49 protein-coding genes and 3 pseudogenes (1 of these 52 running past the window's edge) are annotated in these 53820 nt (G+C 71.9%); 24 read left to right on the forward strand and 28 right to left on the reverse strand.

From position 1 onward, the window contains the following. Together uvrB and ACZ56U_RS30485 are read right to left on the reverse strand one after the other, a co-directional pair. Positions 1-1929, reverse strand: partial view of an excinuclease ABC subunit UvrB gene (gene uvrB / locus ACZ56U_RS30480; RefSeq protein WP_469087174.1) — the 5' portion only. The gene continues 201 nt to the left of window position 1, outside the view; only the first 1929 of its 2130 coding nucleotides appear in the window; the start codon lies at positions 1927-1929; the stop codon falls past the left edge of the window. Positions 1930-1969: 40 nt separating this feature from the next. Then, positions 1970-2839 (reverse strand): MHYT domain-containing protein, encoded by an 870-nt coding sequence (locus ACZ56U_RS30485; protein WP_469087175.1) that lies wholly within the window; start codon positions 2837-2839, stop codon positions 1970-1972. Positions 2840-3119: 280 nt separating this feature from the next. On the opposite strand from ACZ56U_RS30485, the gene ACZ56U_RS30490 reads away from it, so the two are divergent. Together ACZ56U_RS30490 and ACZ56U_RS30495 are read left to right on the forward strand one after the other, a co-directional pair. Then, positions 3120-3992, forward strand: a complete 873-nt coding sequence (locus ACZ56U_RS30490) for a glycerophosphodiester phosphodiesterase (RefSeq protein WP_469087176.1) — start codon at positions 3120-3122, stop codon at positions 3990-3992. 88 nt (positions 3993-4080) lie between these two features. Then, positions 4081-4635 carry a methylated-DNA--[protein]-cysteine S-methyltransferase gene (locus ACZ56U_RS30495; protein ID WP_469087177.1) on the forward strand — a complete coding sequence of 185 codons (555 nt, stop codon included), beginning with the start codon at positions 4081-4083 and terminating at the stop codon, positions 4633-4635. 127 nt (positions 4636-4762) lie between these two features. Here the strand turns inward: ACZ56U_RS30495 and ACZ56U_RS30500 are convergent, their stop codons facing one another. Beyond that, positions 4763-5191, reverse strand: coding sequence for a VOC family protein (locus ACZ56U_RS30500; protein ID WP_469087178.1), 429 nt, complete (start codon positions 5189-5191; stop codon positions 4763-4765). Positions 5192-5290: 99 nt separating this feature from the next. On the opposite strand from ACZ56U_RS30500, the gene ACZ56U_RS30505 reads away from it, so the two are divergent. Continuing rightward, positions 5291-6199: a pseudouridine-5'-phosphate glycosidase gene (locus ACZ56U_RS30505; RefSeq protein WP_469087179.1), complete on the forward strand. Its 909-nt coding sequence runs from the start codon at positions 5291-5293 to the stop codon at positions 6197-6199. After that, positions 6196-7230: a carbohydrate kinase family protein gene (locus ACZ56U_RS30510; protein ID WP_469087180.1), complete on the forward strand. Its 1035-nt coding sequence runs from the start codon at positions 6196-6198 to the stop codon at positions 7228-7230. The genes ACZ56U_RS30505 and ACZ56U_RS30510 overlap by 4 nt, the downstream gene beginning before the upstream one ends. 170 nt (positions 7231-7400) lie before the next feature. Here the strand turns inward: ACZ56U_RS30510 and ACZ56U_RS30515 are convergent, their stop codons facing one another. After that, the gene (locus ACZ56U_RS30515) at positions 7401-8195 is read right to left on the reverse strand and encodes a methyltransferase domain-containing protein (protein ID WP_469087222.1); all 795 of its coding nucleotides are present in this window, start codon (positions 8193-8195) and stop codon (positions 7401-7403) included. 315 nt (positions 8196-8510) lie between these two features. Between ACZ56U_RS30515 and ACZ56U_RS30520 the strand changes: the two genes are divergently transcribed. Beyond that, entirely contained in the window at positions 8511-9638 is a 1128-nt protein-coding gene (locus ACZ56U_RS30520) for a magnesium and cobalt transport protein CorA (protein WP_469087181.1), read from the forward strand. 124 nt (positions 9639-9762) lie between these two features. Here ACZ56U_RS30520 and ACZ56U_RS30525 read toward each other — a convergent pair whose 3' ends face one another. Together ACZ56U_RS30525 and ACZ56U_RS30530 are read right to left on the reverse strand one after the other, a co-directional pair. Then, positions 9763-10191, reverse strand: a complete 429-nt coding sequence (locus ACZ56U_RS30525) for a CBS domain-containing protein (protein WP_469087182.1) — start codon at positions 10189-10191, stop codon at positions 9763-9765. A gap of 334 nt (positions 10192-10525) precedes the next feature. After that, complete coding sequence (locus ACZ56U_RS30530; protein ID WP_469087183.1) at positions 10526-11167, reverse strand: nucleoside/nucleotide kinase family protein; 642 nt, start codon at positions 11165-11167, stop codon at positions 10526-10528. Positions 11168-11305: 138 nt separating this feature from the next. Here ACZ56U_RS30530 and ACZ56U_RS30535 point away from each other — a divergent pair, with 138 nt between their 5' ends. The 3 genes from ACZ56U_RS30535 to ACZ56U_RS30545 all read left to right on the forward strand — a co-directional run bounded on the left by ACZ56U_RS30535 (position 11306) and on the right by ACZ56U_RS30545 (position 14778). Next, on the forward strand, positions 11306-12001 hold the full coding sequence (locus ACZ56U_RS30535; RefSeq protein ID WP_469087184.1) for a DUF2293 domain-containing protein: 696 nt from the start codon (positions 11306-11308) through the stop codon (positions 11999-12001). Positions 12002-12411: 410 nt separating this feature from the next. After that, positions 12412-12891: an anthrone oxygenase family protein gene (locus ACZ56U_RS30540; protein ID WP_469087185.1), complete on the forward strand. Its 480-nt coding sequence runs from the start codon at positions 12412-12414 to the stop codon at positions 12889-12891. A gap of 399 nt (positions 12892-13290) precedes the next feature. After that, entirely contained in the window at positions 13291-14778 is a 1488-nt protein-coding gene (locus ACZ56U_RS30545) for a glutamate synthase subunit beta (RefSeq protein ID WP_469087186.1), read from the forward strand. A gap of 128 nt (positions 14779-14906) precedes the next feature. Here the strand turns inward: ACZ56U_RS30545 and ACZ56U_RS30550 are convergent, their stop codons facing one another. Next, positions 14907-15407 (reverse strand): carboxymuconolactone decarboxylase family protein, encoded by a 501-nt coding sequence (locus tag ACZ56U_RS30550; protein ID WP_469087187.1) that lies wholly within the window; start codon positions 15405-15407, stop codon positions 14907-14909. Positions 15408-15454: 47 nt separating this feature from the next. Between ACZ56U_RS30550 and pdxR the strand changes: the two genes are divergently transcribed. Continuing rightward, positions 15455-16900: a MocR-like pyridoxine biosynthesis transcription factor PdxR gene (pdxR, locus tag ACZ56U_RS30555; protein ID WP_469087188.1), complete on the forward strand. Its 1446-nt coding sequence runs from the start codon at positions 15455-15457 to the stop codon at positions 16898-16900. A 153-nt stretch (positions 16901-17053) separates the two neighbouring features. Here the strand turns inward: pdxR and ACZ56U_RS30560 are convergent, their stop codons facing one another. After that, complete coding sequence (locus ACZ56U_RS30560; RefSeq protein ID WP_059197394.1) at positions 17054-17308, reverse strand: DUF397 domain-containing protein; 255 nt, start codon at positions 17306-17308, stop codon at positions 17054-17056. Beyond that, entirely contained in the window at positions 17309-18169 is an 861-nt protein-coding gene (locus ACZ56U_RS30565) for a helix-turn-helix domain-containing protein (protein WP_469087189.1), read from the reverse strand. 212 nt (positions 18170-18381) lie between these two features. Between ACZ56U_RS30565 and ACZ56U_RS30570 the strand changes: the two are divergent. The 3 genes and pseudogenes from ACZ56U_RS30570 to ACZ56U_RS30580 all read left to right on the forward strand — a co-directional run. After that, positions 18382-19008 (forward strand): annotated as a pseudogene (locus ACZ56U_RS30570) (ATP-binding protein); the annotation flags it as partial. Positions 19009-19202: 194 nt separating this feature from the next. After that, positions 19203-19643: a hypothetical protein gene (locus ACZ56U_RS30575; protein WP_469087190.1), complete on the forward strand. Its 441-nt coding sequence runs from the start codon at positions 19203-19205 to the stop codon at positions 19641-19643. 284 nt (positions 19644-19927) lie between these two features. Next, on the forward strand, positions 19928-21859 hold the full coding sequence (locus ACZ56U_RS30580; RefSeq protein ID WP_469087191.1) for an ABC transporter ATP-binding protein: 1932 nt from the start codon (positions 19928-19930) through the stop codon (positions 21857-21859). A gap of 12 nt (positions 21860-21871) precedes the next feature. Here the strand turns inward: ACZ56U_RS30580 and ACZ56U_RS30585 are convergent, their stop codons facing one another. The 6 genes and pseudogenes from ACZ56U_RS30585 to ACZ56U_RS30610 form a co-directional block, all read right to left on the reverse strand. Further along, on the reverse strand, positions 21872-22057 hold the full coding sequence (locus tag ACZ56U_RS30585; RefSeq protein WP_469087192.1) for a hypothetical protein: 186 nt from the start codon (positions 22055-22057) through the stop codon (positions 21872-21874). Positions 22058-22210: 153 nt separating this feature from the next. Next, positions 22211-22900 carry a DUF899 domain-containing protein gene (locus ACZ56U_RS30590; RefSeq protein WP_469087193.1) on the reverse strand — a complete coding sequence of 230 codons (690 nt, stop codon included), beginning with the start codon at positions 22898-22900 and terminating at the stop codon, positions 22211-22213. Positions 22901-23070: 170 nt separating this feature from the next. After that, a pseudogene (locus tag ACZ56U_RS30595) lies at positions 23071-23428 on the reverse strand (amidohydrolase family protein); the annotation flags it as partial. A 7-nt stretch (positions 23429-23435) separates the two neighbouring features. Then, on the reverse strand, positions 23436-25310 hold the full coding sequence (locus tag ACZ56U_RS30600) for an FUSC family protein (protein ID WP_469087194.1): 1875 nt from the start codon (positions 25308-25310) through the stop codon (positions 23436-23438). 609 nt (positions 25311-25919) lie between these two features. Further along, positions 25920-26651 (reverse strand): DUF7873 family protein, encoded by a 732-nt coding sequence (locus tag ACZ56U_RS30605; RefSeq protein WP_391230230.1) that lies wholly within the window; start codon positions 26649-26651, stop codon positions 25920-25922. 81 nt (positions 26652-26732) lie between these two features. Then, a pseudogene (locus ACZ56U_RS30610) lies at positions 26733-27221 on the reverse strand (nucleotidyltransferase domain-containing protein); the annotation flags it as partial. Positions 27222-27289: 68 nt separating this feature from the next. Between ACZ56U_RS30610 and ACZ56U_RS30615 the strand changes: the two are divergent. From ACZ56U_RS30615 to ACZ56U_RS30630, 4 genes are all read left to right on the forward strand, one after another. Next, positions 27290-27889 carry a hypothetical protein gene (locus tag ACZ56U_RS30615; RefSeq protein WP_469087195.1) on the forward strand — a complete coding sequence of 200 codons (600 nt, stop codon included), beginning with the start codon at positions 27290-27292 and terminating at the stop codon, positions 27887-27889. Between the two features lie 342 nt (positions 27890-28231). Continuing rightward, entirely contained in the window at positions 28232-28504 is a 273-nt protein-coding gene (locus ACZ56U_RS30620) for a hypothetical protein (RefSeq protein WP_469087196.1), read from the forward strand. 139 nt (positions 28505-28643) lie between these two features. Next, positions 28644-29042, forward strand: a complete 399-nt coding sequence (locus ACZ56U_RS30625) for a RidA family protein (RefSeq protein WP_469087197.1) — start codon at positions 28644-28646, stop codon at positions 29040-29042. Positions 29043-29120: 78 nt separating this feature from the next. Further along, complete coding sequence (locus tag ACZ56U_RS30630; protein ID WP_469087198.1) at positions 29121-29579, forward strand: GNAT family N-acetyltransferase; 459 nt, start codon at positions 29121-29123, stop codon at positions 29577-29579. Between the two features lie 193 nt (positions 29580-29772). On the opposite strand, the gene ACZ56U_RS30635 is transcribed toward ACZ56U_RS30630, so the two are convergent. After that, a complete protein-coding gene (locus ACZ56U_RS30635) occupies positions 29773-30459 on the reverse strand; it encodes a uracil-DNA glycosylase (protein WP_398832623.1) in 687 nt (228 codons plus the stop codon). Between the two features lie 109 nt (positions 30460-30568). Between ACZ56U_RS30635 and ACZ56U_RS30640 the strand changes: the two genes are divergently transcribed. Next, a complete protein-coding gene (locus ACZ56U_RS30640) occupies positions 30569-31111 on the forward strand; it encodes an RNA-binding S4 domain-containing protein (RefSeq protein ID WP_469087199.1) in 543 nt (180 codons plus the stop codon). 528 nt (positions 31112-31639) lie between these two features. Here ACZ56U_RS30640 and ACZ56U_RS30645 read toward each other — a convergent pair. The 3 genes from ACZ56U_RS30645 to ACZ56U_RS30655 all read right to left on the reverse strand — a co-directional run bounded on the left by ACZ56U_RS30645 (position 31640) and on the right by ACZ56U_RS30655 (position 33982). Further along, a complete protein-coding gene (locus tag ACZ56U_RS30645; RefSeq protein ID WP_469087200.1) occupies positions 31640-32110 on the reverse strand; it encodes a DoxX family protein in 471 nt (156 codons plus the stop codon). An 88-nt stretch (positions 32111-32198) separates the two neighbouring features. Then, positions 32199-32885, reverse strand: coding sequence for a class I SAM-dependent methyltransferase (locus ACZ56U_RS30650; protein WP_469087201.1), 687 nt, complete (start codon positions 32883-32885; stop codon positions 32199-32201). Between the two features lie 185 nt (positions 32886-33070). Continuing rightward, entirely contained in the window at positions 33071-33982 is a 912-nt protein-coding gene (locus ACZ56U_RS30655) for an acyltransferase domain-containing protein (protein WP_469087202.1), read from the reverse strand. A gap of 76 nt (positions 33983-34058) precedes the next feature. Between ACZ56U_RS30655 and ACZ56U_RS30660 the strand changes: the two genes are divergently transcribed. Further along, positions 34059-34319 (forward strand): DUF6343 family protein, encoded by a 261-nt coding sequence (locus ACZ56U_RS30660; protein WP_469087203.1) that lies wholly within the window; start codon positions 34059-34061, stop codon positions 34317-34319. Between the two features lie 90 nt (positions 34320-34409). Here ACZ56U_RS30660 and ACZ56U_RS30665 read toward each other — a convergent pair whose 3' ends face one another. The 4 genes from ACZ56U_RS30665 to rpsA all read right to left on the reverse strand — a co-directional run bounded on the left by ACZ56U_RS30665 (position 34410) and on the right by rpsA (position 38550). After that, positions 34410-34790, reverse strand: a complete 381-nt coding sequence (locus ACZ56U_RS30665) for a tetratricopeptide repeat protein (protein WP_398832614.1) — start codon at positions 34788-34790, stop codon at positions 34410-34412. Positions 34791-34840: 50 nt separating this feature from the next. Beyond that, a complete protein-coding gene (gene coaE / locus ACZ56U_RS30670; RefSeq protein ID WP_469087204.1) occupies positions 34841-35470 on the reverse strand; it encodes a dephospho-CoA kinase in 630 nt (209 codons plus the stop codon). Positions 35471-35675: 205 nt separating this feature from the next. Further along, on the reverse strand, positions 35676-36614 hold the full coding sequence (locus ACZ56U_RS30675; RefSeq protein ID WP_469087205.1) for a PAC2 family protein: 939 nt from the start codon (positions 36612-36614) through the stop codon (positions 35676-35678). A gap of 433 nt (positions 36615-37047) precedes the next feature. Continuing rightward, a complete protein-coding gene (gene rpsA / locus ACZ56U_RS30680) occupies positions 37048-38550 on the reverse strand; it encodes a 30S ribosomal protein S1 (RefSeq protein ID WP_469087206.1) in 1503 nt (500 codons plus the stop codon). Between the two features lie 228 nt (positions 38551-38778). Here rpsA and ACZ56U_RS30685 point away from each other — a divergent pair, with 228 nt between their 5' ends. Together ACZ56U_RS30685 and hrpB are read left to right on the forward strand one after the other, a co-directional pair. Next, entirely contained in the window at positions 38779-39756 is a 978-nt protein-coding gene (locus ACZ56U_RS30685; RefSeq protein ID WP_469087207.1) for a class I SAM-dependent methyltransferase, read from the forward strand. 4 nt (positions 39757-39760) lie between these two features. Further along, positions 39761-42253: an ATP-dependent helicase HrpB gene (gene hrpB, locus ACZ56U_RS30690; RefSeq protein ID WP_469087208.1), complete on the forward strand. Its 2493-nt coding sequence runs from the start codon at positions 39761-39763 to the stop codon at positions 42251-42253. Here hrpB and pgfA read toward each other — a convergent pair. From pgfA to ACZ56U_RS30705, 3 genes are all read right to left on the reverse strand, one after another. After that, positions 42243-43232 carry a cell envelope lipid trafficking protein PgfA gene (pgfA, locus tag ACZ56U_RS30695; RefSeq protein WP_469087209.1) on the reverse strand — a complete coding sequence of 330 codons (990 nt, stop codon included), beginning with the start codon at positions 43230-43232 and terminating at the stop codon, positions 42243-42245. The two genes, hrpB and pgfA, sit on opposite strands and share 11 nt — an antisense overlap. A gap of 22 nt (positions 43233-43254) precedes the next feature. Next, positions 43255-43389: an SPW_0924 family protein gene (locus ACZ56U_RS30700; RefSeq protein WP_391230198.1), complete on the reverse strand. Its 135-nt coding sequence runs from the start codon at positions 43387-43389 to the stop codon at positions 43255-43257. A gap of 137 nt (positions 43390-43526) precedes the next feature. Continuing rightward, entirely contained in the window at positions 43527-45287 is a 1761-nt protein-coding gene (locus tag ACZ56U_RS30705) for a lytic transglycosylase domain-containing protein (protein ID WP_469087210.1), read from the reverse strand. 269 nt (positions 45288-45556) lie between these two features. Here ACZ56U_RS30705 and ACZ56U_RS30710 point away from each other — a divergent pair, with 269 nt between their 5' ends. Then, positions 45557-46399: a DUF4184 family protein gene (locus ACZ56U_RS30710; RefSeq protein WP_469087211.1), complete on the forward strand. Its 843-nt coding sequence runs from the start codon at positions 45557-45559 to the stop codon at positions 46397-46399. On the opposite strand, the gene ACZ56U_RS30715 is transcribed toward ACZ56U_RS30710, so the two are convergent. Next, positions 46332-46700: a hypothetical protein gene (locus ACZ56U_RS30715; protein ID WP_469087212.1), complete on the reverse strand. Its 369-nt coding sequence runs from the start codon at positions 46698-46700 to the stop codon at positions 46332-46334. The two genes, ACZ56U_RS30710 and ACZ56U_RS30715, sit on opposite strands and share 68 nt — an antisense overlap. Before the next feature lie 358 nt (positions 46701-47058). Then, complete coding sequence (gene polA / locus ACZ56U_RS30720) at positions 47059-49785, reverse strand: DNA polymerase I (protein WP_469087213.1); 2727 nt, start codon at positions 49783-49785, stop codon at positions 47059-47061. Between the two features lie 155 nt (positions 49786-49940). Here polA and ACZ56U_RS30725 point away from each other — a divergent pair, with 155 nt between their 5' ends. From ACZ56U_RS30725 to ACZ56U_RS30735, 3 genes are all read left to right on the forward strand, one after another. Further along, positions 49941-52217: an FdhF/YdeP family oxidoreductase gene (locus tag ACZ56U_RS30725; RefSeq protein ID WP_469087214.1), complete on the forward strand. Its 2277-nt coding sequence runs from the start codon at positions 49941-49943 to the stop codon at positions 52215-52217. 49 nt (positions 52218-52266) lie between these two features. Further along, the gene (locus ACZ56U_RS30730) at positions 52267-52761 is read left to right on the forward strand and encodes a hotdog fold thioesterase (RefSeq protein WP_469087215.1); all 495 of its coding nucleotides are present in this window, start codon (positions 52267-52269) and stop codon (positions 52759-52761) included. Between the two features lie 432 nt (positions 52762-53193). Then, on the forward strand, positions 53194-53808 hold the full coding sequence (locus tag ACZ56U_RS30735) for a Tat pathway signal sequence domain protein (protein WP_469087216.1): 615 nt from the start codon (positions 53194-53196) through the stop codon (positions 53806-53808). Positions 53809-53820 lie beyond the last annotated feature (12 nt).

Raw genomic sequence — 53820 nt, forward strand, 5'->3', positions numbered from 1 at the left:
GGCCGCCTTGCCGCCGAGGGCGGGCACGGGGGCCTTGGCGGCCTTGCCGTCCTTCTGCTTGCGGTAGCCGGACCCGAGCAGTTGTTCGGTGTCGACGTCCTCGCGGGCGATCTGCGCCACGATGTCGTTGATCTTCTTGCGCAGCGGCTGGGGGTCGATGCCGTTGGCCGTGTTGTACGCGACCTGCTTCTCCCGGCGCCGGTTGGTCTCGTCGATCGCCTTCGCCATCGCCGGGGTGATCTTGTCGGCGTACATGTGGACCTGGCCGGAGACGTTGCGCGCCGCGCGGCCGATGGTCTGGATCAGGGAGGTGCCGGAGCGCAGGAAGCCCTCCTTGTCGGCGTCGAGGATCGCCACCAGGGACACCTCGGGCAGGTCCAGGCCCTCTCGCAGCAGGTTGATGCCGACCAGGACGTCGTACTCGCCGGAGCGCAGCTCCCGCAGCAGCTCGACGCGGCGCAGGGTGTCGACGTCGCTGTGCAGGTAGCGGACCTGGATACCGAGCTCCAGGAAGTAGTCCGTGAGGTCCTCGGCCATCTTCTTGGTGAGCGTGGTGACCAGGACGCGCTCGTCCTTCTCGGTGCGCTTGCGAATCTCGTGCACCAGGTCGTCGATCTGGCCCTCGGTGGGCTTGACGACGACCTCGGGGTCGATGAGGCCCGTCGGGCGGATGATCTGTTCGACGACGCCGTCCCCGCGGGAGAGCTCGTAGTTGCCGGGCGTGGCCGACAGGTAGACGGTCTGACCGATGCGCTCCTGGAACTCCTCCCACTTCAGGGGACGGTTGTCGAGCGCGGAGGGCAGCCGGAAACCGTGGTCGACGAGGGTGCGCTTGCGGGATGCGTCCCCCTCGTACATGGCGCCGATCTGCGGGACCGTGACATGGGACTCGTCGATGACGAGCAGGAAGTCGTCCGGGAAGTAGTCCAGCAGGGTGTTCGGCGGGGAGCCGGGCTCGCGGCCGTCGAAGTGCATCGAGTAGTTCTCGACGCCGGAGCAGGAGCCGATCTGGCGGAGCATCTCCAGGTCGTACGTCGTTCGCATGCGCAGACGCTGGGCCTCCAGGAGCTTGCCCTGCTTCTCCAGTTCGGCGAGGCGCTCGCCGAGCTCCTTCTCGATGTCGTTGACGGCCCGCTCCAGGCGCTCGGGACCGGCGACGTAGTGGGAGGCCGGGAAGATGTACAGCTGGCGGTCGTCGCTGATGATCTCGCCGGTGAGCGGGTGGAGGGTGGAGAGCGCCTCGATCTCGTCGCCGAACATCTCGATGCGGACGGCGAGCTCCTCGTAGACCGGGAAGATCTCGATGGTGTCGCCGCGGACGCGGAAGGTGCCGCGGGTGAAGGCCAGGTCGTTGCGCGTGTACTGGATGTCCACGAAGCGGCGCAGCAGCTGGTCGCGGTCGATCTCGTCGCCGACCCTCAGGGGGACCATGCGGTCCACGTACTCCTGGGGCGTGCCGAGGCCGTAGATGCAGGAGACCGAGGCGACCACGACGACGTCACGGCGGGTGAGCAGCGAGTTGGTCGCGGAGTGGCGCAGGCGCTCGACCTCCTCGTTGATCGAGGAGTCCTTCTCGATGTAGGTGTCCGACTGCGGGACGTAGGCCTCGGGCTGGTAGTAGTCGTAGTACGAGACGAAGTACTCGACCGCGTTGTTCGGCAGCAGCTCCCGGAACTCGTTCGCCAGTTGGGCGGCCAGGGTCTTGTTCGGCGCCATGACCAGGGTGGGGCGCTGAAGCTTCTCGATCATCCACGCGGTGGTGGCGGATTTGCCGGTGCCGGTCGCGCCGAGGAGGACGACGTCCTTCTCGCCGGCACTGACGCGCCGGGCCAGGTCGGCGATGGCCGCCGGCTGGTCGCCGCTGGGCTGGTAGGAGCTGACGACCTCGAAAGGCGCCACCGTGCGTTCGATGTGGGAAACGGGCCGCATGGAGTCCACCGTACGACTCCCCACTGACAACGCGGTCCGATCAGCGGTTCTGCGGGGTCCGGGAGCCGCGGTGGCCCACGCCTCGACGGGTGCGGATCGAGGGGCCGCGGGGGGTGTGCGCGATGTCGGCGTGCGCCGGTATGCCTGGCTTGTGCTCGGCCGGGCTCCAGTCGGGCTTGCCCATGACCATCAGCGGGTCGAACATCACGACGACCCCCGCGAGCAGCAGGAAGGCCAGCGGGCCGATCATCATGGGCGCCAGCAGTTCGGCGGGCGAGTCCCCCGAGGAGGGGTCACCGGTGGCGCCGTGCAGATGGACGCTGAGGGCGGCCATGCCGGTGTAGTGCATGCCGCTGACGGCGAGCCCCATGACGAGGCTCGCTCCGACGCTCCACAGGAAGCCCCTGACCTGGCCGGCCGCCCACAGGGCGGCGGTGGCGGCGACCATGGCTATGACGACGGAGGCGGCGACGGTGAAGGTGTTGTACTCCAGCTTTCCGTTGAAGCGCATGCCGGCCATGCCCAGGTAGTGCATGGAGGCCACGCCCAGGCCGGTGATGGTGCCCCCGGTGAACAGCGCGGTACCGCTGGCACCCCGGTAGCCGACGATGAAGATCCCGATGCCGACCATGAGGATCGCGACGCCGAGACTCGCGAACGTCGTCGGTTTGTCGTAGTGGATCGGGGCGTCCTTGACCGTGAAGCCCATCATCGCGACGAAGTGCATGGTCCAGATACCGGAGGCGATCGCCGCGGAGCCGAGGGCGAGCCAGCCGGGCCGCCAGGAGTTCGAGACCAGCATGGAACGGGTGGTGCAGCGCAGGCCGAGGGCACCTCCCAGGCAGGCCATCAGGTAGGCCACCAGCGGTGTGACGAGCCCGTAGCTGAAACCGTCGACCGTGCCTTGCATGCGCGGCAGTCCTTCCCGCCCTTTTGCGTCCCGGAATGTGCTGAAATACGCCCCTTCCCAGGACCGCCCGGGCGGTCAGGGTCGAGGCAGAGAGTATGACCCCCACCGGAATGGTCGAACGATTTTCCGGCAAAGAAACACGCCCTTGCCGCAGTTGTGCGGCACCAGTGAGCGGAGTTGGGCGACCCCATTCAGTCTGTGGCCATTCTGCACCCCCCTGCTGTTGACCCTCTGCTGTCACAGTTGAGCTGTCCGTGATAGCTCGACGCAAGGAGTCAGCATGCACGCGCGCGCCGTTGCCGCCACGACCACCGCGCTCCTGGGGACCGCCGCCCTTGTGCTCCCCACCTCCGACGTGCGGGCCGTCGAGGTGGGCGAACAACCGACGGTCATCGCCCACCGGGGCGCCTCCGCCTACGCTCCCGAGAACACCCTGGCCGCCGTCGACAAGGCCGCCGAGCTGGGTGTCCGCTGGGTCGAGAACGATGTCCAGCGCACCAGGGACGGCAAGCTCGTCGTCGTCCACGACGGCACACTGCGGCGCACCACGGACGTCGAGGAGCGCTTTCCCGACCGGGCTCCCTGGAAGGTGAAGGACCTTACCGCCGCCGAGATCGCGCGGCTCGACGCGGGCAGCTGGTTCAGCCACGCGTACGCGGGCACGCGCGTGCCGACCCTGGAGCAGTATGTGCGCCGGGTCGACCGCAACCACCAGAAGCTGCTGCTGGAGATCAAGAATCCGGAGCTGTACCCGGGCATCGAGCGGCAGACCCTCAAGGTCCTCGCCAACGAGAACTGGCTGGACCGGCGCCACCGGTCGAAGCTGATCGTGCAGAGCTTCAGCGCCGACAGCATCCGGACCGTCCACGAGCTGAAGCCGGCCGTCAGGACGGGCCTGCTCGGTACGCCGAAGATGACGGCCCTGAACGACTACGCCGCGTTCACCGACCAGATCAACCCCTCGTACAGCACGATCTCCACCGGGTACGTCGCCGCCGTACAGGCGTTCACGGGACCGCACGGCAGGCCGCTGGAGGTCTTCACCTGGACCGTGAACGACCCAGAGATCGCTCGGCGGGTCGCCAGGTACGGCGTCGACGGCATCATCACCAACAGGCCGGACGTGGTGCGGGACGCTGTGGAAGGGTTCTGAACGCCGTCCCGCCCCGGGTAAGGGGAAAGGGGTCGGGCAGAGCTCTTTCCCCCGAGTGTTGTCAGTGGCGGGTCGTACGGTGGGTCGCATGAACAGCCATGGGCAGGGCGAGCAGCAGGTCGTGTGGGCCGTCGTGGACACCGCCATCGGCCCGCTGCTGCTGGCCGCGACCCGCGACGGCCTGGTCAACGTCGTGTTCCACGCCACCGACGCGGTCCGCGAGAGCGCGCTCGGCCGTCTGGCGTCCCGGCTGAGCACCACGCCCGTCGAGGCGCCCGGCTCTCCGCTGCTGACCGAGGCGATACGCCAGGTCGAGGCCTACTTCGACGGCTCGCGGCACGATTTCGCGCTGCCCCTGGACTGGTCGCTGATCTCCGGCTTCAACCGTGAGGTGCTGCGCGAGCTGGCGTCGGGGGTGCCCTACGGCAGTGTGGTGGGCTACGGCGACCTGGCCGGGCGCGTCGGTCAGCCGGGCGCGGCCCAGGCGGTGGGGGCGGCGATGGGTGCCAATCCGCTGCCGGTGGTCGTGCCGTGTCACCGGGTCGTCGAGAGCGACGGTGGCATCGGCGGGTTCGGAGGCGGTCTGGAGACCAAGCGGAAGTTGCTCGCCCTGGAGGGGGTGCTGCCCGAGCCGCTCTTCTGAGGGGCGGTGCGGGCCGCCCTTCTGGGAGACGGTTGAGCAGGTCGCCTGGCAGGGCCGAGCCGAGGCGCACGGTCGGGTGCCTTGAACGGGGGGCACGCGCGTGGTCCCTCAGGGCACCGCCGCTCCGCTAGTCGTAGTGCCGGACCTCAAACACGTTTCCGTCAGGATCGCGGAAGTAGAAGCTGCGGCGGGCCATGCCGCGGGCGCCGAAGGAGTCGTAGGAGAAGTCCGAGACGGGGACCGCCTGCTCCTCCAGGCGGACGCGGAGTGCCTGGAAGGCGTCGCCGGGCAGGGCCAGGCAGACGTGGTTGACGGGATGGCCGGAACTCTCGACGGCGCCGGGCAGCATCGTCATCCGCTCCGCCATGGTGTGCGGCATGAGGTCGAAGATGGTCTCGTCGTTGAGCCGCACGGACGGGAAGGACACCGCGCCCGCGGCGTAGTCGGTGATCCGCACGGGTGCCAGGCCGACCGCCTTCTCGTAGAAGGCGGCCGACGCCACCGGGTCCCGCACCCAGAGGACGACATGGTCGAGACGCGTGCTGTTGTCCGTCATGGTCCCCAGGCTGGTGTCGTCCCCCACAGCCCGCAAGGGTTTGGCCGGGTGCGTCGCCCGCCAGAGATCAGGAGAACCCGATCGACAGGAGGCAGGCGCGTGGTGCTGGTGTTGTCGGAGGAAGTGCGCGAAGCGGTCCACGCGCGTCGACCCGTGGTGGCCCTGGAGTCCACGATCATCGCCCACGGGTTGCCGCGACCGCGGAACCTGCAGGTGGCACTGGAGCTGGAGGACGTCGTACGGCGCGAGGGTGCCGTACCCGCGACCATCGCGGTGCTGGACGGGCGGCCCCATGTCGGCCTGGACAAGGAACAGTTGGAGCGGGTCGCGAACGAGGACGGCATCCGCAAGCTGGGCCATCGCGATCTGCCGCTCGCGGTGGCCGCGGGTGCGAGCGGGGCGACCACCGTGTCGGCGACGGCACAGCTGGCGGCCCTCGCGGGCGTGCGGGTGTTCGCGACGGGTGGGCTCGGCGGGGTGCATCGGGAGTGGACGGTGACACAGGACGAGTCGGCGGACCTCGGACTGCTGGCCCGGACGCGGATCACGGTGGTCTGCGCGGGCGTGAAGTCGATCCTCGACGTGCCGGCGACCCTGCAACGGCTGGAGACGCTGGGTGTGGCGGTCGCCGGGTACGGCACGGACCGCTTCCCCGGCTTCTACCTGTCCGACTCGGGGCATCCGGTGGACTGGACGCTGGACTCCCCCGCGCGGGTGGCGGAGGTGATGCGGGCTCAGGACGCGCTCGACGGGCCCGAGTCGGCGCTCATCGTCGCCAACCCGGTCCCCGAGGACGAGCAACTGGATCCCGAGCTGCACGCGCGCGTGCTCGCGGACGCGTTGCGGGCGGCCGAGGACGCCGGCGTATCCGGCCAGGGGGTCACACCGTTCCTTCTCGACTACCTGGTCCGGCACACCGACGGCGCCTCCCTGAGCGCCAATCTCGCGGCGGTCCGGGGCAACGTACGACTGGCGGGGCGGATCGCGGCGGCCTGGGCCGGGACATGAGCGGGGCGACGGGCGAGGGGCCGGGGGGTGGGACGGCGGGCGGCGAACCTGGGGGCTTCGGAACGGCGGCCGGTGAGACCGGGCACGGCGGAACGGCGACCAGAAGGCCCGGGGGCGGAACCGCGGCCGGTCGTGTGCTGCTGGTCGTCGGGGACGTCGTCACCGATGTGGTGGCCCGGCATCGGGGACCGCTCGCCGCGGGTACCGACACGGCTTCCACGATCCGGACGCTGCCGGGCGGGGCGGGGGCCAACGTGGCCTGCTGGGCGGCTCGTCAGGGCGGCGTCGAGGTGCGGATGCTGGGGCGGGTGGGCGCGGACGCGGCGGCGTGGCACGAGCGGGAGCTGGCCGCATGCGGGGTACGGCCCCGGCTCGTCGTCGACCCGGAGGCACCCACCGGGACGGTGATCTGTCTCGTGGACACGGGAGCCGCGGCCGAGCGGTCGTTCCTCACCGACAGCGGCGCGGCCCTGAGGCTGGAGCCGGACGACTGGTCCGACGGACTGCTCGACGGGGTGGGCCGGCTGCACCTGTCGGGCTATCTGCTGTTCTCCGAGTCCAGCCGAGCACTGGTGGAGGTCGCCCTGGCGTCGGCACGCGCGCGTGGGGTGCCGGTGAGCCTGGACCCGGCGTCGGCCGGGTTTCTCGTGGAGCTGGGTGTGGACCGGTTCCTGGCGTTGGTGGACGGGGTCGAGGTCCTGCTGCCCAGCCGGGACGAGGCGTGTCTGCTGACGGGGTTGCCCGACGCGGTGGACGCGGCGGCCAAGCTGAGCCGCCACGTCCCGCTGGTCGTCGCCAAGCTGGGCGCCGAGGGTGCGTTGGTGGCCCGCTCGGGTGCCGTGCTCGCCCGCGTCCCCGCCGTACCGGCGACACCGAGGGACACCACGGGCGCCGGTGACGCGTTCACCGGGGCGTTCCTCGCCGCACTCCTCACGGGCGCCGGTCCCGAGGAGGCCGCACAGGAGGGGTGCCGGGCGGGGGCGTCGGCGGTGGAACGGGTGGGCGGGAGGCCCGCGGCGGTTCCCGGTTGACGTCCGGGGTCATCGGGAGGTGACGTCGGGCGCCGCTGTCCGCCGGGCCGCGGCTCCCCGTCACCCTGGCCGCGGCTCCAGCCACCGGGCCACGCCCACGAGCCCCTGGAGTGACTTGGCCGGCATGGACTGACGTGGACTGACATCCGGTCGTCAACTCCCCCGCCCTCCTACGCCTTGCGACCCCACGCCGAGATCATCGGCGCCGTGGCCAGGTCCATTCCGCCCGCCGCCACGTTCGTCAGGTGCTGGTCGATGTCGGCGTCCGTGGCGAGGCCCGCGGTGACCAGTTGGTTGCGGATCTGGCGGATCGTGGCGGACTCCAGGGCCGCGCAGGCTGGCGAGGTGAGGGGGAAGTACGCGTCGGCCTCCACACGGTGCAGGCCGGCCTCGCGGAGCAGACGAGGGAGCCGGCGGCCGTAGGAGAGGTCGGCGCCGCGGTCGGCGAGCAGCCGACGGAAGCCCTGGCGCAGGCGGTTCGCCAACTGCTCGGCGGGGCCGTGGTCGTCGGGGCAGGTCAGGGGCTGGAGGGCAGGGTCGGCGTCCTCCACCAGGAGCCGGCCGCCGGGGCGCAGGGACGCGACCATCGACCGCAACGCCCGTTCCCGGTCCGGGACATGGACGAGCACGAGGCGGGCGTGGACGAGGTCGAAGCCCTCCCCCGGCGCTTCCTGCGCGCCCACGTCATGGACGCGGACCTCGACCGGCGGGCGGGCGGCCGGGCCCAGCCGCGAGGTGTCGATGTCGGTGGCGACGACCCGTCCGGTCGGCCCCACCTTCTTGGCCAGCCAGGACACGACGGACGTGCCGCCTGCCCCGACTTCCCAACAGCGCCAGCCGGGGCCGATACCGAACCCCTCGAGGTGCCGGAACGTCGTGGGGTCGAAGAGGGCCGCGAAGGCGGCGAAGCGCTCTGCGGCCTCGGTCTGCTGGTTGTCGAGGAGATACCCGTCGGTTCGCATCATGTCGCGATCATCCCAGTTGCCCGTCTTGTCCGTCATGGTCGACGCTCCGGCGCCAGGACGCCACGGTACGGCGACGGCGGCGCGGCAGGGGTGGCGGCGCGGTAGGGCGACGGCGCGGCAGGGCGACGGTGCGGTGGACGTGCCGCACCGCCGGGAGCAGGGCACGGCGGGGGCGCCGATGACCGTCGTCCACAGGCGGGAACAAAGCGGAAGGCCCTGTTCCCACAGGCTTGCACGCCTCTCACCCCGAACTGGCAGACTGGCCGGCCAGGGCGCAGAGATGCGGCGAACGGGGAGCCACGCAAGGAGATCCAGATGTCCATGGCAGGGAATCTGCGGAAGGTCACGAGCCTCGGCTCGGTCGGTAACCTCCGCAAGGTCGCACGGCTGGCGCGACGAGGCCGACGCGTCGACCTGAGCCACCCGGCCCGGTCCCCCCTGGGTTCCTCCGTGGTGAACTGCGTGACGTACCGGGACGGCACCCGGGTCCCGGGCGGCAGCGATCTGGTCGACGCCGTGGAGCGGGTGCGCAAGCACGGCGACGGTTTCGTGTGGCTCGGCCTCCACGAACCGACGGACCAGGAGTTCGCGGGCATCGCGGAACTCTTCGAACTGCACCCGCTGGCCGTGGAGGACGCCGTCGAGGCGCATCAGCGGCCGAAGCTGGAGCGGTACGACGACGTGCTGTTCGCGGTGTTCAAGACTGTCTGCTACGTCGAGCACGAGGAACTGACGGCGACGAGCGAGGTCGTGAACACCGGCGAGATCATGGTGTTCGTCGGCCAGGACTTCGTGATCACGGTACGGCACGGCATGCACGGCTCACTGGGCCCGCTGCGCGAGGAGCTGGAGGCCGACCCGCAGCAGCTCACCAAGGGGCCGGCCGCGGTGCTGCACGCGGTCGCGGACCATGTCGTCGACGACTACCTGCACGTCACCGACCTGGTGCAGGCCGACATCGACCAGGTCGAGTCGGACGTCTTCTCCCAGAACGGCGCACGCCTCGATCCGGGGCGCATCTATCAGCTCAAGCGTGAACTCCTGGAGCTGAAAAGGGCCGTGGTCCCGCTCACCCGGCCGATCGACGAGCTCTCCACCCGACCGATACGCGCGGTCGCCCCGGAGATACAGGCCTACTTCCGCGACGTCTCCGATCATCTGCTGCGGGCCAGGGAGCAGATCGCCGCCTTCGACGAGCTGCTCAACTCGATCCTCCAGGCGCACCTCGCCCAGGTCTCGGTCGCGCAGAACGAGGACATGCGGAAGATCACCGCCTGGGCCGCGATCGTGGCCGTGCCGACGATGGTGTGCGGCGTGTACGGCATGAACTTCGAGCACATGCCGGAGCTGCGCTGGACGTTCGGCTATCCCCTCGTCCTCGGCGTGATAGCCGTGGCCTGTCTGTACCTCCACCGCGGCTTCCGGCGCAACGGCTGGCTGTGAGAACGGGGCGAGGACCGGGGCGGGCGGACACCCACCCCCGGGTCCTCACCTCCGGAGGGGCCCTCAGCTGCGGACGGGGCCTCAGCGCCGGACGGGGACTCACCTCCGGAGGACGCCTCGGGGATCAGTGCGTCGGGCTCTTCGCGTAGACGCTCTCCGCCCAGGCGGCGATCTGGTCCTCCGTCAGGTGCTGGGCCAGGTCGGCCTCGCTGATCATGCCGACGAGACGCTTGTTCTCGATGACGGGGAGCCGGCGGATCTGGTGGTCCTGCATCTCGCGGAGCACCTCGCCCACGTCGGCGCCCGCGTCGATCCAGCGCGGGGTGCCCCGGGCCATCTCACCGGCCGTGACCCTGGCGGGGTCGTGCCCCACGGCCACGCAGCCGACGACGATGTCGCGGTCGGTGAGGATGCCGCAGAGCCGTTCGTTCTCGTCGCTGATGGGCAGGGCCCCGACATTGAGCTCGCGCATCAGCTGGGCGGCGCGGTCCAGGGTCTCGTGGGCGGGGATCCACTGGGCGCCGCGGTGCATGATGTCTCCGGCGGTGGTCATGAAGTACCTCCCGGTGCCGGACGGCCGGCGCGGCGCGGGGGCGCACCGCTGGTCCCGGCGCCCTTCATTCTCGCCGGGGCGCGGGAGACCCGCACCCCGAGGCCGGGGGCGCCGCTCGGGCCGAGAACCCGACGATCTTCCGCGGCACGACACGGATGATCACACGGGCCTCGTCCTCCTTGTCGGCGGGCGGGTCGATGCCGAGGTACTTCCGCGAGAGGTCGCGCGGGAGGCGCTTCGCCGGGTCCGGGAGGATCTCGGCGGTGCCGCGGATCTCGACCGAGGTGCAGGGGTCGGCCAGGTCGTAGACGGAGAGGCTGACTGCCCGAGCCGTTCAGCCGTTCCACGCGGGATGCCGGGGGTCGTCGGCCCGTACCAGGACGTCGGCGGTGCCGGCGGGGTCGGTCTCGTCGGCGTAGCGCTCGAAGGCCTCGAGGGTCCACTGGTCGGCGTCGGGGGTGCGGCGGTGCAGGGCGCCCGGGGAGAGGAGGACGTGAACGGACAGGTCGAAGGGGAACCAGTGCCGCAGCAGGAGGGGGCCGTGGAGCAACAGGAAGCCGCCGGGCGGGAGTTGGACGTAGGGGCTGCGGGTGGCGCGGTCGGTCTCGGGGTCCCACAGGTCGGGCAGGACACGACCGTCACCGCCCGGTTCGAGGGGGCCGAAGACCTCCCGCCACAGGGCGCCGGTGTCGAACCAGCCGTTGTAGTACGCCTCCACGTCCTCGTGGCCGTACTCCAGCCGGAGCGAGGCGGGACGCAGGAAGCCATGGGTGCCGACGACGAGCGAGGGGCGGCCGCGTACGCGCAGTGCTTCCGAGACGCGCTCGGCGAGGTCCTGCGGGCGGGCCGCGGGGGCGCCGTCGAAGGCGATGCGGGGCCAAGGGCTGTCGTCGGCCGGTTTCAGGTCGAGCAGCCGGTCGGCCAGCGCGTCGCCGAGCCGCTCCCAGGTGATCGCTTCGAGTCGCACACGGCCCATGATGCGTCAGCCGACGACCGGGATGCGTGCCGCCCTCGAACCCTGCGGTCGGCGGCACGGTGCGCGGGGCGGTCGGAACGCGGGTCGGGCGCACGAGGCCGTGGTTCATGGCCCGCTCGGGGGAGGAATGAATCCGGTATGGCTCGCCTCGCAACTCCCGCGCACCGCACCGGGCCGCTCGTCGTCCAGCCCCTCAGGCGCAAGCAGTGCGCCGAGTGCCGTGGCGGACCTCTGCCGCTGCTGCTCCTGGAGGAGGGAGCGCCCCGGTGCCTGGACTGCGCCGACCTCGGGCACCTGGTGTTCCTGCCACGCGGTGACACGGCGCTGACGCGCAGGGCACGGGAGGAGAGTGCGCTGTCGGCGGTGGTCGTACGGTTCAACCGGCGCAAGGCGCGCTACGAGCGGCAGGGCGTCCTCGTGGAGGAGGCGGCGTTGGCCCGGGCCGAGGTGCGGTGTCTCGCGGATGCCGAGGCGCGGCAGCGGCGCCGGATACGGGACGCGCGGCGACGGGCGGCGGAGGACGTGCGCTTCACGGAGGCGTTCGCGGCGGAGATACGGCGGCTGTTCCCCGGATGCCCCATCGAGCGGGCCCAGGGGATCGCGGCGCACGCGTCGGCGCGGGGCAGCGGGCGGGTGGGGCGCAGTGCGGCGGGGCGGTCGCTGTCCGAGGGGGCGGTGGTCTCGGCGGTGGTGGCGTCCGTACGGCATCTGGAGACGCCGTACGACCAGTTGCTGATGAACGGGGTGCCACGGCACGAGGCACGGAGGCGGATCGCGGCGGCGGTGGAGGCGGTGCTGGGCGGTTGGCGGGCGACGGGGGCGGAGGCCGGTTGACGGCCGTACGGCACGACCTGGCCGCACGACCTTGGCGGGACGCTGACCTCACACGGCCGTGACGGGATGCCGAGGCGCACGACCGTGGCGGGGCCCCGAGGCGCACGGCCGGGCGGGACCCCGAGCCGTCACCCGTCGCGCACCGGCCACCGCCGAGCGCCGTGTGCCGTGCGGTGCGGTGCGGGCCCCGGGTACCGGCGGCTCGGTGATCGTCCGGTCGCATCGGCGTCGGCGTCGGCCGGCCCGCGGTGGCGCGCGCCGCGACACCGCAGGCGTCCGTTCGTGCCTGCGTTGGACGTTCGCGCATGCGCCCGCGGTCCTCGGCCATGGTGGCGGTCTCCGTGCGGGAATTCACTTGTGGTGACGGTAGGTGCCGGGCAGGATCTCGGCTCGATGCGGGAGTTGACGACATGATCGAGGGACCGTACTTCGTACTGACGGTGCTGGGTGTGCTGGGGACCGGCTTGGTGGCCGGGGTGTTCTGCGGCTTCTCGACCTTCGTGATGAAGGGGCTCGCCGAGCTGCCACCGGCGCAGGGTGTCGCCGCGATGAAGGCGATCAACGTGACCGCGTTGCGGCCCGCGTTCATGCTCCTGTTCGCCGGGTCGGCGGTGCTGTGCGCGGTGATCGCGGTGGTGACGTTCGTGCTGTGGCCGGACGAGGGGACGGTGGAGCTGCTGCTGGGCAGCGCGCTGTATCTGTTCGGCTCGTTCGGGGTGACGATCGTGGCGAACGTGCCGCGCAACGACACGCTGATGCGGTTGGACGCCGGGACATCGGAGGCGGCCGCGTACTGGCCGACGTATGTGCGCGAATGGACGATGTGGAACCACGTCCGCACGATCGCCTCGGCCGCCGCGGCGCTCGCCTACATCCTCGCCCTCACCTAGTGCCACGGCCCACCGCCCGGCCACGGCCCACCGCCCTCACCGCAGCCCACCTGCCCGTGACCGCCCCGCCCAGCGGACCCACTCTCGGCCCCACCAGACCGACCTCGTCCAGCGGCCTCTCCCCCAGCCCCATCAGACCGGCCCCGTCCAGTGGCCCTCCTCCGCCCCACCCGACGCCCCCGGCTCGGCGGCTCTCCCCCGGCTCACCCGACCGGCCCCCACCGACGGGGCCCCGCCCACCCCCGAAAAAGCTCCCGCCCCCAAAGCCCCCAGGGACACAAACGCCCCGCCGGGACAGCGCTGTCCCCACCTGCGCCGGTCGTCGGCGGGACGTATCGTGGCCGGAAGGGTGCCGCCGATGACGCACGGCCCGTCGCTGCCCACGCAAGGAAGACGGCCATGGCCGATCCCAAGGGATTCATGACCACCCCTCGTCAGGACTGGCCTCGCCGGCCGGTCGAGGAGCGGGTGCGGGACTGGGACGAGGTGTACGTCCCCGGGGCGCTGCTGCCCATCGTCAACAAGCAGGCCGACCGGTGCATGGACTGCGGCATCCCGTTCTGCCACGACGCCTGCCCGCTGGGGAACCTGATCCCGGAGTGGAACGACCTCGTCAGCAGGGACGACTGGCGGCAGGCGGCCGATCGGCTGCACGCGACGAACAACTTCCCGGAGTTCACCGGCCGGTTGTGTCCGGCGCCGTGCGAGGCCGGGTGTGTGCTGGCCATCAACCAGCCCGCGGTCACCATCAAGAACGTCGAGGCCGCCATCGCCGACCGGTCCTGGGAGCTGGGGTTCACGCCCCCGCGGCCGCCGGACCGGCTGTCGGGGCGGACGGTCGCGGTGATCGGGTCGGGACCGACCGGGCTGGCCGCGGCACAGCAGTTGACGCGGGCCGGGCACACGGTCGCGGTGTACGAGAAGGACGACCGGCTCGGCGGGCTGATGCGGTACGGCATCCCCGAGTTCAAGATGGAGAAGCGCCATCTGGAGCGGCGGATCGAGCAGATGCGGGCCGAGGGCACGAAGTTCCGTACGTCGACGGCGGTCGGGCGGGACATCGATGCGGCGGAGCTGCGGTCACGGTACGACGCGGTGGTGATCGCGACGGGGGCGACGGCCTGGCGTGAACTGCCGGTGCCCGGGCGGGAGTTGTCCGGTGTCCAGCAGGCGATGGAGTACCTGCCGCTGGCCAACCGGGTATGCGAGGGGGACTTGCGGAGCTCCCCGATGTCCGCCGCCGGGAAGCATGTCGTCATCGTCGGTGGCGGGGACACGGGAGCCGACTGTCTGGGCACCGCGGTGCGTGAAGGCGCCGCGTCCGTGACCCAGTTGGACATCTACGCCCAGCCGGGCGCCGACCGCGACGAGGACGCCGAACCCTGGCCGACGTACCCGAAGATCTACCGGCTGTCGGCCGCCCACGAGGAGGCCGGCGACCTGCGCACCGCCCCGGCGGCGGACGCGGACGCGCGGCTGTTCGCGGCGTCCACGCTCCGCTTCACCGGCGACGCCGACGGGCATGTGCGGTCGCTGCACCTGGTCGAGGTCGACGCGCGACGGCGGCCGCTGCCGGGCACCGCGCGGGCCCTCCCCGCCGACCTCGTGCTGCTCGCCCTCGGCTTCTCCGGGCCGGACCGGGAGGACGGGATGATCGACCAGCTGGGGCTGGCGATGGAGCCACGCGGCACGATCGGGCGGGATGCCGGTTTCGCCACGAACGTGCCCGGGGTGTTCGCCGCGGGGGACGCCGCCCGCGGGCAGTCGCTCATCGTGTGGGCGATCGCCGAGGGGCGCGCGGTGGCGGCGGCCGTCGACCGTCACCTGACGGGGAGTTCACAACTCCCCGCTCCGATCGGACCGTACGACCGCCCGATGACGGTGTGACCGGCCCACCCGACCGCCCACCGCGGCCCGCCTCAGAGGCGACACGCCTCGGGCACGGCCCGCCTCAGAAGCGACACGCCTCGGACACGGACCGCCGCACCCCCGACAGGCTCCACCTACGACAGGCCTCAGACCCGTTCGTCCGTCCCCGCCACCTTCTTCGTCGCCAGCGCCACCCTGTTCCAGGTGTTGATCGTCATGGCGAGGGCGAGCACGTGGGCCAGTTCCTCCTCCTCGAACACGGCCGCGGCCTCGGCGTAGACGTCGTCGGGGACGCCTCCGTCGGCCACCAGGGTCACCGCCTCCGTCAGAGCCAGGGCGGCCTGCTCCCGCTCGCTGAAGAAGTGCCGGGCCTCGCGCCACACCGCGACCAGGTGGAGCCGGTCCTCGCTCTCGCCGGCCTTGCGGGCGTCGTTGGTGTGCATGTGGAGGCAGTAGGCGCAGTGGTTGAGGTGCGAGGCGCGGATCTGGATCAGTTCCACCAGGGCCGGGTCGAGGCCCTCGCGGGCGGCGGCGTCGAAGCCGACGAGGGCGCGGAAGACCTTCGGGGCGCTCTGCGCGAAGTTCAGACGGCCCACCGCCGCGGTATCCGTGCTCGTGCTCGTGTTCATGCTCGTGTTCGTCGTCATGTCCTTCAACCTACGGGCCGGATAGACCCCCTGTAGGGTGCATTTCCATGGCGGAATCGTGGGTCAATTCAGCGGAGCGCATCGGCTCCGACCTGCACCTGGAGCTCTCCGGGCCGGGCGGCAGACGGGCCGCCCTCATCGACGCCCTGCGCGAGGCCGTGCGCGATGGCCGACTCGCGCCCGGCACCCGCTTGCCGCCGTACCGTTCGCTCGCCGCCGATCTCGGGGTGGCCCGCAACACGGTGGCGGACGCCTACGCCGAACTCGTCGCGGAGGGCTGGCTCACCGCGCGCCAGGGCTCGGGCACCAGGGTCGCGGAGCGCGCGGAGCCACTGCGCGGGCACGCGCGCGTACCCGTGAGAACGCCGCCACGCGCGCGTGGCCCGCGGCACGACCTGCGGCAGGGCTCCCCGGACGCGTCGGCGTTCCCGCGCGCGGCCTGGCTCGCCTCCTACCGGCGGGCCCTCCAGCAGGCGCCCAACGAGGTGTTCGGCCCCGGCGACCCGGCCGGCCGGGTCGAGCTGCGGGAGGCGCTCGCGGAATACCTGGCACGCGCGCGTGGCGTGCGCACCGAGCCCGGCCGGATCGTGATCTGTTCCGGCTTCGCGCACGCGCTGCGGCTGCTCTTCGCCGCCCATCCGCCGGTCCTGCGCGGTCCGTTGGCCGTGGAGGAGTACGGCCTGCCCTTCCACCGCGAACTGCTCGCCGCCGCGGGTGTGCGGACCGTGCCGCTGCCCCTCGATGAACACGGCGCCGACGTGGGCAGGTTGGGGCAGGAGCGGGCCGTGCTGCTCACGCCCGCCCACCAGTTCCCGACCGGCGGACCGTTGCACGCCGAGCGTCGGGCGGCCGTCGTCGACTGGGCACGCGCGCGGGGCGGGGTGGTGCTGGAGGACGACTACGACGGCGAGTTCCGCTATGACCGCAAGCCCGTCGGCGCCGTACAGGGGCTCGACCCGGAGCGGGTGATCTTCATCGGCTCGGTCAGCAAGAGCCTGTCGCCCGCGGTGCGGCTGGGCTGGATGGTGCTGCCCGAGCGGTACGTCGACGGCGTCCTCGCGGCCAAGGGCGAGCGGGAGGCATGGGCGAGCGTCCTCGACCAGCTGAGCCTCGCCGACTTCCTGTCCTCCGGGTCGTACGACCGTCATGTGCGGCGTATGCGGCAGCGGTACCGGAGCCGCCGCGACCGGCTCGTCGCCGCGCTCGCCGAGCACGCGCCGCACATCGAGGTCACCGGGGTCGCGGCCGGGCTGCACGCGGTGCTGCGCCTGCCGCCGGGCACCGAGCGGTCCGCGGTGAAGGCGGCCACCTGGGCGGGCGTCGCCCTCGACGGCCTCGCCGACTTCCGGCACCCGCGGGCGGCACAGGAGGTGACGGCACCGCCGCCGTACGACGGGCTGGTCGTCGGCTACGCCACCCCCTCGGAGCACGCCTACGGGGCGGCCCTGGACGCACTGTGCCGGGCGCTGCCACCAGAGACCGAGACCGGCTGAGGCACCACAACCGGGGCAAGACCTGCTCACGTCGTTCTGCTGCCAGGGGCGGCCAAGGACGGGCAGGGACGGCCAGGGACGGCCAGGGACGGCCGAGCATTCATCAATTAGCCAGCACGGCAAGGGAGTTCAGGTCAGCGTCGGACCCAGACGTCACGACAGCAGGAAGTCCGCCTCCCCCGCCTTCGCGCCCTCGATGAAGGCGGTCATCTCGTCGGTGGTGTAGATCAGCGCCGGGCCGTCGGGATCGGTCGACTGACGGACGGCGATCCGTCCGTCGGCGAGCTTCATCGCCTCCAGGCAGTTGCCGCCGTTGCCGCCGCTCCAGGGCTTGTGCCAGCCCTCACTGCCCAACTCCCGCGCGGGCATGCCGTTGTAGACGGGTATGCGCGGCTTGATGCGATCCATTCACAGCTCCTTGCGGAGATCCCGGAGGATCTCCTTCGTGCGATGTGCCGTAGCGGCCTGCGCCGCCATGCGGTCCATGACCTCGAGATGGGTCGCCACCTCGGGGCGCGCGTCGAGATAGACGGCGCCGGTCAGGTACTCGCTGTAGACCATGTCCGGAAGCTCCGGCACGGCGAATCGGAACAGCACGAAGGGCCCGTACGTGCCGGGGTGCGGCCCGTGGGCGAACGGGGCGATCTGCAACGTCACGTTGGGCAGCTTCGTGGCCTGGAGCAGCTTGTCGATCTGGGCACGCATCACCTCCGGGCCGCCGACAGGGCGGCGCAGCGCGGTCTCGTCCACCACGGCCCAGAACCGTGGCGCGTCGGGACGGGTGAGCAGTTCCTGGCGTTGTACTCGCAGTGCGACGTGCCGTTCGATGTCGTCCGGGCTGGTCTGGCCGATGGCCCCCGACTTCAGCACCCCGCGGGCGTACTCCTCGGTCTGGAGCAGTCCGGGCAGGAAGTGCGGGTCGTAGGACCGGATGAGGCTGGCGGCGCCCTCGAGGCTGACGTACATCGAGAACCAGCCGGGCAGGATGTCGTGGAACCGTTGCCACCAGCCGGGTCTGTTGGCCTCCTCGGCCAGCTCCACGAAGGCGCCGGCCTCCTCCTCGGAGACGCCGTAGGACTTCAGGAGCAGTTGCAGATACGGGATCTTGAGGCTGACCTCGGCCATCTCCATGCGGCGGACCGTGGCGGGGGCGACGCGGAGGATCTTGGCGGCCTCCTCGCGCTTGAGACCGGCGCGCTCGCGCAGATCCAGCAGGCGCCGCCCGAGGACGACCTGGCCGACCGTCGGCGCGGACCGCGGCTCGCTCACCCTCCACCTCCTGGACGTCCCGGGGGTCCTGGGACCCGTAAAAACTGTTGCAAAAGAATCCTGGCAGGCGGACGGCGCCATTCGAAGACCTATTCGAAGACCTGGTCGGATCTCCGGTGATCTCAACTGGCGCCGCTCGACATGCTGTTGCGAGCAGTGTGCCACGGCCTTCCAGACCGTCACACAGCACTCTGCATTTTTCAGAGTGACACTTGCCAAGTGTTCACGGCGGGGCGATAGTGGCAAGCGTGATTCCGTCCGCGCCCTTAGGAACAGACGCCGCCGCAGGCCCCCACAGCCTCGGTGCCGCCGAGGGAGTTTCCCCTGGTGGGGCCGCCGCCGAGCGCCGGTTCCGGTTCGAGCTGGCCGCACATCCGGGTTCCCCGGCGCAGGCCAGACGGCTGACGCGGGCTCGGCTGAACGGCTGGTCGGTCTGCGAGGACATCTGTGACTCGGCGGCTCTGGTGGTCACCGAGCTGGTCACCAACGCGATCGTGCACACGGCGAGCAGCCACATAGTGTGCGAGCTCCACGACGGCGACGAGCTGGTGCGAATAGCCGTACGTGACGAGGGCTGCGCACCGGGTCAGACCCGTCCGTCGTCGCAGCGCGGCGAAGAGGAGCACGGTAGGGGACTGCTTCTCGTCGACGCCCTCTGTCACGCCTGGGGCGCCCACGAACAGGGCTTCGGCCTGCTGGTCTGGGCGGAGCTGCCCCGCAAGGCCGACACCCCCCGCCACGACTGCGGCCCCTGCAACGACCTGGGCTGGGGAGCCCGCCCCAAGCCTGGCCGCCCCGACGGCCCCGGCGGCCAGGACGACGACACCGACGCCCGTCACGACGAGACCGCCCCGCACCACCACGACGAGGCCGCTCCGGCTCCGCACCACCACGGCACGGAGCGCCCCCACGGCACGGAGCGCCCGCACGACACGGCGCGTCATCACGACCCCGCGCACCACCAGGACACCACGCACCAGCACGCCGTGGACCGGCTCCACGGACCGGCCCGTCAGCACGGGACGGGGGGCGCATGGCTGTGAGGCCCCTGGCCGGCGGCACGGTACTGACCCTGGACACGCTGGTCCGCCTCCGACGCGGTCTGCACGCCCCGGCCGCGCCCCGCCGCCTCCCTCTCCCCGAGGGCATGACGGCCCCGCTGGGCTGCGACGCGGTGGCGGTACCCGCCCGCTTCGGTCCGCTGATCATGCCCCGCCTGCCCCGAGCCGGGTGCGTCTACGCCGATGAGACGCACTGGTGGTGGCTGCTCCCGTCGGACTCGGACTACGCCCTGGAGTGGCCCGCCCCCGCCCAGTACGCCACCGGCGCGATAGTTCCGGACGCGCCGGTGGCCCCCGACCTGATACACCGCCCCGAGGGCGAGCTCCCGTACACGCCGCCGATCCCCCTGTACCTGGCCCTGTGCCGGGTGACGGGGACGACACCCACCTGGTCCCGGCCGGTCAGCGCGTAGGGCCCGTCCGGTAGCACCGCCCGCCCTGGCGCCTGCCGCTCGCCCTGTACGGCAGCCCCGACGGATGCCCCTCCGGTACGGCCACACGTCACATGTCTTTCGCCCGGTACCGGACCGCCCCGGCACACGCTCCCCGCCCGGTCCGGACGCCCCGGCCCATGCCCCTCACCCCGCACGGCCGTACGGCGCACGCCCGCGTACCCCGGCGTGTCTGTCTGCGCCCTGCCCCCGGCACCCCCCTCCCGCGATAGTGGCTCTCCGTGCAGGATCGGGGGAGGCCGACGGTGGGGAAGAAGCGGGACACGCCAGAACCTGAACCGTCCGAGTCGGAGCGGCTGCTCTTCGGCGGGCCCCTGCGCTACGACACGGGCTGGAACAGCCACTCCGCCGCCCGGCTCCAGCTGAGCTTCGGGGCGATGGTGCGCCAGCTCCCCGCGCTTCTCGCGCTCAGCTTCCGGCTGGCCTGGCAGGCGGACCGCAAGGCCGCGCGGGTGGTGCTCGGGGCCGAGGCGGGACGGGGTGTGGCGCAGGCCGTGAGTCTGCTCGCCGTGAACAGCGTGCTGGGCCGGCTGATCGGCGGCGGCTCGATCGAGGAGCGGCTGCGCGATGCCGTACCCGCCCTCGTCACCATGGCCGCGGTCATGCTGGTCTCCGCGCTGCTGCGGGCCGCGTCGACGTACGCCGCCGGCCGGCTGGAACCCAAGGTCGAGCGGGTCGCCACCGAGCGGTATCTGGAGCGCGCCGCCGCCGTGGAGCTCGCCGCGATCGAGGACCACGCCTTCCACAAACTGCTGGACACCGCCCAGTACGGTGCCAGCTCGGCACGCCGCATGATCACCTACGCCACCCGGGTCATGAACGCGGCCATCTCACTGATCGCGGCCGCCGGTGTCCTGACCGTGCTGCACCCCGCCCTGCTTCCGCTGCTGGTGACCATGACGCTGCCCAGCGCCTGGAGCGCGCTGACCGTCGCTCGCCGCCGGTACGAGTCCTTCCACACGTGGGTGCAGCATGCGCGGGCCGGTCATCTCCTCAGCGGTCTGCTCACCGAGCCGGAGTCCGCGCCGGAGATCCGTCTGCATGGGGTGGGCCCCTTCCTGCTGCACCACTACCGCGTGATGTCGGAGACGGCGGAGGCCGAGCAGGCGAGGCTGGCCCGGCTGGCCGCCCGTACCGGACTCTTCGCCGCGGCCTGGACCGGGATCGCGACGGTGGCGACGTACGCGACCCTGGGCGGCCTGCTGCTCGCCGGGGCCATGGCGCTCTCCGTCGCGGGCACGGCCGTGATCGCGATCCGGTCCGGCTCCGCCAGCCTGGAAAGCCTCGTTCTGGAGGTGAACCAGCTTCATCAGGAGGCCCTGTTCGTGGGCGATCTGCAGCGGCTGTACGTCGAGGCGGAGAAATGGGCGATCCCGGTCGGCGGGCGGGAGCTGCCCGAGGAGCCGCGGGAGATCCGCTTCGAGAACGTCACGTTCAGCTATCCGGGCGAGTCCACCCGGCCCGCCCTCGACGACCTCACGCTGGCCCTCCCCCTCGGTCGGATCATCGCGCTCGTCGGCGAGAACGGCTCCGGCAAGACGACCCTCGTGAAACTGCTCTCCGGGCTGTACACCCCCGACCGGGGCCGGATCCTGTGGGACGGCGTGGACGCGGCCGGCGCGGACCGGCGGCTGCTCGCGGAGCGGATCGCGATGGTGGCGCAGGACTTCAAGCGCTGGCCGTTCACCGCGAAGGTCAATGTGGCGGTAGGCCGCTCGGCCGTGCCCCTGACCGAGGAACGGCTCGCCGAGGCGATCTCCGAGGCGGGCGCCCAGGAGGTGGTGGCCGATCTGCCGCGCGGCCTGGACACCCTGCTGGCCCGGCACTTCAGCGGCGGCCACGAGCTGTCGGGCGGGCAGTGGCAGCGCCTCGGCATCGCCCGGGCCGCGTACCGCCGTGGCCGCATCCTCATCGTGGACGAGCCGACGGCGGCCCTGGACGCGCGGGCCGAACTGGAGGTCTTCGAGAAGATCCGGGCCCTGGCGGGCACCGGTCAGACGGTGGTCCTGATCACCCACCGACTGGCGTCCGTGCGCCACGCGGACCTGGTGCACGTCCTGGAGCAGGGCCGCCTGGTGGAGTCCGGCACACCGGAGGAACTGCTGGCCGGCGGCGGCGTCTACGCGGAGCTGTACTCGCTCCAGGCGCAGCAGTTCACCGCGCCGAAGGCGGGCTGACGTCCCGGGGTCTCAGGCGAGCACGTCGAGGGCCCCCTCGCCCCGCACGATGACCAGGAACGTGTCCGTGGCGAGGTCCATCACGACCTCGGCGGGCATGCCCTCCATGCGCCGCGCGTGCGCGAACTCCTCCGCCGGCCATGATCCACGTGGACCGCCCGCGGGAAAGCATTCGAGCACGGTTCGCCCGTTCACCATCCTGACCTCCAGAAAGCGTCGTACTTGTAGGAGTTAACGCCTTCCGGGGACCGATCGCCTCGCTCAGTTGCGGGACTGAGACCTAGCCGACACGGCTTTGGCGCGAAGCGTGAGAGTCCGGTTACTTACCGGTCACTTTCGCTACTTTTTGTGTCAGTCCTCGTACTCATCGTGATACCGGACGCGCTCGCTCCCCGCGGGCGCCCCCAGAGCGGACGCGCGCCCCTTGGGCTGCTCCCACTCCTCCTGCCGCCCCAGCGCCGTGAGGTCCAGCAGGCTGGTGGTGGACCCGAGTCCGTCGAGGCCGCGTTCGTACGTCGAGTAGGTGTGGAAGACCCGGTCGCGGTCCCGCAGGAAGCAGCTGAGGCCCGGCCGCTCGAAGGACTCCCCCTCCTGCTCCAGGGTCACCTCGAAGTCCAGGTTGAAGTCGCCGCCGTACGAGGAGTACCAGGGCACGGTCCAGCCCATCCGCGCCTTGAACGGCAGGATCTTCGTGTACGGCGCTCTGGAGACGGCCGCGAACGTCGTCCCGCGCGCCTTCAGATGCGCGAGATGCCCGATCTGGTCCAGGAACGCCGAGCAGCTGCGGCAGCCCGCGTCCCACTCGGGCGCGAACATGAAGTGGTAGACGACGAGCTGGGACCGCCCCTCGAACAGGTCGAGCAGCGTGGCCTTCCCGTCGCCGCCCTCGAAGAAGTACGCGGTGTCGACCTCCACCATGGGCAGCGAGCGCCGCTCCGCGTTGAGCGCGTCCCGCGCCCGCGTGACCGCCTTCTCCTTGACCAGCAATTCCTTGCGCGCCGCGCGCCACTGCTCACGCGAGACGACCTCCGGAAGCGACATGACCCCTCCTGCTGCAACGGTGCGTTCGGGGTGGTGACCGTGGGCAGGGGCGGAACTCATCGGCGCACGGGAAACTTCCTCCCCGACCCGGCAGACCCGGCTGCCCTGACCGACCCGGCCGACCTGACCCACCTGTGGCCGACCTGGCCGCCCCGGCGTGGGCGCCGCGGTCAGGTGTCGTAGTCCTGGATGCGCTTGCCGTGGCCCCGGTCGAGGAGGGCCGGGAGCCGCTCCCCCAACTCCCGGACCACTTCGGCGACATCGATGGTCAGCAGCTCGCGGTCACGCATCAGGAGTCGGCCGTCGACGAGCGTGGTGCGGACGTCGCCGGAGCGGGCGCTGTGCACGAGGGTGGCGGCGAGGTCGTGGACCGGCTGGGTGTGCGGTCCGGTGAGGTCCACGAGGACGATGTCGGCGCGACGGCCGGGCGCGAGGGAGCCGACACTGTCGCCGAGCCCGACCGCGCGGGCGCTCTGCGATGTGGCGTGGTGCAGGGCCTGGCGACGACAGGGCCCGAGGAGCGCCCCGTCCGGACTCACCCGGCCAGAGGCAGTTCGGGCAGCCGTATTCGCGCGCGCGTGCGCTCCTTCGCGAGTTCGTCCGCCAACTCCGCGAGCCGACGGGTGTGTTCGGGGTCGACACGGCCCGAGTCGTCGAGGTGGACGGCGCACGCGGTGGTGGTGTCGACGAGCCGTTCGAGGGTGACGACGATGTCGCCCGTGCCCTCCGAGTGGCGGGCCAGCGCGGGGAGTTCGGCGGCGGCCAAGGCGATCGCGGCGCGCGCCTCGGCGAGGGTGCGGTAGGCCTCGCGGCGCAGGGTCCAGCGTGCGGCACGGTCCTCGGACCCGCTCAGGACGTGGTCGAGGTACGCCTGCGCGGCGGCGGCCGCCACGGCGAGCCGGGAGCGTACGGTGCCGCCGCGCTGTCCCGGCATCGGCAGATGGCCGACCAGGAGCACGATCGCGCAGGCCAGCAGGGTCTCGCCGATCCGTCCGGCGGACGCCTGGGGTTCACCGCCGACCATGACGAGGGCCAGCACGAGGACGGTGACGACGGCGGTCTGGACGGCGAAGTGCCGGGTGGCGACGGGAAGGAGGGCCCCGCTCAGGGCGACGAGCGCGATGAGCCCCTCGGGACGCGCCAGCACGGCGGCGAACCCGGCGAACACCAGCGCCCCGAGCACGGTCCCCGCCGCCCGGCACAGCACCCGGGAGGCGAGCGGCCCCAGATCGGGCTTGACGAGGAAGACGGTCGTGGCGGGCAGCCAGTACCAGTGCTCGTGCTCGCCGTACCAGCGGGCGTGATGCAGCGCCTGCGCGACGGCCACGCTGGCGCCGAAGCAGAGCCCGACCCGCAGCCCGTATTCCCGTCCACCCGCCCCGAAGACGGCCCGCAGCAGGCCCTTCCCGGTACGCCGACGCGTGTGCAGATCGCTCCCCTCGGCCCGGTCGAAGGTCTCGGCCGCCCGCAGCAGGGCGTCATCGAGCGCCCGCAGCGCGGGGGCCGACCGGGAGGGCGCGGGCAGCGGCCCGGTGTGCGCGTTCTCCCGTACGGCGACGGCGAGCCGCCGGGGTCCCGCGGAGGCCCGTCCGGCCCCGGTCTCCCCCGCCCAGGCGAGCGCGGTCGCGGCCTCGGCGAGGGGCAGCGCGGCGGCGTACTGCGCGTGCAGTCGCCGTTCGGCGGAGGAGCTGGCGTACCGGCGCAGCCGTGGTCCGGCGAGGGCGTCCTGGGCATGGTCGAGGGCGGCGGTGAGCGCGGCACGCCGGGCGGTGGCGTGCGGGCCGCCCACGGCGTCGAGCAGCTCGGCCACGGCGTCGTAGACCGCGGCCACGGCGTCCCGTTCCCCGTCGAACCGGAAGTCCCCGACGAGCGCGCCGGGCGTCGGCAGCGCGAGCCGCAGCGCGAGCAGCCACCCGGCCCCGGCGAGATAGGCGAGAGCCCGCTGCCACCCCTCCTCCGGCAGTGGCATGCCCGCCCCGATGGCGCACGCGACGAGCACCTGGGTACCGGCCGCCGAGGCGACGGGCCCCATGGCGCTGATCCCGCCCGCGACGAGCCCGACACCCGTGAGCAGCAGGCTCAGCGCCACGGCTCCGGCATGATCACCGGCGTACGTCCCGACGAACAGCCCGACCGCACCCGCCAGCGCCGGCACGCCGAGCCGTACGACGGAGGCCCGCCGGCCGCCGGGACGGTCGTTGATCCCGGCCAGCATCGCCGCGATGGCCGCGACCACGCCGAACGACACCCGGTCCACCAGCACCGCACCGAGCAGCAACGGCCCGGCGGCCAACGCCCCCCGCGTCACCGCGCTCCAGGGCACCGGCCCCCGCTGCGCACGCAGGGCATGGGCGAGCCAGGGCGGAAGGGCGAGAGCGCGGATACGGGTGGGCGTGCGCTTGCGGGACACGGAGCTCCTGTCGACTGATCGAGGGCTGGGGCTGCCTTCGGGCGACGGTGGCCGGGCGATCGGTGTCCACGGTAGAGGGAGTTCCTGGAGGAAATGGGGCTGTCGTATTTCGGGGATGTGACGATGCCGGGAAAGGGCGTGTTCTTTATGAACGTAAGGCGCGCTGAAAAAGGAGCGGGCCCGAGGGCGTAGCCTGCCCCCGGGCCCTGTCGGTGCCGTCCATATGGCACGCCGGCACACTTGAGAACCCAGATCAGTCGTCATGTCGTCGCGTCCTGCCTTTGGACCACCGCACATCGAGCTGTGCGGACTGGACTTGAACCAGCATCTCGACGCCCTGGGCCTGGGCCCGGTCGATCCGGCGATCGACGGCGAATGCTGAGTCTGGAGCAATAGTCTGAGATTGATCGCGGTCTGCCTCTGCCAATTGGGCTACCGCGGCGCGTGAAGGTGCCGCGGGGAGGACTCGAACCTCCACTGGAACCGCGCAGTCACGACAAGCTTCAGCTTCAGCTTGCGCTCCTCGCGCACCCCGGCCACACAGGACCGGGGAGTTTTCGAGGCTACCCGAATTCGGGGCTGTCCGAATCGGGGTTACCCGAATCGGGGTTATCCGAAGAGGTAACCGAACACGGCGTCCCCGACCCGCTGGTCCACGACGTCGACGCCGTTCGCCTCCTCGCGGGCGAACTTGACGGCCTGCTGCAACTTCTCGACGCGGTCGAGGAGTTCGTTGACGCGCCGCGCCGGAAGGGCACCGGAGAACTTCACGGTGGTCCAGTAACCGATGGGCACGTCCTCGTAGTAGACCTCGACCTGCGCCGGGTGCTTCTCGGTCGCCTCGGCCTTCACGTGGTTGCGGGGCACCTTCTTGGTACGAAGGGTCCGCACCGGCTCGGTCTTCCAGGAGTCCGTGGACGGGTCCTGCACCCAGGCCTCGGAGGCGTCCAGCACCGGCAACTTCCGTACGAACGTGTTGAGATCGACGAGCTGCTTCTCCAGGAAGAGCAGATAGGACACCGGCACGTCGGCGACGAGCACCCGCCCGTCCACCGTCACGTCCGCGCGTGCGGCACAGTTGGCCCAGTCCTTGGTGGCGGTCACATCGAAGAGACGCGTCAACGTCGCCGCGGTCTCCCGCAGCACGTCCTCGGCCTTCACCTGCACCCGGGTCGACTCGGGCGGCAACTGCTCGCCCTCCTCGTCCTTCGGCTGGTACGTACGCGAGATCCCGGCCAGCAACGCGGGCTTCTGCAACCCGTGGTGAGCTGCCGTCAGGTCCTGGTGCGCCTTGGACTTGACGCCTTTCTCGACTGCGATGATCTGATTGAGTTTCGCCACATCAGGGACGGTAGCAGCGTCAACGGCCGTATATCGAAGGATTATTCGTGGCCCGGGGCGGGCGGAATCGCGGCACCGCGCCTAAAGACCCCCACCCTGGTCCTGGTCGGCCTCCCTGAAGAGGATCAGGGCCCGCTCCGCGGCGCCCTTCAGCGCGTCCGGCCCCATCCCCGCCGCCAGCGACGCGATCACGTCGTCCACGCCCCGCAGCCCGGCCCGCTCCAGCAGCCGCTTCTCGTTGGTCACCCACTCCCCCCGCCCGGCCAGCACCCCGTGCGCCGCCTGCGCGGCGGCCGTGGCGAAGGCGCCGGCGAGTTCGGTGACACGGCCGGTCGGCGCGTGGGCCGCCTCGGCATAGGCGAGGGTGGCCCGGGCGGTGTCGTGCCAGCGTTCCCGGGCGGTGGTCCTCAACTGCTCCGGGTACGAGGTCGGCGCGGGCAGTGCACCCCTCAGCACCTGGTTGATGGCCAGCTCCGCCACCACCAAGTAGCTGGGGATGCCCGCGAGATGGAACATCAGCGCCTCCACCCGGAAGCGCCCCTCCCGCGCCTCCGCCCACTCGTGCTCCAACGCGCGACCGTGCGAACCAGTCGTCCCCGAGGGCGAGTTGCCCTACCCTGGCTAGGGGGTGAGTGATCATGACGAACAGACAGCGCAAGCGGCGTCGGCCGAGTGGTCCGACACAGGTCACGGCCAGGCTGGCGATCCCGTTCGTCGGGGACATCACCGGCACCTGGGAACCGGCCGACGCGGAGCGCAGCGCGGCCTGGGAGCTGTACCTGGAACTCGTCACACGCGTGTCCGTCGAGGAACTCGACCAAGAGGAAGGCTTCCTGCGCGAGGCGCTGACCTCCCTTTACACCTTCTTCGACACCACCCGCGAGATCCTCCGCCGCTACGGCCCGGAGATCGCCCCGCCCCTGGCCCCCGGCCATGTCAGTTTCGGCATCCTCGCCGTCACCGTCCTCAACCGCGTTCTACGCCCGCTGCTCGCGACCTGGCATCCGCGCCTGTCGGCGTACGAGTCCCAGCGCCCGGAGGGAGTGGATCCGGTGGCGTGGGAACGGCGTTGGGAACACGCGGACGCCCTGCGTGAGCGCATCGGCGGGATCCGCCGGACCCTCGTCTCGCTGGCGCACACCCTCCAGGAGGTGGCGGACGTCAGCGACCTCATCAACCTGCCGTCCCCACGCTCCCCGTTGGCCGACGACCCCGCGGGGCACAGGGCACGGGACTGAAACCGGCCCGCCGTTCGTCACACCTCCCGCAGATCGCGGTGGGGAGGCTGGCATCTGCGGACCCGTGCTGTCGAGCGGTTGTCCACAGGCGGCGTCCGCCGTGGGCGATTGTCAGTGGCAGGCGCTTCAATGGGATGTGTCGTCACAGTGAGTCACAGGACGCCCTCTGCCGCGCTCGGGGCTTGGAGCGTCATGGGTGCCCTGGGTGGCATGAAGGCCTTGGGTGGCATGAGGGCCTTGGGTACGTGGGTGCCACTTGGATGCCCTGAGTGATGGCGCGTCATGGAATGTCATGACGGGCCGCGGGTACGGGCCTGGGGTGAGTCAACGGGGGAGGCAGCGATGGTGAGTCGTGGGGAGCACGAGGAGGACGGTCGGCGGTACGTCTCACTGGCCGGCCTGCGACTGCGCGGATGGACGAACGGCAGTTTGGTGCACCGCCTTCTCGGACCGCCGGACCGGCTGAGCGTCGATCCGCGCGCCCTGGCCGCGCCTCCGGTGCGGCTGTACCGGCTCGAACGGGTGGAGGCCGCCGAGCGGAGCCTCGAGTTCAGATCCGGCTTGGGAAAGGGTGCGGCACGGCGGCGGGCGGCAGGCCGGCGGGAGGGCGCCTGAAGCGGAGGAGCACGCGCCGAAGAGTGTGCCGCGGCCTGGACGGGAGCAGCCGGCGGGGGAAATTCGGGTGCGGCCGGGGAGGGTGGCCTGGATGATCGCGAGGTCGTCCCTCATGCCATCCCCCACCCCTGGAGTTCCCGTGATCCGTCGCGTCACCTCCCCCGCCCTCTTTCCGCCACCCACCTACTCCCACGCCTCCGTGGTGGAGGCCGGCACGAGGCTGGCGTTCCTCGCCGGTTCCGTACCGCTCGACGCCGAGGGCCGGATCGTCGGTGAGGGGGACCCGGTGCGGCAGGCGGAGCAGGTGGTGGCCAACCTCGAGGAGCAACTGCGGCTGATCGGCAGCGACTTGGCGCACGTCCTCTACACCGATGTGTACGTCGTGAGCAGCGAGACCTCGGTGCTCTCCGCCGTCTGGGAGGTCGTGGAGGCCTCCGGGCTCAGCACCGGGCCGCACTCGTCGACGCTGCTCGGCGTGGCCTGCCTCGGGTACACGGGACAGCTGGTGGAGATCACCGCGACGGCCGTCGTTCCCTAGCCGTCAGCGCCTGTGCCCGCTCACGCCGGTGAGAAATGCGGTGCGGGAGCGGGTGGCTCCCTGACAGGATCCCGTCGCGTGACCTCATACCACCCCACCATCACCCTGCGGCGAGCTGCCGCCACCGACGCGACGGCGGCGGCCGACGTGTGGCTGCGTTCCTTCGCCGCGGCACTCCCCACCGTCGTCAGACCCCGGTCCGACGACGAGGTCCGGGACTACTTCCAGCACGTGGTGATCCCGCTGCGGGAGACATGGGTGGCGGAGGCGGACGGGATCGTGGGGGTGATGGTCCTGGACGGCGACCTCCTGTCCCAGCTCTACCTCGCCCCGGACTGGCGCGGACGCGGCGTCGGCGACCGGTTCGTGGAGCTGGCCAAGGAGCGCAGTCCGCGAGGTCTGCACCTGTGGACCTTCCAGGTCAACAAGCCGGCCCACCGCTTCTACGAACGGCACGGCTTCGTCGCCGTCGAGCACACGGACGGCAGCGGGAACGAGGAGGACGAGCCGGACGTGCGGTACGTCTGGCAGCCGTAGGGGGAGGGCGCTGCAGCCGCGGACGTTGGGGGCCGGCTCGGCTTGCCCCGCGGTTCGCGCAACCGGCTGACGCGCTTGCCGTCACCGACATCGAGCATCCCGTCGTCGTACGACGGTCCGATGTCCGGGTAGAGGGGCCGGCCTCGGCCGAACCCGGGTCTCCTACGACGGACCGCCCCCTGGACCACATGCATCAAGGCTCCGCCGACCGACCGGCGGCCGCGCTCAGCACGTCCCGCAGCATCTCCGGGGTCAGGCGTCCGGTGAAGGTGTTGCGCTGGCTGACGTGGAAGCACCCGAAGAGTTCGATCCCGTCGAGCGGCACCCGCACCCCGTGCCCGAACGCCGGCCGGGGCCGGGGCACGGCCCAGCCCGCCTCCGCCAGCGCGGGCAGCGTGGCCTGCCAGCCGAATGCACCGAGCACCACCACGGACCGCAGCGTCGGCCGCAGCAGCCTCAACTCCTGGAGCAGCCAGGGGCGACAGGTGTCGCGCTCCCCCGGCGTGGGCTTGTTGGCCGGCGGCGCGCAGTGCACGGGCGAGGTGACACGGACGCCGTACAGTTCCAGGCCGTCGTCCGGACCGGTGGCGGTCGGCTGCGAGGCGAGGCCGACGTCGTACAGCGCCTGGTACAGCACGTCCCCGGAGCGGTCGCCGGTGAACATGCGGCCGGTGCGGTTGCCGCCGTGCGCCGCCGGGGCGAGCCCCACGATCAGCACGCGCGCGTCGGACGGACCGAACCCGGGCACGGGCCTGCCCCAGTACGTCTCGTCGGCGAAGGCGGCCCGTTTGGTCCGCGCGACCTCCTCACGCCACTCGACCAGCCGGGGACAGGCCCGGCAGTCCGCGATGCGCCGGTCGAGGCGGGCGAGTGCGTCCATGGGAACACCGTACGACGGTGTCCCAGCGACCCCGGCGGCCCTCGCGGTCCCCGCGGTCCCGGGCGTAATTCCGCCAGGCTGGGCGTGGGCGAAGAGCTAAGGTCGTGACATGGCTGCTGACGACGCGGACACCGACGCGACCAACCCGCCCGGCACCCCCGTGACGGGGCCGGGGACCGAGGCCGCGCCCTCGCCCGGGGCCGAGGACCCGACGGTCGCCGCCGCGGTGGCCGCCGCCGAGGCCGCGGGGCCACAACACGGGGAGACCGTCCGCGTCGACAGTTGGATCTGGTCCGTACGCCTGGTCAAGACCCGCTCCGTCGGCTCCGCCGCCTGCAAGGGGGGCCATGTGCGGGTGAACGGCGACCGCGTCAAGCCGGCCCACTCCCTCCGGGTCGGCGACGAGGTGCGGCTGGTGCACGAGGGCCGCGAGCGGATCGTCTTCGTCAAGCGCCTCATCCGCAAGCGCGTCGGTGCGCCGGTGGCCGCCCAGTGCTACGTCGACAACAGCCCTCCGCCCCCGCCCCGCGAAGCCATCGCCCCCGCCGGCATCCGCGACCGAGGCACAGGCCGACCCACCAAGCGCGACCGCCGCGAGCTGGAACGCCTCCGCGGGCTCGGCGGCCTCGGCGGCCACCCCGGGGGCCACTGACCACGGCTCCCGCGCGGTGCCGGTGCCGACGCCGATGCCCATGGCCGGAGCCGTGAGATGCCGGGGACAGCGACCGCGAGCCCCTTGCGAAGGCACCGACCTTGGCGTGACCTGCTGGGACGGCGACCGGAGCGTGCCCCTGCCCGGACGGCGATGTCGTCTGACCCTGCTGGGACCGCGACCCGGCATACGACTGCACGCACCCGCGCCCGGGTGGTCCATCGACGCGGACGTCGTGATCGTCGGCTCCGGCGTCGCCTCGCCCCCAGCGGGGCAGGTGCCCCGGGCCCCAATATCGCCGGACCCCAGTCACCACGGCCAGCCCTTCCAACCCGCCCGCCACCACCCGGCGCCCCAGCCCGCCCCCTCCCCCTTACCCCTCACACGCACAGCCAGGCACCCCGCCCCACCCCACCCACCCCGCCCCCACGCCCCACGCACACGGCGATGACGTCCGGACCAGGCCCCCAGGCCCTCCGGACGTCATCGCCGTGTGCGCCGGCGTCGCCGGCGGCGTCGGCCTCCCGCTCAGGCGCGCCCCCGCACCACTCGCAGCAGCCGCGCGTTCTGCTCCCGCCGGGCCCAGGCGATGAGGGCCAGCGGCACGATCAGGATGAGAGGTGTCGCGGCGTTCTCACCGTCGAAGACGGAGACCTGGACGACGAACGCGCCCACCATCAGCGCGCTCAGTGCCACCGCGGCCACCGACTGCAGCAGCGGGACCAACAGCGCCACAGCACCGGCCAGTTCGAGCACGCCGATGGTGTACATCCCGGCGTCTCCCCAGCCCATTTCGGCGAAGCCCTCGGAGGCCGAAGGGTGCGCGATGAGCTTGGGCAGGGCGCTCGCGACGGCGTAGAACAGGGCGAGCACCACCTGAAGGGTGCGCAGGGCGATGCGAGCCCGGCGGCCACGGGCGGTCGCGGACTCCGCGACGACGGTCCCGGCCCCACCGGAGGCGGAGGTGGTGGCGGTGACGGGGAGGGTGGTCTCGGACATCGGGATCTCCTGTGGTGAAGCGGTCCGTTGCTGTCAGAGAGGTAGACCGCCGCCCACACGAAAACTCATCGCCGAGCCAACCGCTGAATCACACCCCGTCCACCGGCACCGCCCGCACCCATGTCCCGTCCTCGGTCAGGTACTTGTCCACGCGCAGCCCCGCCTCCTCCAACGCCTCCTCGAACTGTTCCTTGGTCAACGGCCGGGCCAGGAACGTCTGGGTCCACACCGCGTCCGGGAACTCGTACTCCGCACGCACCGAGTTCACCCCGTCGCCGACCGGCTCCGCCGACAGCATCCGGACGGTGAAGCCGGCGGGGTCGATCCGCTCGCGCGGCAGGTTGGTGTGGTAGTCCGCGCCCTCCCGCTGGATCAGCACGCACCCGCCGTCTCTGACATGCCGGGCACAGGCGCGCAGCAGCCCCCGCCGCACCTCGACGTCACCGGCGTGCACCAGGAACGACGCGAGCATCACCACGTCGAACGTCTCGCCCAGGTCGAGTCCTTCGACCGGGGCGCATATCGTGCGGGCCCCGCGGACGCGCTCCAGCATCTGTGGGGACTCGTCCACCGCGGTCACCGTGAAGCCCCGCTCCAGCAGTGGATGGGTCATCCGCCCCACACCGCAGCCGAGCTCCAGGATGTGCGCCCCCGCCGGCACGGCCGCGGCGATGATGTCGGGCTCCTCCCCCACCGGCAGCCGTGCGTACAACTCCACCGCACAGCCGTCGGGAGTGATCGCGCCCGGTCCAGTCCCCTCGTACCCCTCACGCATTTTCATTTCCATGCCCGTCCAACGGACCGCAACCGCACGGCCGTTCCCTCATCGAACACCTTCACCCATACGAGTTACGCACGGAACGACACCACAGGCCGCCCGCAGCGCCGCAGCACCCGGCCTCCAGCCCCCAGCCCCCCGCCCCCAGCCCCCAGCCCCCAGCCCCCAGCCCCCAACACGATCTACAGCGGCAGCCACCCGCGCCCGATGTACCAATGTCCCCCACCCCGCAGATGGTCGCCCACGGCCCGCTCCACCGACGTGCGCCGCGGCAACCCCGCCACCGGCGCTTCCGGATCCCCGAAGACGAACCGCACCGGTTCCGTGTCGGTCGGCTCGGCGTCCCGCTCGGCCATCCGGAACCGCTTCTGGAAGCGGACGATGTTGGCGTCCGCGCGCAGATACCGCCGCAACTGCGGGTCGAGCAGCCAGGAGTGACACACGCTCACCCGGTACGGCTCCTCGGGATGGTGCAGGGCGAAGAACTCCCGGGCCAGCGCCAGGGAGCGGTCACAGGCTGCAGGGGTGAGCGGGCCGAGGAACTCGGGGATGTGGATGTTCAGGCAGGGCGTGCTCTCGTCCCCGTCCAGGCCGGCTGTCGCGAGCATCGTCGCCGCGCGCTGTCCGAGGTTCGTCCGCTGGAACTGCAACCGCCCCAGCTGGTACAGCTCGCCCCGGAAATGGAGCGTGAGCCACTGCGGCGACTGCACTCCTCCGGTGCCGTGCCGCCGACGGTGGACGGCCATGTTCCGCCCGAGGTCGGTGAGGGTCCGCCGGGAGACGTCCTCGGGGATGCCGCGTGCGCGGTGGTACGCGCGCGTGTGCGGAAGGGCCGCGACGAACACGTACGCGGGGAAGAACCGGCGCAGTGCCTCGGGTGCCTCCGCGAGCCGCTCCCTCAGCTGGAGCCCCTCGCCGTACTCGACGATCGTGCCCATGTCGCGCACCAGCTCCCCGACGCACTCCTCCAGGAGCCGCGTCGCCCCGGCGTCCGCCGCCAGTGTCCGGCGCGACGCGATCAGTTCGTCGATGTCCGGATGGGGTACCGCGAGGTCCAGCAGCACCTCGGCCAGCTCGTAGGCGTCCGGAATCACAGGGCCCTCCCCCGGGTCGGGGCTTTTGGCGGACTTCGTGCCGAAGAGTATGTTTCAAGAAGGAGTGGTGATCCCGATGCGTACGGGCAGTGAGCCGACGACCGCGCGCAGTGCGCTGCGGGCGCGCTTCTGGCTGAGCGTGTGGGGGCTTGTCTGGGCGACCTTCGGCACGGTGGCGTTCGCGCTGGCGGGCCGCACCGGGTGGGCCGTCGCCTGCGGGGTGCTGTGGTTGGTGATCACCGTGGATCTCACCCTGATCGTCCGGCACATCCGCCAGGGCCCGCACTACCAGCCCGGCCCCGGCATTCCGCCCTACCGACCCCCGGGGAACCGGTAACGGTCCGGAAAGCCGGAGATCCGGTAGCCGTGACGGCACCTCGCGACGGCCCTCGACGGAACCCCACGACCAGCCCGCCCCGGCGGACCCTCACGACTCGAACCGCGCCGCCTTCAGGTACTCCGGGTTCGGGTCCAGCGCGGCGGCCAGCCGGAAGTGGCGCTTGGCCTGTTCGGGGCGTGCCTGCCGCTCGTAGGTCCGGGCGAGCGCGAAGTGTGCGAAGGCGTTGTCCGGCTCGCGCTCCAGGACGATGGTGAACTCCAGCTCCGCGGGCCGCAGTTGCGCCGCCGCGAAGAAGGCACGCGCGCGCAGCAGTCGGGCGGCGGTGTTCTCGGGGTGCGCGGCGATGACCTGGTCGAGCAGTTTCACCGCACCCTGGGGATCCCGCGCGGCGAGCAGTTGCTCGGCGGCGCGGAAGTCGATGACATGCGTCTCCGGGGTACGTCCGGTCGAACCGCTGGTCTCGGGCACGGCAGAGTCCTTCCCTCACTCAGGGGGTTCAACGCCCGGACCGGGGGCCGCTATTCCTGGGACGGCAGGGACGGGTCGTGGGACGCGCGGGCCCGTCGTGCGAGATCGGCCCATACGTCCGTCACCCGGCGCCGCAGGTCGTCCAGGGGAACGTCGTTGTCGATGACGATGTCGGCAATCTCCAGGCGCTTCTCGCGGGTCGCCTGGGCGGCCATCCGCGCGCGGGCGTCCTCCTCGGTCATGCCGCGCAGGGTGACCAGGCGGTCGAGCTGGGTCTCGGGGCTGGCGTCGACGACCACCACAAGGTCGTACAGGGGCGCGAGGCCGTTCTCGGTGAGGAGCGGGACGTCGTGGACGACGACCGCGTCCGCGGCGGCGGCCGACTCCAGCTCGCGCGAGCGGGCGCCGACCAGCGGGTGCACGATCGCGTTCAGTACGGCGAGCCGGTCGGGGTCGGCGAACACGATGGAGCCCAGCTTCGGCCGGTCCAGAGCACCGTCGTCGGCGAGCACCTCGGCGCCGAAGGCCTGGACGATGGCGTCCAGTCCGGGCGTACCGGGCTCGACGACCTCACGCGCGATGCGGTCCGCGTCGATCAGCACGGCGCCGCACTCGACGAGCAGCCGCGACACCTCGCTCTTGCCGGCGCCGATACCGCCGGTCAGGCCCACGGACAGCATGGCCGCGCCTCCACCCTCACGCCCCCCGCCGACGCGGGAGAACTTGCCGACTCCGACACCGCCGGTCAACCGCCGGTCACGCCCACCGGATCATCTCCGCGTCGACGGAGAAGGGCGGGCCGCAATCTCCGGCACCTTATCGGATCAGCCGTCGCGCCATCGGATCAGCCGGCACCGTACCCGAGCCGCCGTCTCCGCATCGGAGTCATCCGTCGCCCTCCCGCTCCGCCAGGAACTTCTCGAACTCGCGTCCGATCTCGTCCGCCGACGGGATGTCGGCCGGCTCGGCGAGCATGTTGCCCCGGGTCTCGGCGCCCGCCGCGGCGTCGTACTGGTGCTCGAGGCCCTGGACGAGGGCGACCAGGTCCTCGTCGCCCTCCTGGATCTGGCGGTCGATCTCGGTCTGGGTGCGGTGCGCGTCCGTGCGCAGGGAGTGCGCGATGCCGGGCAGGACCAGGCCGGTGGCGGCCGTGATGGCCTCCACGACGGTCAGCGCCGCGTCCGGGTACGGGGAGCGGGCGATGTAGTGCGGCACGTGCGCGGCGACGCCGAGGACGTCGTGCCCGGCCTCCATGAGGCGGTACTCGACGAGCGCCTCGGCGCTGCCGGGGACCTGAGCCTCGTCGAAGGGGCTGCGGTGGCCCGGCACGAGGTCGTTGCGGTTGCCGTGCGGGGTCAGGCCGACGGGGCGGGTGTGCGGGACGCCCATGGGGATGCCGTGGAAGTTCACCGACAGGCGGACGCCGAGCCGCTCCACGATCTGCTGGACGGCCACCGCGAAGCGCTCCCATTCCACGTCCGGCTCGGGTCCGGACAGCAGCAGGAAGGGCGCCCCGGTGGCGTCCTGGACGAGCCGCACGTCGATGGTGGGCTCCTCGTAGTCCGTCCAGCTGTCGCGCTTGAAGGTCAGCAGCGGGCGGCGGGCGCGGTAGTCCACGAGCCGGTCGTGGTCGAACCGGGCGACGACCTGGTGGGGCAGCGAGTCGAGCAGCCGGTCGACGATCTGGTCGCCGGTCTCGCCCGCGTCGATGTATCCGTCGAAGTGGTAGAGCATGACAAGGCCGGCCGACTCCTGGGCGAGTGCCATGTCGACGACGGCCAGGCCCTTCGGCTCCCATGCGTACAAACCCTGCGGATCAAGCACAGTGACCGCTCCTCCTCGTGTTCGTACTGCACAACGCGCCCTGGGACGTGGGCATTCCCACCCGTGGCCCTGATCAGGCACCTCTTACGGCCCACTCCTGCCCCGCTCCACTGCGTCACGAGGCCGGGCACGCGCGCGTGGAGACCCTTGCGACCTTGGGAGGAGGAGAGGGCACGGTGCGGGGCGCCGGGCTTGTCAGCGGCGGCACCGATAGGCCGGATGTCGACGACGGTGTCGGACCGGGGGGCGCGATGACGCCGATACGTGGGCAGGCGGTGTCGGTCCCGCGTCGGCGGCCTTCGTGCGGCCGTGCTGAGTACGTACCCGGTCGGCGCCGCTCGCACGCGCGGGAGCGCTCTGTTCCGGACACGGCTGAGGGGCCGTACCTCGAAAGGTACGGCCCCTCAGTCAGGAGCTAGTGCTCAGTGAGCGTTCAGCTCTGGCCACCCGCGAGCTTCTCGCGAAGCGCGGCGAGCGCCTCGTCGGAAGCCAGGGCACCGGAGGTGTCCGCACCCTCGGAGGAGTACGAACCGCCACCGCCACCCGCGGCCGGAGCCGCACCGGCGGTGTCGCCACCCTCGGCAGCGGCGGCAGCGTCGGCCTCGCGGCTCTTGATGACCTGCTGCTGGTGCTGCTCGAAGCGGGTCTGCGCCTCGGCGTACTGGTTCTCCCACACCTCACGCTGGGACTCGTAGCCCTCGAGCCAGTCGTTGGTCTCGGGGTCGAAGCCCTCGGGGTAGATGTAGTTGCCCTGGTCGTCGTACGACGCGGCCATGCCGTAGAGGGTCGGGTCGAACTCGACCGAGGCCGGGTCGGAACCGAAGGCCTCGTTGGCCTGCTTCAGCGAGAGGCTGATGCGACGGCGCTCGAGGTCGATGTCGATGACCTTGACGAAGATCTCGTCGTTGACCTGGACGACCTGCTCCGGGATCTCCACGTGGCGCTCGGCCAGCTCGGAGATGTGGACCAGACCCTCGATGCCCTCGTCCACGCGGACGAACGCACCGAACGGAACCAGCTTCGTGACCTTGCCGGGCACGACCTGACCGATCTGGTGGGTCCGGGCGAACTGCTGCCACGGGTCTTCCTGGGTCGCCTTCAGCGACAGGGAGACGCGCTCGCGGTCCATGTCGACGTCGAGAACCTCGACGGTGACTTCCTGGCCGACCTCGACAACCTCGGAGGGGTGGTCGATGTGCTTCCAGGAGAGCTCGGAGACGTGGACCAGACCGTCGACGCCACCCAGGTCCACGAAGGCACCGAAGTTGACGATCGAGGAGACCACGCCGGAGCGGACCTGACCCTTCTGGAGGGTCGTGAGGAACGTCTGGCGGACCTCGGACTGGGTCTGCTCCAGCCAGGCACGGCGGGACAGGACCACGTTGTTGCGGTTCTTGTCCAGCTCGATGATCTTCGCCTCGAGCTCCTTGCCCACGTAGGGCTGGAGGTCGCGGACTCGGCGCATCTCGACGAGGGAGGCCGGCAGGAAGCCACGGAGGCCGATGTCGAGGATGAGACCACCCTTGACGACCTCGATGACGGTACCGGTGACGATGCCGTCCTCTTCCTTGATCTTCTCGATGGTGCCCCAGGCACGCTCGTACTGGGCGCGCTTCTTCGAGAGGATCAGGCGGCCTTCCTTGTCCTCCTTCTGGAGAACAAGGGCTTCGATCTCGTCACCGACGGCGACGACCTCGTTGGGGTCGACGTCGTGCTTGATCGAGAGCTCGCGGCTCGGGATGACACCTTCGGTCTTGTAACCGATGTCGAGCAGGACCTCGTCCCGGTCGACCTTCACGATGACGCCGTCGACGATGTCGCCGTCGTTGAAGTACTTGATCGTCTCGTCGATCGCGGCGAGGAAGGCTTCCTCGTTACCGATGTCGTTGACCGCTACCTGCGGGGTGGTAGAGGTGGTCTCGGTGCTGCTCGTCATGTGGGAAAGGGCTCCGGTACGGACAGAGAGTCGTAGGTACTGCTTACGCCGGGAGCCCGTTTCGCTCTGAAGAAGCCGGACAGCCAAGGAAGCGCCACACCGAGAAATCTCTGGTGGCGCCTCGACAACCGAGGGGACATACAACAGATGCGAGCGCAGCCTGCTACGTCTGAGGTGCGCAGGCCCGCAGCGCAACTTGTAGCATACGGGGGCAGCCGGGCAGGGTCAATGCGCGAAGGCGCACACCCGGGGCGGATCGCCGCATACCCGGCACAAAACCTGTCTCACGAGGCCACGCGGGCCCGATGGTGCCCCTTTCGTGACGGCCTCCGTCGACGGGTTGGACGGAAGAGTACGACGAGGGAGCCGATCATCCAAGAGCGCGTATCGCCCGAGCCGCAGTCACCCCACGACGACGAGCCAGACGCCGTCCGGCGTGCGGCGGACGTCACGGAGAGCTCCCGGGCCAACCGGGGCTGGTGGGACCGCAACGCCGACGACTACCAGGTCGAGCACGGCACCTTCCTCGGCGACGACCGCTTCGTGTGGGGTCCCGAGGGTCTGGACGAGGTGGAGGCCGAGCTGCTCGGCCCGTCGGAGGAGCTGAAGGGCAGGGACGTCCTGGAGATCGGCGCCGGGGCGGCCCAGTGCTCGCGCTGGCTGGCCGCCCAGGGCGCCCGCCCGGTCGCGCTCGACATCTCGCACCGGCAGCTCCAGCACGCCCTGCGCATCGGCGGATCGTTCCCCCTGGTCTGCGCCGACGCCGGCGCCCTGCCCTTCGCGGACGCCTCCTTCGACCTGGCGTGCTCCGCTTACGGGGCACTGCCGTTCGTGGCGCAACCGGTGCTGGTCCTGAAGGAGGTGCGCCGGGTGCTGCGGCCGGGCGGCCGTTTCGTCTTCTCGGTGACCCACCCCGTCCGCTGGGCCTTCCCCGACGAGCCCGGCCCCGAGGGGCTGACCGTCTCCGCCTCGTACTTCGACCGCACGCCCTATGTCGAGCAGGACGAGAGCGGCCGGGCCGTGTACGTGGAGCACCACCGCACGATCGGCGACCGGGTGCGGGACGTGGTGGACGCCGGATTCCGTCTCGTCGACCTGGTCGAGCCGGAGTGGCCGTCCTGGAACACCTCCGAGTGGGGTGGCTGGTCGCCGTTGCGCGGGAATCTGATCCCGGGCTCGGCGATCTTCGTGTGCGTACGAGACTGACCGTGTGATCCGTTACGACGCCCTGGACGCCCTCCCGGTACGCGATGCCCTGCCCGAGCTGACCGACGCCCTGGAAGAACACGGCACGGCGGTCCTCGTCGCCCCGCCCGGGACCGGCAAGACGACCCTCGTGCCGCTCGCCCTGGCGGGCCTTCTGGAGCCCGGGGCTCCCGCGCGGCGGGTCGTCGTGGCCGAGCCGCGCCGGATCGCCGCCCGTGCCGCGGCGCGGCGGATGGCGTGGCTGCTGGGCGAGAAGGTCGGCGGGAACGTCGGCTACACCGTGCGCGGGGAGCGGGTCGTCGGGCGGCACACGCGCGTGGAGGTCGTCACGACCGGTGTGCTGCTCCAGCGGCTCCAGCGGGACCAGGAGCTCGCGGGCGTCGACGCGGTGGTCCTGGACGAGTGTCACGAGCGGCATCTGGACGCGGACACGTCGGCGGCCTTCCTGTGGGACGTACGGCAGGCGTTGCGGCCGGAGCTGCGGCTGGTGGCGGCGTCGGCGACGACCGACGCGGAGGGCTGGTCGCGGCTGCTCGGCGGGGCGCCGGTGGTCGAGGCGGCGGGCGTGGCGCATCCGGTGGAGGTGGTCTGGGCGCCGCCGGTACGGCCGGTGCGGCCGCCGCACGGGATGCGAGTGGACCCGGCGCTGCTGACGCATGTGGCGTCCGTGGTGCGGCGGGCGCTGGCCGAGCGGGAGGGGGACGTGCTGTGCTTCCTGCCCGGCGTGGGCGAGATCGCGCGGGTCGCCGGGCAGCTGGGCGGCCTGGGTGACGTGGAGGTGCTCCAGGTCCACGGACGGGCTCCCGCGGCCACGCAGGACGCGGTGCTGGCGCCCGGTGAGCGGCGGAGGGTGGTGCTGGCGACCTCCGTGGCCGAGTCCTCGCTGACGGTGCCCGGGGTGCGGGTGGTCGTGGACGCGGGACTCGCGCGCGAGCCGCGGGTCGACCACGCGCGCGGGCTGAGCGCGCTGGCCACGGTGCGGGCCTCCCGGGCGGCGGGCCGACAGCGCGCGGGACGGGCCGGGCGGGAGGCGCCCGGAGCGGTGTACCGCTGCTGGGCGGAGGCCGAGGACGCCCGTCTGCCGCTGTTCCCGGCCCCGGAAATCAAGGTGGCCGACCTGACGGCGTTCGCCCTCCAGGCGGCCTGCTGGGGCGACCCCGACGCCGGCGGGCTGGCGCTGCTGGACCCGCCGCCCGCCGGTGCGATGGCCGCAGCGCGGAGCGTGCTGTCGGCGATCGGGGCGGTGGATCCCGCCGGGCGGGCCACGGAGCGAGGGGTGCGACTCGCCCGGCTGGGGGTGCACCCCCGGTTGGGGCGGGCCCTGCTGGACGCGGGGGCCTCGCGTGAGGTGGCCGAAGTGGTCGCGCTGCTGAGCGAGGAGCCGCCGCGGGAGTACGGGGACGATCTGGCGGCCGCCGTGCGGACGGCCCGGCGTGGGGGTGACGCCTACGCGGGGCGGTGGCGGGCTGAGGTACGGCGGCTCCAGGCCCTCGCGCCCGAGCCGGCCCCCTCGCCTTCTCGCACCGATGACGCCCTCGCCGGACTCGTCGCCGCCCTCGCCTTCCCCGAGCGGGTCGCCAGAGCCGACGGCGGCTCCCATCTCATGGTCTCCGGCACCCGCGCGGAGGTGCGTGACGGCGGCGCACTGCGCGGCACCCCGTGGATCGCCGTCGCGGTCGCCGACCGTCCCGTGGGGAAGGGGCACGCGCGCGTGCTGCTCGGGGCGGCCGTGGACGAGGAGACCGCGCGGCACGCCGCCCGGGCACTGCTCGACGAGCGGGACGAGGTCCACTGGGCCGACGGTGACGTCGTCGCGCGCCGGGTGGAGCGGCTGGGGGCGGTCGAGCTGGCGGTGCGCCCGCTCAAGAACCCGGACGCCGTTCTCGTACGCGGCGCGCTGGTCGAGGGGCTGCGGAGGGAAGGGCTGCGGCTGTTGCGCTGGTCGCCCGAGGCCGACGTACTGCGGCAGCGGCTGGCCTTTGTGCGGCTGCATGTCGGTAAGCCGTGGCCGGACGTCGGTGACACCTCTCTCCACGCGCGCGTGGACGAGTGGCTGGAGCCGGAGCTGAGCCGGGCCCGGCGGCGGGCCGACCTGGCGCGGATCGATGCCGGGGCGGCGCTGAGCCGGCTGCTGCCGTGGGCCTCGGGAGAGGCCGCGCGGCTCGACGAGCTCGCCCCCGAGCGGATCACCGTGCCCAGTGGGTCCAGGATCCGGATCGACTACACGGATCCCGAGCAACCCGTACTCGCGGTCAAGTTGCAGGAGATGTTCGGGCTTCAGGAGTCCCCCGAGGTCGCCGGGGTGCCGCTGCTCGTCCATCTGCTCTCCCCCGCCGGGCGCCCCGTCGCCGTCACCGCCGATCTGGCGTCCTTCTGGAAGGACGGCTACAAGGGGGTCCGGGCGGAGCTGCGCGGCCGGTACCCGAAGCATCCGTGGCCCGAGGACCCGGCGGGCGCCGAGCCGACGCGGCACACCAACGCGCGGCTCAGGCGGTGACCGGTTCGGGTGCGGAGTCGTCGGCGGACTCCGGTTCGTCCGGGCGGCGGCTGCGCGCCTCCAGGTAGAGCGACAGGGCGAGCAGGAGGACTCCGAGGGCCGCGAAGCCCCAGGGGAGGTAGGAGGTCATGAGGAGGACCAGGGTGCGGTGGGAGCGGACCAGGTCGACGGTGTGCTCGATGTAGTCCTCGCGCATCTTCACGTGCCCGGCGAAGGCCGTCACCTTGTCGCGGTCGCCGAGGAGGGTGCCGCCGCGCAGTTCCTCCCGGTGGATCTCCTCGCCGTAGACGGGGGCGCCGGTGACGGGTTCGACCCAGAACTTGCGGACCGTGGTGTACCAGCGGGTCGTACCGGTCTTGGCGAGCTGCTCGGCGGTGATGCCCGCGAGGGGCAGCTTCTTGGGCCACTTCACCTGGGTCCATGGGATGGTCTGCTCGAAGTAGTAGACCTCCAGGCCGCGGAAGTCCTGGGTGCCCTGGTAGTGGATGGGGCTGGAGGTGCGGGTCTGGGCGTCGAAGTACTCGTAGTCCCGCTTCTCGGTCAGGAAGGGCCACTTGAACTCGAGGCCCTGGCGTGTGACCGGGTCGCCGTCGACCATCTCGCCGGTGGCGTGGATCGGTTGCTGGGTGTGGGCGTCGAAGATGTACCGCTCGGGGATGTAGGCGACCTGTTCGCCGTCGGGGCCCTGGGCGTAGGACAGGCCGTCCCAGACGACGACGTCCCGGCCCAGGGTCTTCTCGATCTTCTCCGACTCCTCGACGTTGCCCTTGAGGGTCTGCACGACGGTGATCCTGGAGACCTTCTTGACCTGCATGGAGTTGTCCATGAGGGTCGCGTTCCTGGCCTCCAGGACCATGTCCTGGTAGTGGTTCGCCGGGATCTTGGCCAGGCGTGGGAAGGCGTACCAGCGCAAGCTCGGGGACAGGGCCGCGAAGAACACGGCGAGGGCGAGCAGGATCAGGCTGGCCTTGCGGCGCATCTCGGCCTCCCTCCGGGGGCGGTCACGGGTGTGACGGCACCGTCGTCAGCAGCGGCTTCGGGGACGTCTCACCGGTCGGTGACCCCATCGCGGTGATCGTGAGGACCAGGGCGAGCGCGAGGGCCAGGCCGATCGCGGCGGCGATCAGGGCACGCATGCGGCCTCCCGACGTACTGGAACTGATAGGTCGTCAGATCCGCACCGTAGCAACGGGTGGGCGAGATGAGAACACGTCGCACACGACGACGGCGCCCCCCGCGTGGAGGGGCGCCGCCTTGGTCGTACGAGGACGTGCTACGCGCTCGGGCTCGGGCTCGCCGACGGGCTCGCCGACGGGCTCGGGGAGGCCGAGGTGTCGGCCGCGGCGGCCACGGTCAGTTCGACCGTCAGGGACGCGCCGCCGGCGGTCTCGATGCGGAGCAGGAAGGTACCGGTGGTGTCGTCCGCGTAGAGCTTCGGGAGCTTGAGCAGACCCTTCGCGTCCGTCTCCAGGCCCGTGAGGGTGCGTACGGTCTTGCCGGCCGCGTCCTTGAAGTAGGGGCCCTTGGTGTTGGCGGTCGCGTCGTCCGCCGAGGTGACGAGGGTGGCGGTGGCGGCGACGCCGTCCGCGACGGCGCCTCCGCTGGTGGCCCTCACCTCGACCTGGTCGGCGAACTCACCGCCCGGGGTGCAGGTCAGCGCGGCGCCGCTGGTGCGCACCAGGGTGTCGGCGACGCGTTCGGTGACGGTCGCGGTGTAGGCGAGGCCGCTGACCGCGCGGCCCACGACGGTGGCGCGGACGGTGAACGCGCCCGTCTTCTCGCCCGCCCTCAGCACGGGCGCGACGGCCACGCCCGAGCTGTTGGTGACCACCGTGGCGACGCTCTCCCCACCCGTGAAGGCGGTGTCGGTGTCCCCGACGATCGTGAAGCGGATCCGCACCTTGCCGACCGCCTTGCCGGCCGAGGTCTCGGCGCGGGTGCTGATCCGCTTGGCGAAGGCGTCACCGGCCTCGGCGGTGAGCTTCGGGGTGCCCGCGTCCTCGAGGTGGTGCACGGTGTCCGTCGGCGTCGGGCTCGGGCTCGACGGCGGGGTCGGGCTCGGGCTCGGGTCGGTCGGCGGGGTCGGGCTGTGCGTCGGCGGCGGGGTGGGGCTCGGGCTCGGGGTGTGGCTGCCGGGCGTGCCGGGCGTGCCGGGCGTGCTGGGCGTGGACGGGAGTCCGGGCGACGGCGTGGGGTTCGCGCCGCTGTCGCTGGGCGTGCTGGGCAGGGTGCCCGTGCCGTCGGGGATCTCGTGGGTGCCCTTGCGGTAGTACTCCAGCCACGACAGGACCGTGTTCAGGTACTCCTGCGAGTTGTTGTAGCTGAGGATCGCGCGGTTGAGGTGGGACTGGGTGGACAGGTCCCAGCCGAAACGGCACAGGTAGTGACCGGCCGCGAGCGCCGCGTCGTAGATGTTGTTGGGGTCCTTCTTGCCGTCGCCGTTGCCGTCGCGGCCGGCCCACTCCCAGGTGGACGGGATGAACTGCATCGGCCCGACGGCCCGGTCGTAGACGCTGTCGCCGTCGTACGCGCCGTCGTCGGTGTCGCTGATGTGCGCGAAGCCGAGGCCGTTCAGCTTCGGACCGAGGATCCTGCCGATGGTGTTGCCGTCCGCGTCGACACGGCCGCCGCGCGCCTGGCCGGACTCCACCTTGCCGATGGCGGCGAGGAGCTGCCAGGGCAGGTTGCAGCCGGGCTTGGAGGCCTGGAGGGAGGAAGCGGCCTGCTTGTAGGCGGCGAGCACGGTCGCGGGGATCCCGGCCTCGCTCGCGCCGCCGACCGCGGGAGTGGCGGCGGTCGGCGAGGGGATCGGGCTGGTGAGCGGCGGCAGGTCCGTGTAGTAGCGGGAGTTGCCGGTCGCGGAGTCGGTGGCCGTCACGTCGGGCGTGGGCTGGGCGTCCGCGGCGGTCGATCTGCCGTCGCCGTCGACGGTCACCCCGGGTGCCTGGGACGCGGACAGTGCCGCGACCGCCGCTGCGGCGACGGTGGTGGCCACCGCCCCCTTGCGCAGCCTCCTGCCGAATTGCGCCGACATAAAGTGAACCCCTCCCGTGGACGCCCGAGCGCCCGTCTCCGTTCGACGTGCTCGCCATGGTGTGACGATCGACCCGTGGTGTGGGTTGCCCTCGTGGAGCGTTTCCTTGCCGTGTTCTTCAGTTCGGTTCCGCGGGCCGACCGCGCTCCCCGGCGCGGTGACCCAGGCGACCCTACGACAACTTGCTTTGTGCGGGCACCTGTTCGTGCCCGGTTTTCACCAGTTGGCCATACTGAGCCGGTCCGACCGACCAGAACCGGGGAGCTTTCTTGCCGTTCACGCTGAGCCACGCGGCCGCTGTCCTGCCCGCCTTGCGCACCGACGGGACCGGCCGGGCAGGGCTGGTCCCGTCGGTGCTGGTGGCGGGTTCCTTCGCACCCGACATGACCTACTTCGCGGCGAGCGCGCTGTCGGGGGCGATGGAGTTCGGGGCGTTCACCCACTCGTTCCCTGGCGTCTTCACCGTCGACGTGCTGATCGCGTGGACGCTGGTGGGGTTGTGGCTGCTGATCCGCGAGCCACTGGTGGCGCTGCTTCCGGTGCGGCGCCAGGGGCGGGTGGCCGGCCTGCTGCGCTGCGGCGCGCCACGCGCGCGTGCACGGCTCTCGCTCGGCGTGCGGGGTTACGTCTCCGCGGCGCTCGGGGCGCTGACGCACGTCGTGTGGGACGCGTTCACCCATCACGACCGGTGGGGGATGCGGCTGTTCCCGGTCCTGGGCGACACGATCGCCGGCTCGCCGCTGTACTGGTATCTCCAGTACGGCAGTTCGGCGGCGGCCGCCGTGGTGATCGCGGTGTTCCTCGGGTACGCGCTGCGGCGGGCGCCGGTGTCCGAGCCGGTCGGGGTGCCCGCGCTGTCCGGGCCGGACCGCTGGTGGGCCACCGCCGTCATCGGTGGCTGTGCGCTCGTCGGGGCGGTGCAGCGGGCCTCGCGGTGGTGGGACTACTGGGGGTCCACCGCGAAGCCCTGGGAGCTCATCCCGACCCTGTGCTTCGGGGCGGGCGCGGGACTGGTCCTTGGGGTGCTGGTCTACGCCGTGGGCGTCAGGGTGTGGCGTCCGGTCCCGGTGCCCGGTCCTGGGCCGGAGCTGAGCCGTCGAGGCGGTCGGTGACCGTGGCGGCGGTCGCGATGAACACGGTGACGGTCCGGACCGGGCGGGAGCGGGGCAGTGCCGTCAGGAGGAGCGCCAGACAGCCGCGGGCCTGGTCGGCGCAACGGGGCCAGTCCAGCCGGGTGAGCCGCTGACGCAGGTCGGCCGCGGTGCCGCGCAGGGCGGTGGCCAGGTCGGTCGGGACGCGGGCGGTACTGGCCGCTGCCGCGAAGGGCGGGACCGACGGCGGTGGGGTGGACGCGGCCGCATCGGTGGTCGCCTGCGCCGGAGCCGTCTGGCGGTGGAGCGTGCGTATACCCATGTCGGCATCTTTACGGGCCGGGGGGTGGGGAGCGTGTTGTCGGGGACCACGTGGGTGACGGGGGTGGGCGGGGGGCTTGTTCTCGCCCCCGCCGCCCTTACCCGTCCCATCCCCAGGGGCTCTGCCCCCATCCGCCCCCGCGGGGGACAGGCGGGGGGTGCGTGGGGTCGTGGACGGGTGCGGGTGTGTGGGGGCTGGACGCGCAGTTCCCCGCGTCCCTGGGGGGCACCGCCGTCGCCCTTCACCCCCCGCCGGGGACAGGTGGGGGGTGCGTGGGGTCGTGGGCGGGTGCCGGTGTGTGGGGGCTGGGCGCGCAGTTCCCCGCGCCCCTAGGGGGCGCCGCCGTCCCCCCTTCTGGCTAGTGGGCCGCCGACTCCCAGTCCGGGCCCACGCCCACCGAGACGTCGAGCGGGGCCCGCAGGTGGACCGCGTTCGCCATTTCGCGGCGGACCAGTTCCTCGACCGCCGTGCGCTCGCCCGGGGCGATCTCGAGGACGATTTCGTCGTGGACCTGGAGGAGCATGCGGGAGGTCAGGTCCGCCGCGCGCAGCGCCTTGTCGACGTTGAGCATGGCGATCTTGACGATGTCGGCCGCCGTGCCCTGGATGGGCGCGTTGAGGGCCATCCGCTCGGCGGCCTCACGGCGCTGGCGGTTGTCGCTGTTGAGGTCGGGCAGGTAGCGGCGGCGGCCGAAGAGGGTCGCCGTGTAGCCGGTCGCCCGAGCCTCGTCGACGGCCCGGCGCAGATAGTCCTGCACCCCGCCGAAGCGCTCGAAGTACGTGTCCATCAGGGCACGCGCCTCGCCCGCCTCGATGTTCAGCTGCTGGGAGAGGCCGAAAGCGGACAGCCCGTACGCCAGGCCGTACGACATGGCCTTGATCTTGCGGCGCATCTCCGCGTCGACGGCGTCGCGCTCGACGGCGAACACCTGCGAGGCGACCGTGGTGTGCAGGTCCTCGCCGGAGGTGAACGCCTCGATGAGGCCCTCGTCCTCGGACAGGTGGGCCATCACCCGCAGTTCGATCTGGCTGTAGTCCGCGGTCATCAGGGACTCGAAGCCCTCGCCGACCACGAACCCGCGGCGGATCGCTCGGCCCTCGTCGGTGCGGACCGGGATGTTCTGGAGGTTCGGGTCCGTCGAGGACAGCCGGCCGGTCGCCGCCACCGTCTGGTTGAAGGTGGTGTGGATACGGCCGTCCGCGGCGATGGTCTTGATCAGGCCCTCGACGGTGACGCGGAGCTTGGCCTGCTCACGGTGCCGGAGCATGATCACCGGCAGTTCGTTGTCCGTCTGGCCGGCCAGCCAGGCGAGGGCGTCGGCGTCGGTGGTGTAGCCGGTCTTCGTCTTCTTCGTCCTCGGCAGACCCAGCTCGCCGAAGAGGACCTCCTGAAGCTGCTTGGGCGAACCCAGGTTGAACTCGTGCCCGGCGGCCGCGTGGGCCTCCTTCACGGCCTGCTGGACGGCCCCGGCGAACATCTGCTCCATGGCCTCCAGGTGGGCCCGGTCGGCGGCGATGCCGTGCCGCTCCAGGCGGGCCAGCAGGGCGGAGGTGGGCAGCTCCATGTCGCGCAGCAGGTCCGCGGCGCCGACCTCCTGAAGGCGGGTCTCGAAGGCCTCGCCCAGGTCCAGGATGGCCTGGGCCTGCACCATGAGCGCCTCGGCCTCGGCGCCGTCGTCCGCGCCGAAGGCGAGCTGGCCGTCGGCCGCGGCGGCGGGCGCCAGTTCCCGGTGCAGGTACTCCAGCGACAGCGCGTCCAGGTCGAAGGAGCGGCGCCCCGGCTTGACGAGGTACGCGGCGAGCGCGGTGTCCATGAAGACGCCGGCGATGCTCCAGCCGTGCTCGGCGAAGACCCGCATCGCGGCCTTGGCGTTGTGGAAGACCTTGGGACGGTCGGCGTCGGCCAGCCAGGCGGCGAACGCCGTCTCGTCGGCCTCGTCGAGCTGGGTGGGGTCGAACCAGGCGGCCACTCCCCCGGACGCCGCGAGGGCGATCTCGGCGACCGAGCCGGCACCCAGGGCCCAGGCGTCGACCGTGGCCACGCCGAGAGTGCCGGTGCCGTGCTCGGCGAGCCAGCCGGCCAGCTCGCCGGTGCCGAGGACGGTGCCGTCGATCTCCACACCGGCGGTGGCGGCCGGGGCCGGTTCGGCCTCCTCGGCGCCCGGGTCGACGGCCAGCAGCCGCTCGCGCAGCGAGGGGTTCCTGATCTCGAGGGTGTCGAGGAGCATCGCGAGGGTCTTGCGGTCGTACGGCGCGCGCTCCAGGTCGGCGACCGTCCGGGGCAGCTCGACGGTGCGGACCATCTCGGTGAGGCGGCGGTTGAGCTTGACCGACTCCAGGTGGTCGCGGAGGTTCTGGCCCGCCTTGCCCTTGACCTCCTCGACGCGCTCGACGAGGTCCGCGAACGAACCGAACTGGTTGATCCACTTCGCGGCGGTCTTCTCACCGACGCCCGGGATGCCGGGCAGGTTGTCGGACGGGTCGCCGCGCAGGGCCGCGAAGTCGGGGTACTGGGCGGGCGTCAGGCCGTACTTCTCGAACACCTTCTCCGGGGTGAACCGGGTCAGCTCGGAGACGCCCTTGGTGGGGTAGAGCACGGTGGTGTGCTCGCTGACCAGCTGGAAGGAGTCGCGGTCGCCCGTGACGATCAGCACGTCGAACCCCGCGGCCTCGGCCTGGGTGGCGAGCGTGGCGATGACGTCGTCGGCCTCGAAGCCGTCGACCGCGAACCGCGACACGTGCATCGCGTCCAGCAGCTCGCCGATCAGCTCGACCTGGCCCTTGAACTCGTCCGGAGTCTTGGAGCGGTTGGCCTTGTACTCCGTGAACTCCTCGGAGCGCCAGGTCTTGCGGGACACGTCGAAGGCCACCGCGAAGTGGGTGGGCGCCTCGTCGCGCAGGGTGTTGGCCAGCATCGAGGCGAAGCCGTAGATCGCGTTCGTCGGCTGGCCCGTCGCGGTCGTGAAGTTCTCCGCGGGCAGCGCGAAGAACGCGCGGTAGGCCAGCGAGTGCCCGTCCATGAGCATCAGGCGCGGGCGGTTGCCGCCGGGGCTGTTGTCGGTCTGCTTCGCTGCTGTCTCTGCCACGCCCCCGATCCTGCCACGAGCCACTGACACTCCGGCCCGCCCGCCACCGACGGCGCCCACGCGGCGGCCCCCGCACGCCCGGCGAACCCCCCTGTCACTCCCCCGTGCGAGGATCGGAGACGTACCTCACATGCGTGTGCGAAGGAGACGGTCCGATGGCCACGAAGCCGCCCAAGGGTGATCCGGTTCAGGACGCTCCGCAGGTCGCCGAGCCGAAGCACGCGGCGGCGGGGCTGCCCGCGATCGGACACACGCTGCGGGTCGCCCAGCGGCAGATGGGCGTCAGGCGCACCGCCCTGACCCTGCTGCGGGTCAACCAGAAGGACGGCTTCGACTGCCCGGGCTGCGCCTGGCCGGAGCCGGAGCACCGGCACACGGCGGAGTTCTGCGAGAACGGCGCGAAGGCGGTCGCCGAGGAGGCCACCCTGCGCCGGGTCACCCCCGAGTTCTTCGCCGCGCACCCGGTCACGGACCTCACGGCGCGGAGCGGCTACTGGCTGGGGCAACAGGGGCGGCTCACCCATCCCGTGTACCTCCCCGAGGGGGGCACCCACTACGAGCCGGTGACCTGGGAGCGCGCCTTCGACATCGTCGCCGAGGAGATCGCCGCCCTCGGCTCCCCCGACGAGGCCGTCTTCTACACCTCCGGCCGCACCAGCAACGAAGCCGCCTTCCTCTACCAGCTGTTCGCGCGTGAGCTGGGCACCAACAACCTGCCGGACTGCTCCAACATGTGCCACGAGTCCTCCGGCTCGGCCCTGTCGGAGACCATCGGCATCGGCAAGGGCAGCGTCCTGCTGGAGGACCTCCACCGGGCCGACCTGATCATCGTCGCCGGCCAGAACCCCGGCACCAACCACCCGCGGATGCTCTCCGCCCTGGACCGGGCCAAGGCGAACGGCGCGAAGGTCATCAGCGTCAACCCGTTGCCCGAGGCGGGCCTGGAGCGCTTCAAGGACCCCCAGACCGCCCAGGGCATGCTCAAGGGCACCGCCCTCACCGACCTGTTCCTGCAGATCCGGATCGGCGGCGACCAGGCGCTCTTCCGCCTCCTGAACAAGCTGATCCTGGACAAGGGCGCCGTCGACCAGGCCTTCGTCGACGAACACACCCACGGCTTCGAGGAGTTCGCCGCGGCCGCCCGCGCGGCCGACTGGGACGAGACGCTCGCCGCGACGGGACTGACCCGCGCGGAGATCGAGCAGGCGCTCGCCATGGTGCTCGCCTCCGAACGCACCATCGTGTGCTGGGCGATGGGCCTCACCCAGCACAAGCACTCCGTGCCGACCATCCGCGAGGTGGTCAACTTCCTTCTGCTGCGCGGCAACATCGGCCGCCCGGGCGCGGGCGTGTGCCCCGTCCGCGGCCACTCCAACGTGCAGGGCGACCGCACGATGGGCATCTTCGAGCGCCCCGCGCCGGCCTTCCTGGACGCGCTGGAGAAGGAGTTCGGCTTCGCCCCGCCCCGGCGGCACGGCTACGACGTCGTACGGGCCATCGAGGCGCTGCGCGACGGCGCGGCGAAGGTGTTCTTCGCCATGGGCGGCAACTTCGTCTCCGCCTCGCCCGACACCGAGGTCACCGAGGCGGCCATGCGACGGGCCCGGCTCACCGTGCACGTGTCGACGAAGCTCAACCGCTCGCACGTGGTCACGGGCGCGCGTGCCCTGATCCTGCCGACCCTCGGCCGCACCGAGCGCGATCTGCAAGGCGCCGGCGAGCAGTTCGTGACCGTCGAGGACTCCATGGGCATGGTGCACGCCTCCCGGGGACGTCTGGAGCCCGCGAGCCCGCACCTGCTGTCCGAGCCGGCGATCGTGGCCCGGCTCGCGCGGCGCGTGCTGGGCCACGGCTCCCGCACGCCGTGGGAGGAGTTCGAGAAGGACTACGCCACGATCCGCGACCGCATCGCGCGCGTGGTCCCCGGCTTCGAGGACTTCAACGCGCGCGTGGCCCGCCCCGGCGGCTTCACCCTCCCGCACGCCCCGCGCGACGAGCGCCGCTTCCCCACGGCCACCGGCAAGGCCAACTTCACCGCGGCGCCCGTGGAGTACCCAAGGCTGCCCGAGGGCCGCCTCCTGCTCCAGACGCTGCGTTCGCACGACCAGTACAACACCACGATCTACGGCCTGGACGACCGTTACCGCGGTATCCGGGGCGGCCGCCGGGTGGTCCTGGTCAACTCCGAGGACGCCCGTGAGCTGAGCCTGGCCGACGGCTCGTACGTGGACCTCGTCGGCGAGTGGAAGGACGGCGTGGAGCGCCGGGCGCCCGGCTTCCGGGTCGTGCACTACCCGACGGCACGGGGCTGCGCGGCCGCGTACTACCCGGAGACCAACGTCCTGGTGCCGCTGGACGCCACCGCCGACACCAGCAACACCCCGGCCAGCAAGTCCGTCGTCGTGCGTCTGGAACAATCGGCGACCGACTGAGCGTTTGCTCAGCCGAGTGAGCGATGTCGACGAAACGGAGCCGGGCCCCATGGGCGAGCACAAGCACGCGAAGTTCCCGCAAGAGGTCATCGACGAGTACGCCGCCCTCGGTGTCGACCTGCCGGCGCTGTTCTCCGCGGGACACCTCGGCACGCGCATGGGCGTGGAGATCGTGGAGGCGTCGGCGGACCGTGTCGTCGGGACGATGCCGGTGGAGGGCAACACCCAGCCGTACGGGCTGCTGCACGGCGGTGCCTCCGCCGTCCTGGCCGAGACGCTCGGCTCGGTCGGCTCGATGCTGCACGGCGGCTCCTCCAAGATCGCCGTGGGCGTGGACCTCAACTGCACGCACCACCGCGGGGCGCGCTCCGGGCTGGTGACCGGCGTGGCCACGCCCGTGCACCGGGGGCGCTCCACGGCGACGTACGAGATCGTGATCAGCGACGAGGAGGGGCGGCGGGTGTGCACCGCCCGGCTGACCTGTCTGCTGCGGGACGTGAACCCCGGGGACGCCGCCCACGTCGCGGCGACGACGACCGGCTGACGCGTACGCCCCCTGGCCCGCCCCCTCCCTCAAGGCCTAGCGTCGAGGCATGGCAACGGGAGGAGCCCCCGCGGTCCGGGGCGAGGCGGGCCGTCCGCCCACCGACACACGGCCCGCACGAGCCCGCGCGACCGCCGTCGACACAGGACCGCCCCCGCGCGCCGCCGAGGCCCCCAGCACACGCCCTCCACGCGCCACCCGCGAGCCCTCCGGGCGTCCTCCGCGCGCCGCCGAAGCCCCCAGCCCACACCCTCCACGCGCCGCCTGCGAGACCTCCAGCCGCCCTCCATGCGCCGCCGCCGAAGCCCCCAGCCCACACCCTCCACGCGCCGCCTGTGAGACCTCCGGGCGCCGTCCGCGCGCTACCGGCCAGTCCTCCGCCCCACGCCCTCCACGCGCCGGCCACACGGCCCCCGACGCGCGGTCCCCGGCATGACCGGCGTGGGCCCCGTCGAGCCCGGGGAGGGCACGCACGCGTGGGACGTCCTCGACGCCGCCCCGCCCCTCACCCGCCGCCCCCGCGGCCGCGTGGGCGCGTTCTACGAGCGGCACCGGCGTGCGGTCGCGGCCACCCTCGCGGGCGCCCTTCTCCTCGCGGGCGGCGTCTTTCTGTACGCCACGCGTCCCCGGCCGCCGGCACCCCTTCCGCCGCCGTACCCCTCCCAGGTCACCGACCTGCGCTATCTGGGCTGGGAGCCCGGGCCCGAGGGGGCGCCGGAGCGTAGTCTCAGCTTCGGGGTGGAGCTGAGCGTCCTGGCCGGACCCCCGGTCGCCGTGACCCGGATCTCCCAGCCGTACGCCGGGCTGTCCGTCCGGTCGAGCCCGGCGGCACCCTTCCGGACCGGAGCCGGATCGAGCCGCAAGATCATCGTGACGATGCGGGTGACGCAATGCCGAAAAGTGCCATGGAACGCCGGGCTCCCCTTCCTCGACGTAACTCTACGTAATACGCGCGCAATAGAACTTCATAGTTTCATCCTCGGGCAGCGCTATGCACAGCAGCTTTCAGAGGCCCTACAAGTCGCCTGTAGCAACGATTTTCGGTAATTAGCAAAACGC

The sequence above is a fragment of the Streptomyces sp. NPDC034103 genome (genome assembly GCF_055575395.1).

Coding starts and splice junctions, on each gene's coding strand:
- ACZ56U_RS30540 (WP_469087185.1), top strand. CDS start 12,412: ATGATCGAGGGACCGTACTTCGTACTGACGGTGCTGGGTGTGCTGGGG.
- ACZ56U_RS30530 (WP_469087183.1), bottom strand. CDS start 11,167: ATGGGCCGTGTGCGACTCGAAGCGATCACCTGGGAGCGGCTCGGCGAC.
- ACZ56U_RS30620 (WP_469087196.1), top strand. CDS start 28,232: ATGGTGAGTCGTGGGGAGCACGAGGAGGACGGTCGGCGGTACGTCTCA.
- ACZ56U_RS30685 (WP_469087207.1), top strand. CDS start 38,779: ATGCGCGAAGGCGCACACCCGGGGCGGATCGCCGCATACCCGGCACAA.
- ACZ56U_RS30495 (WP_469087177.1), top strand. CDS start 4,081: ATGAACAGCCATGGGCAGGGCGAGCAGCAGGTCGTGTGGGCCGTCGTG.
- ACZ56U_RS30575 (WP_469087190.1), top strand. CDS start 19,203: ATGGCTGTGAGGCCCCTGGCCGGCGGCACGGTACTGACCCTGGACACG.
- coaE (WP_469087204.1), bottom strand. CDS start 35,470: ATGCTGTCCGTGGGCCTGACCGGCGGTATCGGCGCCGGCAAGAGCGAG.
- ACZ56U_RS30585 (WP_469087192.1), bottom strand. CDS start 22,057: ATGGTGAACGGGCGAACCGTGCTCGAATGCTTTCCCGCGGGCGGTCCA.
- ACZ56U_RS30515 (WP_469087222.1), bottom strand. CDS start 8,195: ATGATGCGAACCGACGGGTATCTCCTCGACAACCAGCAGACCGAGGCC.
- rpsA (WP_469087206.1), bottom strand. CDS start 38,550: ATGACGAGCAGCACCGAGACCACCTCTACCACCCCGCAGGTAGCGGTC.
- ACZ56U_RS30590 (WP_469087193.1), bottom strand. CDS start 22,900: ATGTCGCTTCCGGAGGTCGTCTCGCGTGAGCAGTGGCGCGCGGCGCGC.
- ACZ56U_RS30560 (WP_059197394.1), bottom strand. CDS start 17,308: ATGGATCGCATCAAGCCGCGCATACCCGTCTACAACGGCATGCCCGCG.
- ACZ56U_RS30645 (WP_469087200.1), bottom strand. CDS start 32,110: ATGTCCGAGACCACCCTCCCCGTCACCGCCACCACCTCCGCCTCCGGT.
- pdxR (WP_469087188.1), top strand. CDS start 15,455: ATGGCGGAATCGTGGGTCAATTCAGCGGAGCGCATCGGCTCCGACCTG.
- ACZ56U_RS30730 (WP_469087215.1), top strand. CDS start 52,267: ATGGGCGAGCACAAGCACGCGAAGTTCCCGCAAGAGGTCATCGACGAG.
- ACZ56U_RS30715 (WP_469087212.1), bottom strand. CDS start 46,700: ATGGGTATACGCACGCTCCACCGCCAGACGGCTCCGGCGCAGGCGACC.
- ACZ56U_RS30545 (WP_469087186.1), top strand. CDS start 13,291: ATGGCCGATCCCAAGGGATTCATGACCACCCCTCGTCAGGACTGGCCT.
- ACZ56U_RS30700 (WP_391230198.1), bottom strand. CDS start 43,389: ATGCGTGCCCTGATCGCCGCCGCGATCGGCCTGGCCCTCGCGCTCGCC.
- ACZ56U_RS30485 (WP_469087175.1), bottom strand. CDS start 2,839: ATGCAAGGCACGGTCGACGGTTTCAGCTACGGGCTCGTCACACCGCTG.
- ACZ56U_RS30640 (WP_469087199.1), top strand. CDS start 30,569: ATGGCTGCTGACGACGCGGACACCGACGCGACCAACCCGCCCGGCACC.
- ACZ56U_RS30725 (WP_469087214.1), top strand. CDS start 49,941: ATGGCCACGAAGCCGCCCAAGGGTGATCCGGTTCAGGACGCTCCGCAG.
- ACZ56U_RS30510 (WP_469087180.1), top strand. CDS start 6,196: ATGAGCGGGGCGACGGGCGAGGGGCCGGGGGGTGGGACGGCGGGCGGC.
- ACZ56U_RS30660 (WP_469087203.1), top strand. CDS start 34,059: ATGCGTACGGGCAGTGAGCCGACGACCGCGCGCAGTGCGCTGCGGGCG.
- ACZ56U_RS30490 (WP_469087176.1), top strand. CDS start 3,120: ATGCACGCGCGCGCCGTTGCCGCCACGACCACCGCGCTCCTGGGGACC.
- ACZ56U_RS30520 (WP_469087181.1), top strand. CDS start 8,511: ATGTCCATGGCAGGGAATCTGCGGAAGGTCACGAGCCTCGGCTCGGTC.
- ACZ56U_RS30535 (WP_469087184.1), top strand. CDS start 11,306: ATGGCTCGCCTCGCAACTCCCGCGCACCGCACCGGGCCGCTCGTCGTC.
- ACZ56U_RS30500 (WP_469087178.1), bottom strand. CDS start 5,191: ATGACGGACAACAGCACGCGTCTCGACCATGTCGTCCTCTGGGTGCGG.
- ACZ56U_RS30550 (WP_469087187.1), bottom strand. CDS start 15,407: ATGACGACGAACACGAGCATGAACACGAGCACGAGCACGGATACCGCG.
- ACZ56U_RS30735 (WP_469087216.1), top strand. CDS start 53,194: ATGACCGGCGTGGGCCCCGTCGAGCCCGGGGAGGGCACGCACGCGTGG.
- ACZ56U_RS30705 (WP_469087210.1), bottom strand. CDS start 45,287: ATGTCGGCGCAATTCGGCAGGAGGCTGCGCAAGGGGGCGGTGGCCACC.
- ACZ56U_RS30635 (WP_398832623.1), bottom strand. CDS start 30,459: ATGGACGCACTCGCCCGCCTCGACCGGCGCATCGCGGACTGCCGGGCC.
- pgfA (WP_469087209.1), bottom strand. CDS start 43,232: ATGCGCCGCAAGGCCAGCCTGATCCTGCTCGCCCTCGCCGTGTTCTTC.
- ACZ56U_RS30525 (WP_469087182.1), bottom strand. CDS start 10,191: ATGACCACCGCCGGAGACATCATGCACCGCGGCGCCCAGTGGATCCCC.
- ACZ56U_RS30615 (WP_469087195.1), top strand. CDS start 27,290: ATGACGAACAGACAGCGCAAGCGGCGTCGGCCGAGTGGTCCGACACAG.
- ACZ56U_RS30650 (WP_469087201.1), bottom strand. CDS start 32,885: ATGCGTGAGGGGTACGAGGGGACTGGACCGGGCGCGATCACTCCCGAC.